The sequence below is a fragment of the Rhodococcus sp. NPDC077669 genome (assembly GCF_040686915.1).
GTDB lineage: Bacteria > Actinomycetota > Actinomycetes > Mycobacteriales > Mycobacteriaceae > Rhodococcoides > Rhodococcoides fascians.
In genome coordinates, this window is record NZ_JBFBMD010000018.1 from 1 (window position 1) to 57,671 (window position 57,671).

Here is a 57,671-nt window from a genome sequence, read left to right on the forward strand (position 1 = left end):
TAGCCGGTCACAGTGCCCCGCAGCATCATCACAGCCCGTGTGTCACATGTCCGTGGACATCTCGTGTCTCATATGTCCCCAGACTGAACACGTAGCAGGCTACGAAGTTCCACTCACATGGGGCGAAGCCGCTCAGATGGTGCGCGTCAACCGATCGGCGAGCAACTTGGAGAACTTCGCCGGATCCTTCAGCTCGGTTCCCTCGGCGAGAAGTGCCGTCGCATAGAGCAATTCGGCGGTCTCGGCGAGGTGCGGATCGTCGCTGCGATCCTCGCGGGCCTTCTTCAGTCCCGTCACCAGGTCGTGGTTCGGGTTGAGTTCGAGGATGCGCTTGGAGGTCGGCACGAACTGGCCCGAGGCCTTGTACATCTTCTCGAGCTGCGGGGAGAAGCTGAACTCGTCACCGACGACGCAGGCCGGTGACGTCGTCAGGCGCGTCGACAGACGTACCTCCTTGACGTCCTCGCCGAGCGTGTCGGTCAGCCAGGTGAGCAGGTCGGCGAATTCCTTGTCCTGCTCCTCGCGCTTGGCCTCGGACTCCTTCTTCTCCTCTTCGGTGTCGAGGTCCACCTCGCCCTTGGCGATGGACTGGAACGACTTTCCGTCGAAGTCGGTGACGTTGCCGACCCACACCTCGTCGACCGAATCGGTGAGCAGCAGCACCTCGAGACCGCGAGCCTTGAACGCCTCCATGTGCGGCGAGCTCTCGATCTGCTGACGCGATTCGCCCGTCATGTAGTAGATCTGCTGCTGGCCGTCCTTCATCCGGTCCACGTACTCGGCGAGGGTCGTCAGACCCTCTTCGGAGTGGGTGGACGCGAACGACGAGATGCCCAAGAGGGTTTCGCGGTTGTCGGAGTCGGAGATCAGGCCTTCCTTGAGGACCGTGCCGAACTGCGACCACAGCGTCTTGTACTTGTCGGGCTGCTCGCTCTGCAGCTCCTTGACGGTCGAGAGCACCTTCTTGGTCAGGCGACGACGGATCGCGCGGATCTGCCGGTCCTGCTGCAGGATCTCGCGAGAAACGTTGAGCGAGAGGTCCGCTGCGTCGACGACACCCTTGACGAAGCGCAGGTACTCGGGCAGCAGTTCCTGCGAATCGTCCATGATGAACACGCGCTTGACGTACAGGTGTACGCCGGCCTTGCTCTCGCGCATGAACAGGTCGAACGGTGCCTGCGACGGAATGAACAGCAGCGCTTGGTATTCGAACGTGCCCTCGGCCTTGAACGGAATGACCTCGAGCGGCTCGTCCCAGGCGTGGCTGACGTGCTTGTAGAACTCCTTGTATTCCTCCTCGGACACCTCGTCCTTGGAGCGGGTCCACAGCGCCTTCTGTGAGTTGATCGTTTCCGTCTCGATCGTGACGGTGTCCTCGCCGCCTTCCTCTTCGCTCTTGACGCGCTTCTCGACGTCGATGCGAATGGGCCAGGCGATGAAGTCCGAGTACTTCTTGATTAGTTCCTTGATCTTGCGCTCGGACGCGTAGTCGTGGAGGTGGTCTTCCTCGTCGGCGGCCTTGAGAGCCAGCGTGACCGAGGAACCCTGCGGGGCGTCGTCGACGTCGGTGATCTCGTAGGTGCCCTCGCCGGTGGATTCCCACTTGGTGGCGGTGCTCTCGCCGGCCTTGCGGGTGAGGAGCGTGACCTTCTCGGCCACCATGAACGTCGAGTAGAAGCCGATGCCGAACTGGCCGATCAGCTCCTCGGAAGCCGCTGCGTCCTTGGCTTCCTTGAGCTTCTTGCGGACCTCGGCGGTGCCGGACTTGGCGAGCGTGCCGATGAGGTCGATGACCTCCGAGCGCGACATGCCGATGCCGTTGTCCCGGATGGTGAGGGTACGAGCGGAGGAGTCGATGTCGATCTCGATGTGCAGATCCGAGACGTCGACGTCCAGATCCTTGTTGCGGTACGACTCCAGGCGCAGCTTGTCCAGCGCGTCCGAGGAGTTCGAGATCAGTTCACGGAGAAAGCTGTCCTTGTTGGAGTAGATGGAGTGCACCATCAGATCCAGGAGCTGACGCGTCTCCGCCTGGAATTCGAGCTGTTCGGTACTCAATGTCTCCCCTTCTAGCAGCAAAACCGACGCAAATATTCTACGGCAAGGCTACGGGTGAGCTGCGAAGACGTCGGCGCCGCCTACTGTGGTGCCCGTGACGAAGACGAAGTTGGCAGCAGGAGCAACCGCAGCGTTGGGCGGGGCATGGTTGGCGCGTGCGCTGTGGGGGCTTCCGTCGGCCATCGGTGCCAGGAGAGCGCACATCACTCCGTACGCGGCCGGGTCTCCGCGCTACCGCGACCGCCGATTCCACAACTCCGACCCCAGCTCCAGTTACGTCCCGGGTCGCGGCGAGAAGGGGCAGAAGAACATGCTCGTCTCGCTGTTCACCGAGCGAGGTAAGGGCAGGCCGCAGCGGCCGATCCCACTGGCACCGCCGATCGCGCCGGTGGACGCGGGCGAGCTGGCGGTCACCTGGTACGGACATTCGAGTGTGCTCGTCGAGGTCGACGGGTATCGCATTCTGGCCGATCCGGTGTGGAGCAATCGTGTGTCCCCGTCCTCGGTGGTGGGCCCGGCACGGCTGCATCCGACGCCGGTCGACCTGACGGACCTACCTCGGGTCGACGCCATCGTGATCTCCCACGATCATTACGACCACCTGGACAAGGCGACGGTGCAGAAGCTGGCGAGCACGCAGTCGGCTCCCTTCGTCGTGCCCCTGGGCATCGGCGCGCACCTGCGCAAGTGGCGGGTGCCCGAGGAACGCATCATCGAACTCGATTGGGACGAGCAGACGGCGATCGGTGGCCTTACCGTCACGTGCACCGAGGCTCGTCACTTTTCCGGACGCGGCCTGACTCGCGATTCGACGCAGTGGGCGTCCTGGGCGTTCGCCGGTCCGGTACGACGCGTCTTCTTCGGCGGCGACACCGGTTACACACCGAAGTTCGCCGAGATCGGCAGCAAGTACGGACCCTTCGACCTGACGCTTCTTCCGGTCGGGGCCTACGACGTGCGGTGGCCGGACATCCACATGAATCCCGAGGAGGCTGTCACGGCGCACGTCGATCTGACGCCGTCGGGGGTCTTCGTGCCGATCCACTGGGCGACGTTCAACCTGGCGTTCCACCCGTGGTCCGAGCCGATCGTGCGGCTGCACGCCGCCGCGCAGGACGTCGGAGTGCAGGTGGCGGTGCCGATGCCGGGTCAACGCGTCGACGGTACGAGGACCGTGCCCGACGATCGCTGGTGGACCCGTCTGGGCTGAGCCCCACTAGGCAAGGAGTGGAGCCTGCCGGAACGACCCAACTAGGCTGCACGCATGTCTATCGACGCCGATGCACAGCGGGACACCGGGCTGACCGAGGCGGAGGTCGCCGCACTGCGGGCCGAGGGGAAATCGAACGACGTTCCCGCTCGCGCTTCACGCTCGGTTCGCGACATCGTCCGGGGCAATGTGTTCACCCGAATCAACGCGATTCTCGGTGTGCTGCTGATCATCGTGCTCTCGACGGGCTCGGTGATCGATGGCATGTTCGGCCTGTTGATCGTCGCGAACAGTGGCATCGGAATCATTCAGGAGATCCGCGCGAAGCGCACGCTGGATCGGTTGGCCATCGTCGGTCAGAACAAGCCGCAGGTGCGACGCGACGGTGTCTCGCAACAGATTCCGCCCGACGAGGTCGTCCTCGGTGACATCGTCGAACTTGGACCGGGTGATCAGATCGTCGTCGACGGCGAGGTCATCGAGACGGCAAGCCTGGAGATCGACGAGTCGCTGCTCACCGGTGAGGCCGATACGGTGCACAAACTCGAAGCAGCGCAGGTACTTTCGGGCAGCTTCGTCGTCTCGGGCAGTGGGGCCTACCGGGCAACGAAGGTCGGACGCGACGCCTATGCTGCCAAGCTCGCCGAAGAGGCCAGCAAGTTCACCCTGGTCAAGTCCGAGCTGCGCAGCGGTATCGACAAGATCCTGAAATTCATCACCTACCTGATGATTCCGGCCGGGGCGCTGATCATCTACAACCAATTGTTCTCCAGCGGGCAGGCTCTGCGGCCTGCCTTGAACGGTATGGTCGCGGCGCTGGTCCCGATGGTCCCCGAGGGTCTGGTGCTGATGACGTCGATCGCGTTCGCGGTGGGTGTCATCAGGCTCGGGCAACGGCAGTGCCTGGTGCAGGAATTGCCTGCCATCGAGGGGCTCGCGCGCGTCGACGTGGTGTGCGCCGACAAGACCGGCACTCTCACCGAGAACGGCATGCGGCTCTCGGAATTGGTGTTGATCGACGAGCACGACTCCGACTCGGTGCCAAAAGTATTGGCGTCTCTGGCGTACGACGACCCGCGGCCCAATGCCAGTGTGCAGGCCGTAGCCGAGGCGTACCCCGACGCGCCGGGGTGGACGCAGAGCGCGGTGGCCCCGTTCTCCTCGGCCAAGAAGTGGAGCGGTCTGTCGTACGGCGAGCACGGTAACTGGCTGCTCGGTGCCCCGGACGTGTTGCTCGACCCGACCTCGGAGACCGCTCGACAGGCCGAAGATGCCGGCTCCAAGGGTCTGCGGGTACTGCTGCTCGCCAGCAGTGACCTCGCCGTCGACGACACCGCGGCGCCGGGAGTCGTCACCCCGCGGGCTCTGGTGATTCTCGAGCAGAAGGTGCGCGAGGACGCCCGAGACACGTTGGAGTACTTCGCAAGTCAGCACGTTCAGGTCAAGGTCATTTCCGGGGACAACGCCGTGTCGGTCGGCGCGGTCGCCGGCTCGCTCGGACTTCCCGGTGGCGACGCCCCGATCGACGCACGTGACCTGCCCGAGGATTCCGAGCAACTGGCCGACTCCGTGCAGAACTCGACGACGTTCGGCCGCGTTCGGCCGGACCAGAAGCGTGCGATGGTGGGCGCGTTGCAGTCTCGAGGTCATACCGTTGCGATGACCGGTGACGGCGTCAACGATGTGCTCGCATTGAAGGACGCCGATATCGGTGTCTCGATGGGCTCGGGTAGTGCGGCCACGCGTGCCGTCGCGCAGATCGTGTTGTTGGACAACAAGTTCGCCACGCTGCCCTATGTCGTAGGGGAGGGGCGACGCGTCATCGGCAACATCGAGCGCGTGTCCAACCTGTTCCTGACCAAGACCGTGTACTCGGTGTTGCTGGCGTTTCTGATCGGGCTCTCGGGAGTGCTGTCGCAGGTCTTCCATTTCGAGCCGATCCCGTATCCCTTCCTGCCGAGGCACGTGACCATCGCCGCGTGGTTCACCATCGGCATTCCGGCGTTCGTGCTCTCGCTGGCCCCGAACAACGAACGGGCACGCAGCGGGTTCGTCTCGCGGGTGATGCGGTTGGCCGTTCCGTCCGGGTTGATCGTCGGCTCGTGCACGTTCGTGTCGTATCTGCTGGCCTACGCGGGTCCGAACGCCACCGAGACACAGGTGACCCAGGCGAGCACCACCGCACTGATCACGTTGATCATGATCGCGCTGTGGGTCCTGGCCGTCGTCGCGCGGCCGTACACCTGGTGGAAGGTGGTGCTGCTCGCGGGATCCGTCGGCGGATACCTGTTGTTGTTCGCAATCCCGTTCTGCCGCACCTTCTTCAAGCTCGATCCCTCGAACGTCGGTGCCACCACGAGCGCGTTGATCATCGGCGCTGTCGGTATCGCACTCGTCGAGGTCGCCCACCGATTCGGATCGGTACTGCGCAACCGGCAGGAGCGAACGTAAACTGCAGGTGTTCCGTTTCACCCGACTGGCAGGAGAGTTTCATGGGCTTCGCAGACAATTTGAAGGGCATGGTCGACAAGGGCAAGGACCTTGCGGCAGAGAACGCGGACAAGATCGACGACGTCGTGGAGAAGGCCGGGGACTTGATCGACAACAAGACCGGCGGCAAGTACGCGGACAAGATCGACAAGGTGCAGGAAGCAGCCAAGAAGGCAATTCCGGACAAGTAGGTCGATTCGGACCGTCCACCCGGTGTTCGGGTCGTCGGTGGTGCCGTAGGGCGCTGCGGGCGGCAGAATCGGGCGGGTGGACGGACCGGTACTTCTTCTCGTAGTCATCTTCGCGATCGCGGTCGCGGGATTCGCCAAGCGTCTGGACCTGCAGGTCCCGCTCGTTCTGGTGACCGTCGGATCCATCGCATCGTTCGTGCCCGGCGTACCGCACATCAGTCTCTCGCCCCAGCTCATCCTCGGTGTCGTGCTGCCGCCGTTGCTGTACTCCGCGGCGCTGAACTACTCCTTCGTCAGTTTTCGCCGCAACATCGGTCAGATCCTGCGCCTCGGTCTGGTGATGGTGATCGTGACGACCGTGGCCGTCGGGTACTTCGCCAACCTGCTCGTTCCCGAGCTGACCCTGGGCGCGGCCCTCGTGCTCGGTGCCGTCGTGGCCCCACCCGACGCGGTCTCTGCGATCGCCGTCGGCCGCAAGCTCGGCCTGCCCGCGAGAATGATGGCCATCCTCACCGGGGAGAGCCTGGTGAACGACGCGGCTGCGTTGACCTTGTTCACCTTGACCGTTGCGTCGGTGACGGGCAGTCGTATCGAACTCGGCTCACCGGTCCTGTTCTTTCTGTACGAGATCGTCGGCGGCGTGCTGGTCGGATTCGTCCTCTCGCGCATCGTTCGTTTCGTGCGAAACCGGATCGCCGACTCGGCGCTCGAGACGGTGCTCGGACTCGTCCTGCCGTTCGCGGCCTATCTGGCAGCGGAAGAGATTCACGCGTCCGGCGTGTTGGCCGTCGTCACCGCAGGTTTCGTACTGGGCCGTGTCACGGCCGACGTGTCGGTCTCGACCCGGGTGCAGGAGCGCCAGGTGTGGCCGACGGTGGACCTGCTGCTGGAAGCATTCGTGTTCGCGTACATGGGTTTACAGCTGAAGTTCGTCATCTCCGAGGTGCAGCGCGAGGGTCTTCCGGTGCATCACATCTTCGGGTACGCGCTGCTGGTGCTGCTCGTGGTCATCGTCGTTCGTCCGGCCTGGATCTTCTTCAACTCGGGGAGAAACCTGCTCTTTCGCACGGTGTTTCGCCGCGAGGGGGTGGCCGACGGCCTGACGTGGCAGCAGAACCTGGTGCTGTCGTGGGCCGGGATGCGCGGGGTGGTGACTCTCGCCGCAGCCGCGGGTGTTCCGTTCACCACCGTGCTCGGCGACGAATTTCCCGGGCGGGCGGTGATTCAAGCGGTCGCGTTCGTCGTCGCAGTCGGAACGTTGCTGCTGCAGGGCCTGACGCTTCCGCTCCTTATTCGACGATTGGACGTCGCCGATCCACTCGAGCAGCAACGCAACGACAATCAACGATTGCTCTCGCAGGCCATCGCCCGCACGGCTGCCGAGACGTACCTCGAGCGGGCCGCGAAGGACGGTATCTCCGGCGTCGACAGTGATCGGGTAGCCGAGGTGATCGCGCGCGTGCGACGGTCGGTGCGGGCCCGGATGGACGCGGACGAGACCGAGGACCGGGAGAAGCGAATCGCGGCGGCCGGCGCGCTGTTCGACACCCTGCGGCACAATGTCCTGGTCGCGCAGCGGGCCGCACTGATCGCCGCCCGCGACTCGGGGGAGTTGGACGACGAAGCCCTCCGCGCAGTGTTGAATGGTCTGGACGTGGAAGAGATCGCGGCCGAGGCACGCATCGAACGACGCACGACGTAGACGACGAACACAGTGGGAGCGCTGAGACAGTGAGGTCGACCGGACTGGTGGCCGCCGCGGCACTCGTGTTCGCCCTCGCCGCGTGCAGTTCGCCTGCCGTGCCTCTCGTGGCTCCGGCACCCACGTCGAATCCGGCACCCGAGGGCTCCGACCGCGGTTCGATCGTGTCGTCGATGCCGCTCGGTCAGGTCGACATCGGTGTCGCCTTCCTGGGTGGATCCGCCACGAAGATCGTCTACCGCACCACCGACGGCGTCACCGGTGGCGGAACCGAGGCATCGGCAACGGTGTTCGTGCCCAAGGGTTCTGCGCCTGCCGGTGGCTGGCCGATCGTCTCGGTCGGGCACGGCACCACCGGTGTCACCGACGAGTGTGCGCCCTCGCTGTATCCGAACCTGTTGGGCACCATCGGCCTGGTGACGCCGTTCCTCCAGCGCGGCACCGTCGTGGTGGTGACGGATTACCAGGGTCTGGGAACTCCGGGAGATCCGGCGTATCTGAACATCGATGCTGCGGCCTACGACGTCATCGATGCGGTGCGCGCCGCGCGTACCGTGGTGCCCGACGTCGGAACCCGATGGGGTGCCATCGGCACTTCTCAAGGGGGACAAGCAGTCTGGGCCGCTGCCGAGCGCAATGCGGAGTACGGCGACGGTTTGGAACTGGTCGGAGTCGCCGCGCTGTCGCCTGCAGCCGATCTCACGCGATACTTCGCAGCCGACACCGAACAGACCCTGTCCCGTCAGTTGCTGGTGCCGTTTCTCTTCGAGGGTCTGCACGTCACGGATCCGAGCGTCGAGCGCTCGGACTACATCCGCGGCTCCTTCGCCGACAACGTGACCGCGCTGACGGCCTGCAGCGATCTGCTGGGTTTCTCCAAGGCCGACGCGGGTGCCGTCATCGATCCGGCCGATGCCGTCCCGGCCGATGACCGGGCCGCGAATCGTATGACGGACTGGCTCCGATCGGTGGCGCTGCCGACGTCCCGCACCGATGTTCCGCTGTTCGTTCTGGTCGGCGAGCGCGACGACCTGATCGATCCGCAGTGGACTCGCGACGCCGTGGCGAAAGCCTGCGGACTCGGCGACGACGTGGAACTGCGTTCGGAACCCGAGCAGGGGCACGCGGATCTGGCCGCCAACGCGATCGGCGTCGACTGGCTCGTCGAGCGTTTCCTGAACGTGCCCAACTCGACCACCTGCGCACGATGACCGCGGCACTGGCGTGGATGGCGGTGATCGTGGCGGCGATCGTCACCGCCATCGCGCTGATCAGCCTGCGTGGCCGACGCGATCTGACCACCCCGGAGGAGCGCGCGGTTCATGCCACCCTGCATACCGCGTCGTTGGCGGCGAAGCCGCTGCGGAACGGTCTCGATGCCCGCTCGGCTGCCGCCGCTGCTCCCCATCTTCGAGTCCTGACCGGGGCGGATGCATTGGGTATCTGCGATCCGAGTGCGTCGCTGCTGGCCTGGGACGGGCCGTGGCCGGAGTTGACTCCGGCGTTCGTGGAGGCGGCCAGACGCGCCGTCGACGGGCAGCGGCGAGTGCTGGTGCGGCTTCCGCTCGGCTCGATCCACGAGGTCAAAGCACTGGTGGTGCAGCCGTTGATCGACGAGGATTCGCCGGTGGTGGGGGTGCTCGGTGCCGCGGTGGTGGCCGAACCAGGGCCGGGGATGCTCGGGGCCATCGCCGAGGTCGCGCGCTACGCGTTCGGTCAGATCGAACTCGCCGAACTCGACGCATCGCGGGCGCGGTTGGACCGAGCCGAGGTGCGTGCACTCCGGGCCCAGATCAGCCCGCATTTCATCTACAACGCGCTGGGCACCATCGCGTCGTTCGTCCGTACCGACCCGGATCGGGCACGGGAACTGGTGCTCGAATTCGCCGATTTCACCCGGTACTCCTTCCGCAACGCCGGGGAATTCACCGTGCTCGCCGACGAGCTACGCAACATCGATCGGTACCTGACGCTCGAACGGGCCCGGTTCGGCGATTCGCTGCAGGTCACCCTGCAGGTGGCTCCCGAGGTGCTCGGGGTGGCCCTGCCTTTTCTGGCACTGCAGCCGCTGGTGGAGAACGCCGTCCGGCACGGGTTGTCGGGCAAGGCCGACGGCGGTCGCGTCACGATCATCGCCGCCGACGAGGGCACCGACGCCGTGATCAGCATCGAGGACGACGGAGTGGGAATGGACCCCGAGGTACTGCGATCGGGCAGCATGCACACCGAGGATGCGGCCCACGTCGGACTGGCGAACGTGGACGATCGGCTGCGGGCGGCCTTCGGAAACGACTACGGTCTCGTCGTGGACACCGCACCGGGAGCAGGCACGAAAGTGAGCATGCGGGTGCCCAAGTTCAGGCCGGGGGTGCGGGCATGACGCATCCAGCGAACTCCGGTTCGTCGCGCGGGCTGGTCGTGCTGGCGGTCGACGACGAGCGGCCCGCCCTGGACGAGCTGGCTTTCCTGCTGCGCGAGCAGGAGGCCGTGGCCGAGGTGCACACCGCGCAGGACGCGACCACCGCCCTGCGCCAACTCAAGCAGACCTCCGGTCAATCCGTGGTCGATGCAGTGTTCCTCGACATCAACATGCCCGGCCTCGACGGCCTCGAGCTCGCCGGAATCCTGTCGGCGTTCGCTCGGCCACCTGCGGTCGTGTTCGTCACCGCGCACGACGATCGGGCATTGGCTGCCTTCGATCTGGGCGCGGTGGACTACCTCCTCAAGCCGTTGCGCGACGACCGCTTGGCCGAGGCCGTCCGACGGGTTCTGCTTGCCCGTCGTCGGCCCGCCGAGTCGGGCGAATCGGCTGCCGACGAGGTCATCCCGGTCGAGCTCGGTGGAACCACCACGCTGGTACACCGGTCGTCGGTGGCATGGGTGGAGGCCGACGGTGACTACGCGCGGCTGCACACCGCCACCGGTTCGCACCTGGTGCGAATTCCCATCTCGGCTCTCGAAAGTCGTTGGGCCGATGCCGGTTTCCTGCGAGTGCATCGTTCGTATCTGGTTTCGCTTTCGTTGGTCACCGGAATCAGAAGCGTCGGTTCGGGCTTGGTGGTGTGTCTGCGCGCCACCGGCGCGCTGCCGGCCTGTGAACTCCCGGTGAGCCGGCGGCACACCAGAGAACTGAAGGACCGGCTCGTGCGCGGTCCGCTGCAGTCGTGGTCGTCACGGTGACGAGAGGTGCGCGGTGAGTCAGCCGCACCGGGAGCGGGTGGTGCTCTCGCAGCGCCGCGGCGCGCGCCTGGTGCGCACCCGCGTCGAGGTGCAGGAGCAAACCGAGGTGGGCGACGCGCTGGTGCGAAGCCTGGTGCGTGCGCAACTCCTGCTGTCGCTGCGCCTGGCAGTGATGACGTTGTCGATCCTGTTCGCGATTCCCCTGTTGGGCATGCTGCTCACCCGTTTCACCGATGTCGCGCCGTTCGGTATCGGGTTGCCGTGGTTGCTGCTGGGGGTGGCCATCTATCCGTTGCTGTTCGGCGTCGGCCGCGCGTACGTGCGCCGCGCCGAGCGTAACGAGGCCGAGTTCGTCGGCCTGGTCGAGGACTAGGCGCCGGTGAACGGATCGATACCCGTCGCGACACTGATTGCGTTGATCGTGGCCGCGGTGGCAACTGTCGGCATCGGTGTCTACGGAGTTCGATTGGCCCGCACCACGTCCGACTTCCTGGTGGCCTCGCGGACCGTCGGACCGCGGTGGAACGCCGCGGCCATCAGTGGCGAGTACCTTTCTGCCGCATCGTTTCTCGGTGTTGCCGGTCTCATCGCCAAGTACGGTGCCGATGCGCTGTGGTATCCCGTCGGCTTCACGGCAGGCTATCTCGGTCTACTGCTCTTCGTCGCCGCCCCACTGCGCAGGAGCGGTGCGTACACGGTGCCCGACTTCGTCGAATTCCGGCTCGGCGCACCATGGTTGCGTACCGTGGCCATGCTCGTGGTGGTGGTGATCTGCGCGCTGTATCTGGTGCCGCAGTTCCAGGGCGCAGGCCTGACGCTGAACATCCTCCTCGGGGTGCCGGGCTGGGTGGGAGCACTCGCGGTCGGTCTGATCGTCATCGCGAACGTCGTCGGCGGCGGAATGCGCTCGATCACCTTCGTGCAGGCGTTCCAGTACTGGCTCAAGCTCACCGCGATCGCCATCCCTGCGCTGGTGTTGACCGTCCACTTCGTCGCCGACGACCGCAGCGTCGGTACCGCGGCCCCGCCGACCGTCGCCGAGCAGACCCGGGTCGACATCACCACCGACGTGCTCGTGCAGGTCGACTCGCCGATCGTGGTGTCCGTGGCAGGAACCCTGGACGAGCAGAGCGTCGACGGACGTGTGACTCTCGATGCCGGCGAACACCGGCTCGGGTCCGGGACACTGCTCACCCTCGACGCAGGCTCGCCGGTTCCGGTAGTCGCCGGCGCGCCGACCACCGACCGCGCCTGGGCGATGCCCGGCGGGGGACTGGGCGGTCAGCACCCGCTCTACCAGGTGTATTCACTGATCCTGGCCACGTTCCTCGGCACCCTCGGGCTGCCGCACGTGCTGGTGCGGTTCTACACCAACCCCGACGGCCGAGCCGCGCGATTGACCTCGCTGACCGTGCTGGCGCTGCTCGGCACGTTCTATCTGTTCCCGACGGTCCTCGGAGTGTTCGCCCGGCTCTACGTGCCGCAACTGCTCATCACCGGTGCCTCCGACGCCGCAGTGTTGCTGCTGCCCGGCTCCGTGCTGTCGGGGGTACCCGGCCAGCTGCTGGCCGCACTCGTCGCCGCCGGTGCTATCGCCGCCTTCCTGTCCACGTCGTCCGGCCTGCTGGTCAGCATCGCGGGTGTCCTGAGCACCGACGTGCTCTCGGGCAAGGTCCGAGACTTTCGTGTCGCGGCCGTCCTTGCCGGCGCAGTGCCACTTGCACTGTCGATCGGCGTTGTCTCACTGGATCTCTCGCGTACCGTCGGGCTCGTGTTCGCCGTCGCCGCGTCCACGCTGTGTCCGCTGCTCGTGCTCGGCATCTGGTGGCGCGGACTCACCGCAGCAGGAGCCGCGGCCGGGCTGTTCCTCGGCGGCGGACTCTCCCTCGTCGCCGCGTCGATCTCCGTCGTCACCCCCATCTCCGACGGCGTCCTCGGGGGCTGGGCGGCAGCGATACTCGGCTACCCGGCCGCGGTCAGCGTTCCCGTGGCCTTCGCCGCGATGATCGTCGTCAGCCTCGCCACCCGGCGAACAGTGCCGTCGGACATCTCCCGAATCTTCGCCCGATTGCACCTGCCCGAAGGCCTCGACATGGGCAAAGACCGAGAGCGCGAGCTGTAGCGAGAGGAGGCCGTTCGTCGGGTCTGCGCTACCGCTCGTCGCACACTCCCGCAGCCCGTCGTGTGATCGACGCCACCCCCTGATGTTGTGACCTGACTCTCACTACTGTTCCGAGTCAGCTACAGCTCACATCTACTTCAGGAGTCCAAGGTGACCGCACCGGAAACCAATTCGCCACCGGACGCGCAAGCGTTCGTCGACATGCAGGCCAGTCCCGAGTTCCAGGAACTCCGGCACCGCCTGCGTAGCTTCGTGTTCCCGATGGCCGGGTTCTTCCTGGTCTGGTACGTCATCTACGTGCTGCTCAGCACCTACGCCGTCGACTTCATGTCGACCAAGGTGTGGGGCAACATCAACGTCGGTCTGCTGCTCGGCCTCGGCCAGTTCGTCACCACGTTCGCCATCACCGGCATCTACGTGCGGTTCGCCAACCGTGAACTCGATCCTCGCGCCGCAGCCCTGCGCGCCGAGATGGAAGCCTCCCAGGGAGCGAAGTCGTGAATGTACTAGCCCAGGCCGCCGACACCACCGTCGGTGAACCGCTCGTCAATATCGCGATCTTCGGCGCGTTCGTCCTCATCACGATGGCCGTCGTCATTCGCGCCTCCAAGAAGAACGCGACGTCTGCGGAGTTCTTCACCGCGGGCGGCGGATTCTCCGGACCGCAGAACGGCGTCGCCATTGCCGGTGACTACCTCTCGGCCGCAAGCTTTCTCGGTATCGCCGGTGCCATCGCCGTCTACGGCTACGACGGCTTCCTGTACTCCATCGGGTTCCTCGTCGCCTGGCTCGTCGCGCTCCTGCTCGTTGCCGAATTGCTCAGGAACACCGGCAAGTTCACGATGGCGGACGTGCTGAGCTTCCGGCTCAAGCAAGGCCCGGTTCGTACCGCGGCCGCACTGTCGACGCTGACGGTGTCGCTGTTCTACCTGTTGGCTCAGATGGCAGGCGCAGGCGGACTCGTCGCACTGCTGCTCGACATCTCCGACCGCACCGGACAGTCCATCGTGATCGCCATCGTCGGTGTGCTGATGATCGCGTACGTGCTCATCGGCGGTATGAAGGGCACCACGTGGGTGCAGATCATCAAGGCCGTTCTGCTCATCGCCGGTGCCGCATTCATGACCGTGCTCGTGCTCGCCAAGTTCGGCCTGAACTTCTCCGAGCTTCTCGGCAGCGCGCAGGCGATGGTGTCGAGCTCGGCCGACCCGATCGTCGGTGCTCGTGACGTCATCGAGCCCGGTGCCCAGTACGGCGGCAGCGCCACCTCGAAGATCAACTTCCTGTCGCTCGGCATCGCACTCGTCCTCGGTACGGCAGGTCTGCCGCACGTGCTGATGCGCTTCTACACGGTGCCCACCGCCAAGGAAGCTCGTCGCAGTGTCGTGTGGGCCATCGCGCTCATCGGTGCGTTCTACCTGTTCACCCTCGTGCTCGGCTACGGCGCCGCAGCGATCGTCGGACCCGACCGCATCCTGGCCTCCGCCGGCGGTCAGAACTCCGCAGCCCCGCTGCTGGCCTTCGAGCTCGGCGGCGTCATTCTGCTCGGCGTCATCTCTGCGGTCGCCTTCGCGACCATCCTCGCCGTCGTCGCCGGATTGACGATCACCGCGTCGGCGTCGTTCGCTCACGACATCTATGCGAGCGTCATCAAGAAGGGCAAGGTCGACGACAAGAAGCAGGTCAAGGTCTCGCGGATCACGGCCGTCGTCATCGGCATCCTGGCCATCGGCCTCGGCATCCTCGCGAACGGGCAGAACATCGCCTTCCTGGTGGCGCTGGCGTTCGCCGTCGCGGCAGCAGCGAACCTGCCGACCATCCTGTACTCGCTGTTCTGGCGTCGCTTCACCACCACGGGCGCACTGTTCAGCATGTACGGCGGCCTGATCTCGACGATCGTGCTGATCATCTTCTCCCCGGCCGTGTCGGGATCGAAGACGTCGATGATCCCCGGCTCGGACTTCGCATGGTTCCCGCTGTCCAACCCCGGCATCGTGTCGATTCCGTTGGCATTCATCCTCGGTATCGTCGGAACGCTGATCTCGAAGGACACCGAGAACACCGACAAGCAGGCCGAGATGGAGGTTCGCTCTCTCACCGGCATCGGTGCGGAGAAGGCCAGCGCCCACTGATCCACCTGTAGAACTGTTCGCGAAGTGCCCGTGTGAGCAAGGCCTCACACGGGCATTTTTCGTCCAGCGGTTACCATCCCTGCTGTGGCCAAGCTGAAGGTTTCCCTCGACGTCCCGCTGACTCCCGAGCAGACGTGGGCGCATGCGTCCGATCTGTCCGGCTACGAGCAGTGGCTCTCCATCCACGAAGCGTGGCGCGGTGAGCTGCCCGAGCAGCTGGCCGTCGGCACCACCCTGGACTCCATCGCCAGCGTGAAGGGCATGCGCAACCGCGTCTCGTGGAAGATCGAGTCCTACGATCCGCCCCGGAAGCTCGAGCTCAAGGGCAACGGTAAGGGCGGAGTGAAGATCGGTCTCGACCTGTCTGTGAAGTCCAAGGGTGACGGGTCCGAGATCACGATCGACGTCAACCTGGGCGGTGCCCCGTTGTTCGGACCCATCGGGTCCGGTGTCGCTCGCGCGCTCAAGGGCGACATCGAGAACTCGCTGAAGACGTTCGTCAAGATCTACGCCTGACGGTGTAGGAGTGGAGATACATGCCCGGTAGGCACAGTGCGCCGTCGTCCGCGACGGGCAACAGAGGGTTCGCCAAGTACGTCGTCGTTGCCGTCGTCCTGCTTCTGATCGTCGCAGGCGGAGTGTTCGTGGCGCAGAAGGTCTTCGGCAGCGACTGCGGTGACCCGCCGAACTACACGTTGGCTGCCGACCCCGCGATCGCGCCGGTACTGCAGAAGATCGTCGACGACTCCGCGCCCGAGGATCTCGGTTGTGCCGAGGTGGCGGTGACGGCGATGGAGTCGGGTCAGGTGTCGGCCGCAGTGGCCAAAGGCGACGACGTTCCCTCGCTCTGGATTCCCGATTCGTCGCTGTGGGTCGGCAAGACAGTGCGATCGACCGCCTCGCTGATCGACCTGGCGAGCCAGTCGGTGGCGAGCACCCCGGCCGTCCTCGCAACCCGCAAGGACGAGGTTCCGTTCTTCGACACGTGGCTCACCGCACTGAAGCTCGAAGGTTTGCGCATCGGTAATCCGTTGGCCAACACCATCTCCGACGCGGCGATCCTCGGGGCGGTAGCCGAGGCGGGTGGAGACGAGAAGGCCCTCGATGCGGTGTCCACGGCGCTCGTGCCGATCGCTCAGGCTCAGGCCGCCACCCGAGGCGAAGCCGATCCCACCACCCGGTTGGACGATCTGGTGGCCGACGGCGGCGTGGCCGTGGTGTCCGAGCAGACCATGTTGCAGTACCGAAACGACACCGGTGCCGAACTCGGTGCGACGGTGCCGCCGACGGGCAGCATCTTTCTGAACTTCCCGCTGGCCGTCACCGAGCCTGCAGGCGAGCGGCACGACAGCGCGAAGTCGGTCGGCACCGCACTGGCCGCGGTCATCGAATCCGATCGAGGTCGGGAGATGTTGTCCGAGGCCGGTTTTCGGTCGGAAGACGACGCGCCCCTCGATTCGGATCGTGGTATCGGTGCCGTCGAGAGTCTGGCGATCGGCGACCAGCAGGCTGCCGAATCGGTGCTGCGTCAATATCAGGTGCTGGCGCTCCCGTCGCGAACGCTCGTGATGGAAGACGTGTCCGGCTCGATGAACTACAGCGCCGGGGCGAACACCCGGATCGCGATGACGGTGCAGGCCAGCGAGACCGGGAATCGACTGTTTCCAGACAACGCGTCGATGGGATTGTGGGCCTTCTCCATCGGACTCGGCGGCGGCGATCAGGATTACCGTGAGCTGGCTCCGATCCGGCGGATGGACGAGAAGGTCGGCAACACGACCCAGCGGGAAGTGCTGCTGCAGCAGACTCGCACCCTTCCGTCCCTGGTCGGTGGTGGAACCGGACTGTACGACACCACGTTGGCCGCGTTCCGCACCGTGCAGCAGGGCTACGACCCCGACGCGGTGAACAGTGTCATCATCCTCACCGACGGTGCCAACGAGGACCCGAACAGCATCTCGCTAGACGAGCTGCTGGCCACACTGCGTACCGAACAGGACCCGTCTCGTCCGGTCGTCATCGTCACCATCGGTATCACCGACGACGCCGATGCGGGTGTGCTGCAACAAATTTCTGCTGCCACCGGGGGCACCAGCTTCGTAGCGCGAAACCCCGCCGAAATACCGAACGTCTTCGTCAATGCACTGAGAAGCCGTTCCGGTCGCTGACGGGAGCGGCTATGCTGTGCGCCGCGTGCTCTCCGTCACGTGGGGTAGTGCGGAGAAGTCCCGCAACACAGTCGTGTCGGGGGTATAAGTAGGGGAGTCAGCGATGTCAGGACGTCACAGCGGCAGTAGTCGCAGGTTCAGTCCTGTCGTGACCTGGGGTGCGGCCGCGCTGGCAGTAGTCGTGGTCGCGGCCGGAGGCTGGTTCGGCGTCCAGGCCGTACGCGCAGCGGGTTCGGACTCGTGCGATTCGCTGGACACGGTCTCGCTCGCGGTGGACACCTCGATCGCCGAACCGGTGCAGCAGATCCTGGCCCAGGCGGGCGAGGTGGACCGCGGCTGCGTCGACTTCGAGGTGCGGGCCGAGCGCCCCACCGACACGGCGACCGAGATCGCAGGTACCGACGAGAACCGCCCCGACCTGTGGATCCCGGACTCGACGTTGTGGCTGCTCAAGACTTTGCGTTCGACCGGAGCCCTGCCCGAACTCGCCAAGACGTCGGTGGCGAACACACTGCCCGTGCTGGTGTCGGCCTCCGATACCGCCCCGGTGACCGACACCTGGCTCAGCGTGCTGCAGATGCCGGGCCAACGCATCGGCGATCCGCTCACCAGTAGTGCGTCCAACGCTGCGATCCTCGGTGCGCTGGCCGAGTCCGAGGTCGCGATCTCCGACGCCAAAGCCGTGTCTGCCGCTCTGGTGCCCATGGCACAGGACTTCGGCCGGATAGCCGACACGCCCCACGACACCCCGGACCTCGTCGCCCAGGTGGCGACCGAGGGCGGAACCAGCGTCGCCACCGAACAGGCCGTGCTGGCCTACGAGGCAGCGAACCCCGGATCGTCGCTCACCGAGTCGGTGCCGTCGACGGGCAGCTACTTCCTCAACTACCCCCTCGCCGTCACGGCTCCGGCCGGGTCGGAGTACGACCGCGTCAAGGCCGCCGGGGCCGCGTTGGCGTCGGTGCTGGCCTCGCAGTCGGCGACGGACACACTCGTTGCAGCCGGCTTCCGAACGTCGAGTGGAACCCCCTTGGCCGACGGCAGAGGCGTCGGCTCGGTCGCCGCGTTGGAAATCAAGAATCCGCTGTCGATCGAGACGACGCTGCGCGACTGGGCGGTGCTCGCGTTGCCGCTCCGGACCCTCGTCGTCGAGGACGTATCGGGTTCGATGGCGGCGAAATCCGGCGACTCCACCCGCATCGCGTTGACCGTCGATGCGTCGCTCGGTGCCAACGATCTGTTCAGCGACCAGACGCAGATGGGGCTGTGGGCCTTCTCCATCGGACTCGGTGGTGGAAAGCAGGATTACCGAGAACTGGTGCCGCTCGGCCCGGTGAGCAACACGTTCGACGGTAAGCCGCAGCGTCAGGCCATTCTCGATGCAGTCCGTGGGCTACCGGCTCTGGTCGGAGGCGGGACCGGACTTTACGACACGACGCTGGCGGCGTTCCGACGTGTCAAGGAGGGCTACGACCCCGATTACGTCAACAGCGTCATCATCCTCACCGACGGCGCGAACGAGGACAACGGCAGCATTTCTCTGGATCAGCTTCTCGCTGCCCTGCAGAAGGAGCAGGATCCGGTGCGTCCCATCGTGATCATCACGGTCGGTGTCACCAGTGATGCCGATCCGGTTGCGCTGCAGCAGATCTCCGCGGCCACCGGTGGTACGAGCTATGTCGCGGAGGATCCCCGCGATATCCCGGACGTGTTCGTCAAGGCGTTGAACTCGCGCACCGAGCGTCTCGCGGGGGAGTAGCTCACCGCAGCAGGAAGCTGATCGTGATCGCGGCCGCGCAGGCCAGCGTCACCACCACCAGTGTCGCCGCGTCCGAGCCCTTGAAACGTGCCTCGGTGGCGGTGATCATGCCGGTGCCCCCGCGTGCGGTGATGGCCTCACCCATTTCGTCCGCGCGCCTGATGGCCACCGACATCACCGTGGTCACGATGTCGACCAGCGAATTGTCCGACGCACTGTTGACCACGGGTTTCGGTCGCAGCCGCCGGGCGGCGTTGAGGGTGCGCATCTCCTCGATGAGCAGCGGAAGCGACCGCAGGCTGAGCGCCACGGCGATCGCCCACTCGTCCACCGGCAGCTTCAGCTTCTTCAGCGGTGCACCGAGTTTCGACACCGCCGGAGCGATGTCGCTCATCGACGTCGTCCACCCGATCATCATCGATGCGCCCAGCAGAACGAACACGAACAGCGTGGCACGGAAGTACAGCAGAACCGCTGCGCCGCCGATGGGCAGATTGATCAGTGCTCCGACGCCGAAGAGCGCCCAGATCCACCACGGTGGCCGAGGTAGAGCCGTGATCGGAATGTGGGCGATGACAGCCGCGACGACCAGCAGCGCGAACACGATGCCGAGGGCAGGCCACGTCGGAGCCACGACGAGGGTGATGCTGAGCAGCAACACCACGATGAGCTTGGTGCCCGCCCACAGTCGATGAATGGGTGAGAACCGCGGAACCTGGCGCAGTACGACGGTCGTCACGAATGCACGCTCCCATGAATCGAATCGGAGACGATATGGCCGTCGGCCATCGTGATGGTTCGACTGCAGACGGCGTCCATACCGTCCACGTCGTGCGAGATGACCACGATCGACACGCCGCGCTCACGCAGGCCGGCGAGGACGCCGATGATGTCGTCGCGCCCGGGCGGGTCCAGTCCGGCCAGCGGCTCGTCGAGCACCAAGATGCGGGGTCGACGAGCGATCAGACCGGCCAGCACCACGCGTCGCATCTGCCCGCCGCTGAGCGAGTCGACGTCGCGTGCGGCCAGTGACCGGTCGAGGCCGACGGCATCCATCGCGGCCGACACTGTGGCAGAACCGGTTTCGGGCCCCGAGGCCGCGGCGATGTCCTCGGAGACGGTGCGCCGCTGCAACTGCAGGCGCGAATGCTGAAAGGCCAGCCCGACGTCGCCGACTCGCGACGTCATCGCCTTGCCGTCGAGCTGCGCGACGCCGGTGGTGGGCCCGGTCAGGCCGGCCATGATCCACGCCAAAGTCGACTTGCCCGAACCGTTTCCGCCGAGAACGAGAACTCCCTCGCCTCGCTTGACGGTGATGTCGACGCCGTTCAACGCCGATTGTGCCCACGGGGTGCGCCTGTTGTAGACGTGCCGCACGTCGCGTAGTTCGAGCAGGCGCGGGCTCGAATTGTCGTGCAGGACAGCAGTGTTGCCGGTCCTGGTCTGCATCCACAGAGTGTCGTGCTCCACCTGCATGCCTTCGTGCAGGTGTACGACGCGATCAGCGGCAACAGTTTCCGAGACATGATGGGTGACGAGTACGACCGACATCCCGTGCCGACGGGGCAGTGCCGCGAGTAGTGAGACCAGATGTTCCCGGCCCGAGGCGTCGATCATGGCGGTTGCCTCGTCGGCGATCAGCAGAGCGGGACGCCGAGCCAGGGCCGCGGCGACGGCAAGTCGCTGCATCTCGCCGCCGGAAAGCGAGGCCGTGTCGCGAGCACCCATGCCGCTCAACCCCACCTCGTCGAGCAGGGCGTCGACGTCGGGGCGAGAGTCGCCGGGTGGCAGTCCCCATACGACGTCGTCGGCGACGCGGGTGCCGAGGATCTGGCTTTCGGGTCGCTGCAACACCACTGCGGTGCCGCCGTACCGTCCGAGTCCGGTGGAGCCGGGACGAGTCACCGACCCCTCGGAGGGTTCGCGGCCTGCGAGAATTCGCGTCAGCGTGGATTTGCCGGATCCGTTGTGGCCGACGATCGCGACGAATTCGCCCGGTTCGATGTGCAGGTCGATGCCGCTCAACGCTGCCGATCTGCTACCGGGATACCGGTAGCCCACGGCGGTCAGGGTGACGGGCAGTGGCGCGATCTCGTCGTCGATGCCCGAGACGAACGGCTCCGGTGTGGGGATGGCCGAGAGGCGATCGAGGATGGCGGTGAGGATCAGCCACGCGAACAGAGTTCCGGTGACGATGCCGAATGCGATGGACCCGCCGACCCACCACCACCAGTTGTCGAGTACCGCTGTGCTGCTGCTGCGAATGACATCGGGGATGGCCTGCGGGGCGGATACGCGCTCGAACAGTCGGGAGATGCCTTCGATGGTGTTGCGGAGCGTCTCGAGAAACAGCTGCCGTAGCGGGACGAGGATCAGCAGCAACAGCACCGCGAGGGCTCCGAGTGCCGGTCCGACGATTGCCGACGTGACGAGCACGCCGAACAGGCCTTGTTTCCGGCGCTTCGCCCGGCCGACCAGACCGCCCAGCAATGCCGCACTGGCCACGGTGAGCGCCGTCTGAGTGCCGGCCGCGACGAATCCTACGAGTATGCCCGCCACCGCTGAGGTGACCAATGCTCGCGTGCGATAGCGCAGGGCCACCACCGACATGGGAATAGCGGCGACAACCTGCAGAATCGCTGCCATCGGCACCAGCACGCCGATCACCGTCAGCGCGACGGTGAAGCTGCTCATAACCGCAGCGGTCGCCAATTCTTGCGGACCGAGGGGCCCGGACTCGGGACGGTGGGCAGCGCTGACGGTCACCGCTCCAGTGTGCCAGCTCGACTGAGGCACACTGTCTGCGTGACTTCCGAGATCGCGACCCGCAGGCGACTTCATCCGGCATGGATCGTCGCCGCGGTGGCCTTCCTCGCTCTCGTCGGTGCGGCGGGGTTCCGGGCCGCACCGAGCGTGTTGATGGTGCCGCTGCAGGAAGAGTTCGGTTGGCCGCGGTCGATGCTGTCGCTGGCGGTGGGCGTCAACCTGGTGCTGTTCGGTCTGACGGCACCGTTCGCCGCGGCGTTGATGGAGCGTTTCGGGATCCGAGCTGTGACGTCGACGGCGTTGGTCGTCGTGGCCGCGGGCAGCGCTCTGAGTGTGTTCGTGACCCAGGCGTGGCAGTTGGTGTTGACGTGGGGCGTCATGATCGGGTTGGGCACCGGGTCGATGGCTCTGGTGTTCGCGGCGGTGGTGACGAATAGATGGTTCGTGCAGCGTCGCGGGCTCGTCTCGGGCGTGTTGACCGCGGGCAGCGCGACGGGGCAGTTGATCTTTCTGCCGTTGATCGCTCAGCTGGTCGACCGATCCGGTTGGCGCGCAGCGTCGTTCCTCATCGCCGGGGGCTCGCTGATCGTGGTGCCGTTCGTGTTGCGGTGGCTGCGCAACATGCCGACCGATGTCGGCGTGACTCCGTACGGCGCACCCGCCGACTACGTCCCGCCGGCGGCGGTGTCGACCGTGAACCCGGCGCGCGCAGCGGTACAGGCTCTACGCGACGCGAGCCGAGTACGAACCTTCTGGGCGTTGGTGCTCGGATTCGCGATCTGTGGCGCAACGACCAACGGGCTCATCGGAACTCACTTCATACCGTCGGCGCACGACCACGGAATGCACGAAACCACCGCAGCGGGTCTGCTGGCGGTGGTGGGAACCTTCGACATCGTCGGGACGATCGCATCGGGTTGGCTGACCGATCGAGTGAATCCGCGGTATCTGTTGGCAGCCTATTACGGCTTTCGCGGAATCTCGCTGTTGTTTCTGCCGTGGTTGCTGTCGGCGACCATCCAACCGTCGATCGTCATCTTCGTGGTCATCTACGGATTGGATTGGGTGGCAACGGTTCCGCCCACGATTGCACTGTGCCGAGAGGTGTTCGGCGACAAGGGTTCTCTGGTGTTCGGGTGGGTGTTCGCTTCACACCAGATCGGAGCGGGTATCGCGTCCGTCGTCGCGGGCATCGTGCGTGACGCCACCGGCGCATACACGATGGCGTGGTTCGGTGCGGCCAGCCTGTGCGCGGTCGCGGCCGTCGTGAGCATCAGAACAGGAAAGCCCTCGTAGCGAGGGCTTTCCTGTTTCCGAACTTCGGGTCAGCGGCTGCGCTGGCTCGTGGCCGGGCCTGCTGCGCGACGGCTGTGGCCGCCGCCACCGGAACGCGGCTGTCCACCGCTGCGCGGCTGTCCACCACTGCGCGGCTGACCACCCGAGCGGGCCGGGCCGCCGCGTCGCGCGTTGTTGTTGCGCGGGGCTCCGGTGCGTGCCGGTGCCGGCTCTGCCTTCGGTGCAGGCTCGACGTAACGGGCCTGCTCGCCGACGAGGTTTGCCACTGCAGGCGAGTCGGCGGTGACGCGGATCGGGGTGACCTTGATGTCGGCCTTGCGCAGCAGCACTGCGGTGTCCTTGCGCTGCTCGGGCAGAACCACGGTCACGACGTCGCCTGCGCTTCCGGCGCGCGCGGTGCGGCCGGAGCGGTGCAGGTACGCCTTGTGCTCTGCTGGGGGATCGACGTGGACGACCAGCTGAACGTCGTCGACGTGGACGCCGCGGGCTGCGACGTCGGTGGCGACGAGCACGCGGGCCTGGCCGGAGGAGAAGGCCGCGAGGTTGCGGTCACGTGCGGCCTGCGAGAGGTTGCCGTGCAGGTCGACGGACGGGATTCCGGCGTCGGTGAGCTGCTTGGCGAGCTTGCGGGCCTGGTGCTTGGTGCGCATGAACAGGATGCGGCGTCCGGTGCCGGAGGCGAGCTGGTGAACCAGCTTCTTCTTGGCTTCGACGCCGTCGACCTCGAACACGCTGTGAGTCATGGCCTCGACGTGTGAAGTGGCCTCGTCGACGGAGTGCGTGATCTGGTTGTGCAGGAAGCGCTTGACCAGTTTGTCGACACCGTTGTCCAGGGTCGCCGAGAACAGCATGCGCTGACCCTTGTCGGGGGTGGCGGCGAGGATCCGGGTGACGACGGGCAGGAACCCGAGGTCGGCCATGTGGTCTGCCTCGTCGAGGACGGTGATCTGTACGCCGTCGAGAGTCAGGTGGCGCTGCTTCATGAGGTCTTCGAGGCGTCCGGGGCAGGCGACGACGATGTCGACACCCGACTTGAGTGCGGAGACCTGGCGAACCTGCGAGACACCACCGAAGATCGTCGTGACCTTCAACGAGTATGCGGCGGCGAGGGGTTCGATCGCGACGGCGATCTGGGTGGCGAGCTCACGCGTCGGCGCAAGGATCAGGCCGCGCGGGCGGCCGGGCTTGCGGTTGCCGGGGAGTTGGCCGGCGAGACGCGCGACCATGGGGATGGAGAATGCGAGTGTCTTTCCGCTGCCGGTCTTTCCGCGTCCGAGTACGTCGCGTCCCTGCAGTGTGTCGGGGAGCGTGTCGGCCTGGATGGGGAAGGCCTCGGTCTTGCCCTGGCTCGCGAGTACGTCTGCGATGGCCTGGGGTACTCCGAGTGCAGCAAAAGTCTGTGGGGTCGTCATTGTGATGAAAAGTGCCTTTCGGGCAGGGTGTTGCACCTGCGGGCCTTCGGGCCGAGATGCAAGGTGGCGAGACTGCCGGTGGGCAGTTTCGATCGCCGTAAGAGAAGCCTGTGCGGGGTGCACATGGTGATTCGGGAGCATTCCACGACGTCTGACGTGCAGTTACGCGCGTCGATACCGAGTGTAACCGAGTGCGGACCCGATCTCTTCCCGCGGTCGACGGTCACGCGGCGTCGGAGCCGAACAGTCCGTCGATGTAGACGTTCTCCGCCGGGGAGCTGTAGAGCTCGACCACCGGCATCGGCGGCGCGCTCGAATCGTACGTGTGCCCGGTGGGTGAGATGAGCCTGTAGCGATGTCGCGCGTTCCGTTTGTCTCGTAGTGCTTCGGCCGTCCAGCCGTCGCCTTCTTTCGCGTAATTGCATGCGGCACACAGGCCTGCGCCGTTTTCGGCGCTGGTCGCTCCGCCCGCCGTGTGCGCGATGATGTGGTCGTGGTGCCGGATGGGCGCGTCGCACCACGGGGTGCGGCACGTGCGATCGCGGAGATCGATAAGGCGTCCCAATGCGGTGGGAAATGCGCGGGATGTGGATTCGACGGCTGTCAGTGCGCCGGTTTTCGGGTGGGCATAGAGGCGACGTAATGCGACGCGCGTCTCATTGCCCTGTGCGTCGTCGAGTGCGTCGCGCACGAGTTGGCGTGCGACGTCCGATGGGATGTCGCCGTAGCCGTGCAGATATGCGGACGTGTCGCCACCGGCGAGCAGGGTCGAATCCGAGATGACGATGTCGACGGTGACCGGTGGACCCTGAGCGGCCGATGCGCCGGTGACTCGCTCGAACACCAGGTCGGCCATGATCTGGTCGCGGCTGCGTGTGTCGCCACCTGCGTTGATGACGGTGTCGGCGTCGCGCCGCAGGGTCGCCCACATGCAGACGGTCTTCTCCATCGAGGTGAGCGCGGTGAAGAATCCCATCGATTCGGGTGCGGGGCGCGTACTGACTCGGCGTGCTGCGTATGCCTTTGCGCGTCGCTTGACCTGGGAGGCGGCGTCCAGTTCGTTGGCGAGTGCGCGGGCGCGACCTTCGATGGTGCGATCTCCTGCACCGGCGAGGTTGGCGGGGTCTGCGCACAGGAGTTCGTCGATGGTCCGGCGATCCTCGACGGTGAGGCATGCTGTTTCGCGGGCGAGAATCATGACGCGCCACTCGTTGAGTTCGCCGGCTTTCAGGCGGGCCAGGGTGTGTGGCATTTCGTGAACGAGCGCACGAGCAAGCCCGAGGTGAGTGCCGCCGCGGTTGGGTGACTCTCGTCGAGCCAGGCCGATCTGCGACGCAATTCCTGTGCGCCACTGCGCTTTCGGTTTGCCACGTTCACGACGTTCGGTGCTGATCACGGTTGCAACGGCATCGGTCACCACGGCTTGGGTTGCCACACTGACGCATTTGACGGTTTCGAGAGCAGAGATGAGATCGATGCCTGCTGCTGCGTCGACAGCGATGTCGGACGCCTGAAGACGCGCAACGAACCTCAACACCTCAGCGGATGTGAGCGGTGATTCCTGTACAGCTGTGACCACGAGTTCCTCCCCAGTACTCGAATGCATGTTCGATATTAGACGTGTTTCCTCGGTCTGGCAAGGGTTGGCCGGATGGCTGTCGAGGGAGCAAACGGCATCGGTGGAAACGCTCCCGACTACCGACGGCGACGTTTCCGGCCCCACTCGACAAGGCGAACAGGACAACGATATGACGACGATGCAATCGCTCGACCAGCGTGAACACGCGGAACCAAAGCTCAAGGGCTTCAGGGCTTCAGGGCTATTGGCTATGCGCGGGTCTCGACCAGCGCCCAGGAGAAGGGGCATGGCCTCGGCGCACAGTCGGACGCGATGCGAAAACACTGCCAAGCCAACGAGCTCCAGTTACTCACTGTCACATACGATGTGATGAGCAGTGGGAGCGTGCCCAAGCTCTTCGGGCGACACACGGCCATCGCAGCAATTGAGTCTGGTTTCGCGGACGGCCTGCTGGTCAGGGCGCTCGATCGCGCCGCGTGGACCAGCTCGATGCTACTTCAATCGCCAAGCGCGCCAATACGAATGGCTGGACGTTGCTTGACTGCAACGGGGCTAAGTCCAGCGATGCGAGCCAGCGCCTGCTCTTCGACATTCGAGTAGCGATGGCGGCTGACGTCTACGCCGACTACATCGCGGAGAACGAGGGCGGGAAGCAAGCCCCGCTCATCCGGCCTGCGGCGCAGTCCGAATCAGCTCGGAATCGACCGGCCTCGCAGGAGGCGTCGAACGTGGTACCGCTCTTCGGTAGACGGCGGGGGTAGTGCGCTACGGGGTGTAGTTGCCCTTGTATTCCGGGCAGGAGTAGTCGGTGGTGTGAGGTACAGAATTTGCGCGTCGACAAGCTCCCAGCCGTTGAACTTGCTGGGAGCGCCGTTGCGGTAGTTAGTCTTTAGCCAGGCCAGGGCGTCGTTTACGAGGGCTTCCGGTGAGGCACCATTGTCCAGGCTGTCGCAAATTGAGCGTGCCGCTGGCATAAGAGGCACGCGCCCGATACGGCCCAGCTATCCAGGAACGATGCGTCGAACCCCGCGGGCTCAGCGGCCTGCCTGGCTGTCGAGGTCGTTGCGGTCGTCGTAGCCGCAACCGACGACGGAGCGTCCGTGGCGGCAGGCTCTGGCGCGGAGCTGCCGCACGCGGAAATGAGCAACGAGACCGCTACAGCTTCAAAACAGACAAAGGGGTACGTTTCATAAGCGGATCATAGCGGCCTTGACTGAAATCACGCCCCCTACTTTTCAGGTAGGCGGAGACTCGGTCTTGCCACCCAGCGTCTTTAGCCGGTCGTGAAGCTCGGTTAGCTGCGAGTTTGATACCGCTTGCCAGCCGACGCCCCGAATCCTGTGTTTTTTCCACATGGCTTCGATTGTGAAGACTAGAAGTAAGACGCTACAAACTACAGCAAGAGCGACGTATGTGACCTTGTATCCGCCAGAAAGATTGACCTGGTCTGAGAATGCCATCCAGAACAGCACATAGGTGATAAGTGCGAGCGGTACATAGGTCACAAACGATCGCCAGTCGCGGCGTTTCGCGGTTTCAGATTGTCCATAAGCGCGAACCCGCAGATCGATGTAGTCCTGCAGCCATTCACGCGTAGGGGTGTCGCGCATCTTCTCTGCTAATTCGGCATCGTTGGTCAATGCTTCCCAGCGGCCATGGCGTCGATTTATCCACCAATTGAGGGAAACTAGAATTATTGCAGTGAGTACGGCAGCTGCAAACGTTCCGTAGTTTGACCCCTGTAGCCAATCCAAGAATGAGTCACCCGGTGCAGTTGCAGGCTCGCCCTGCCCAATCGGCGTCATTCCAGTCCTTCTGCAGTTGCAGGCGCGGTCGGCGGCAGGTTCGCGCGTAGATGCGCCGCCTTGAATACTTTGGCGGACATCGCACGGTAGCCAGTAGTGAACGGCGGACGCATCTCAGGGCTCTGCTGATGTCCGATAGCTCGAACACCCAACCGACCTTCATAGATTGCGTCATACTCGCGAATGACGGAGCAGAGCTCGTCGATCTCAGGGTTTAAAATCGCGACGATCTTCTTGTTTAACTCTGCGAGTAGTGACGTGGCCTCACCGGCCATTTGGTAAACACTCGGATCTCCAGGTAGCCCGCGAAGTTCAGTCTTCAGCTTGGCGTTTAAATGTCCTTTCATATCTAGCAACACCGATCGATCCATCGATACGTCGAACATCGCCAAAGTTTGACCCTGATGGGCGCGTGCTTCGCCTTTCAGGGACAGTGCCAACATCGAATAGTGCACCAACGCATTCCTCAGCTTGTATAAGTATCGGTATCCGAAACAGTCGTCGTATAGCTCGCCAAAAAGAGTTTTCATCTTGATATGTTCTGGCGAATCTTCGCCAAACTTCTTCTTGACTTGTATGTAATTTTGCTCCTGATGGTGGTGGATAGTCGAACAAAACGCCAGGATTGAGCACCGAAGTCGAGTGCCCCATTCGACGAAACTATCAGGATCGGTGTGAGAGATTTTTCCTTCGCGTAGTGCTGTCGACGCTTCTTCCCAGATTCGGAACATCTCCAAGGCAGATTGTTTAACGAAAACAAACATATTAACACTGATAATGTCGTACACCGTCCAGTATGCATTGGCATATCGATGGTATGCCTCGGCATCGAAGTCGCAGATCTTCTCGAACACAACCGAGGCTCGACCGGTCGGATCGTCGCGGATCAATAACGCCCCGTAGGACTCGACAGGGCTGTTGCTGTGATCGTTCGCAGAGGCAGACTCTTGCATTGTCATGCTCACAGCATGACAGACCCTACCGACAGGTTTGCTTAGCTGCCTACTGGCCAAAAACAGAAGAGACACGGGGCATATGCCGCACCGTGCCTCTCCTTCAAGCCATTGACAGGATTCGAACCTGCGACCTCCCCCTTGGCATGGGGGTGCTCTATCCACTGAGCTACAACGGGTTAGTGGGTCGACTTCTCGACCACACTAGTATGCCATATCCGCGCTTCACGCGTGAATTGCGCGCGTTTTAGGCTTGACGCGTTAGTTCGGACCCTCAGATTGGGCCTTGCAAGCGCTCTACCTCCGGTTATACGTGGTGCCCTCGGCAGGATTCGAACCTGCGACCTACCCTTTAGGAGAGGGTTGCTCTATCCCCTGAGCTACGAAGGCTGGTGATCGAACGGGTGCTCCAAAGCCCTTGTTGGACAAAGGCTTTCGATCAATCGAACAATCTGGTTGCGGGTGGGTCGCTGTCGTACTGCACAGCGGGCCCACATCGCGGTTGTCAGTCTAGCGGTCCGCACCGCAGATCGTGAAGCAGGTTCGCGCTGCTGGTCACCACACCGGTCAGTGATGCGATCAGATTCAGGGCGGTGCGGTGCTGGTGGGCGGTGTAATCGGCGACCGATTCGATGCCGACGAAGCACTGAATGTCGCGGGCAAAAGCGTCGAACGTCGTCGCGAGAATTCCCGCCGAGGCGAAGACGCCCACGATGACCAGCTGGTCACGGCCTCGTCGGCGTAGTTCGACCTCGAGATCGGACGCGTAGAACGCGCTGTAGCTACGCTTCGCGATCGGAACGAAGTCCGGCTCGGCGACCGCCACGTCCTCGGCAGACGGGCCCAACCCCCACATCGGTCCCAGCAGCCCACGCTGCTCGATCGTGTCGGACGGCCGTGGCCCGCTCGCCAGAATTGGCACTCCGACGGACCTGGCGCGCGCGACCACCGCCGACGCTTCCTCAGCCACCCGCGCATGAACCGAGGAGTGCAGCACGTTCAGGTAGTACGGCTGCATGTCATGAACCAGAAGTGCCGCGCGCTCGGGCCGCAACTCCCACTCGGGACCACCCACACAGTCGCGCAGAGTCTCGACCGCGTACTTCTCTACTTCGACGCTGAATGTGGCCACGTCGGTCATCCTCGTACAAACGCGCGCGCATTTGCCAGACGCGCGCAGAGTCGTCAGCCGCTGGCTGTCTATTTCGCTCGCACCTGACGAACGCGCGCGCGTTTGCGAATCCCGAGGCCGAGAACCCGATCGCCTGTCACCGTCAGTCCGCCGCAATAGCATCCACGATGTTCAGGCGTGATGCGTGAACCGCAGGCGGAGCCGATCCCATTAGTGAGAGGCCCAACGCGACGAGTCCGTACAACAGCACCGTCCAACTGGCGTTGTACTGCACGGGAATTCCGATGCTGGCACCGAGGATCAGTGTGCTCAGGTATTGCAGGCCGGCACCGATGATCAGCCCCAGGATGCCGCCGACAATCCCCACGGACAGTGCCTCCGCCAACACCATGCGTGCCAGGGTTCCTCGGCCGCCGCCCATGGCGCGCAGTACTCCGAGTTCACGTCGACGTTCGAGTACCGACAGCGTCAATGTGTTCAGCAATGCGACGGCAGCGACCAGTGCGACGATCCACTGCAGTGCGATGGCCAGCGCACCGGATTGGCGGATGGCCGCGCTGGTGCCCTCGAGTGCCGCGGCGCCCGTGTACACGAATGCCTCGGGCGGCAGTGTCGATCGCAGCGAATCCTGCACGGCTGCAACGTCTCCGTCGACGGTGATCTCGAGGTACGTCGCACCCGGGCGGTCGTAGAAGCGCTGCATCGATTCCAGTGAGATCGCCATCGTTCCGCCGGCGGCGTTGATGTAGTCCACGAGATCGAGCACGCGTACGTTCTGCACCCCGGTCGGCGTCGGTAGATCGATGGCGTCTCCCGCCGTCACTCCCAGCGTCGTACCGAGCGCCTTCGAGAGCACCACCCCGTCGCCCGCGAGCAATCCGGCGCGTACGTCTGTGGGGAGCGAGGCCAGTGTCACCGCGTTGCTTCCGTCGGCGACGCCTTGGATGGAGACCAGCTCGTCGTCGATGGTCGCGTAGGCCCACTGCCCTTCGACGACGCGGGAGACGCCGGGTGTCGCCCGCACGGCCTCGTCGACGGCGGCGGGAACGATCGGGCCCGACGGTATGGCGTCGGGTGAGCTCATCGATACGTACAGGTCCGTGTCGGCGAGCGACGACAGTGACTCGGCGGCGGAGTCGGTCATGTTCGTCAACGAACCGGACACTCCCACACTGACTCCCACGGCGATGACGATGGTCATCACCGTCGCCCAGATGCGCCGCGGGGCGCGTTCGATCGTCGCGGTGGCGAGCCGTCCGGCACCACCCCATCGGCGGGGCACAGCGCCGGTGGCCCAGACGATCGGCCCGGTTCCGCCGACGCACAGTGCGACGACGCCGAACATGAACAGGGCACCGGCACCGAGGGTCAATTGCCCGTCCACGTTGACGGCGAACACGAACGATCCGGCGATGGCGAGCAGACCGAACACCGTGGCGGCCAACGTGAACGACAGTTTCGGACCACCGGTTGTTTCTCCGCCACCGACCGCCAATGCTTCGATCGGCGAGATGCGATACACCTGAACAGCAGCCAGAGCGGACGCGCCGACGCAGGCCAGCACGCAGGCCACGATCGCGACGGGAATGGCGAAGCTCGGCAACACGTATTCGATTCGCGCATCGAATGCTTGCGACAGGAACGGCGGCAGGCTCTCGATGGCAATGCGGCCCATGATGATTCCGAGAGGTACCCCGACGGCACCGCCGACGAGACCCACCAGTACCGACTCGAACAACAGGTCGCGGACGATGTCCGCGCGCCGACCGCCGACCGCTCGGAGCAGGGAGATGGTGGGGCGACGCTTGGCGATGGCCATGTTCATGACGTTGAACACCAGGAACGCCGCGACGACGAACGCGATGAGGGAGACCATCAGCGTCGCATTACGCGTCAGGCTCATGGCCTGATCGGCTCTGTCGGCCCGAAATTCCGGATTCATCACCGACACTCGGCCGGCCAACGCCGCGTCGAGGTCCGATCGCAGGTCGTCCCCGCCACCGAGAACGAAGATCGAATCGAGCTGACCCGGACGGTCGGTCAACGCCTGCGCGGTGGGCAGCAACGTGACCGCGAACATGCCCCCACCGATGCGCTGCGTACCAGGGCCGTCGATCACGCCCACTACCGCAGTGGGTCGGTCGGCGATCGTGACCGTGTCACCCTGCGTCAATCCCGTTGCTGCTCCGACCAATACGCCCGACGGGTCGGACAGCAGACCCGCTGCGTTGCCGACCGCACCCTGCAGATCGGACTGCAGTGCCGTGATCGATGAATCGACACCCAGTACCGTCAGCTCGCCGACATCGGATCGTACGATGCTGCGGAGCAGGGGTACCGCCGCATCGACGCCCGCAACACCGCGTACGGCGTCGAGTTCGTTCTGGTCGAATCCGGAATCGGTCACGCCGACCACTTCGTACTGCGCGTTGCCTGCGATCGACACCGCCAGACGTTCGACGGATCCGGTCAGCGACCCGTACGTGCCGAGGACGGCGATGAGCAAACCCGCGGCGACGGCCACGACTCCCGCCGAGACCAGCGAACGCACCCAGTGCATTCGGAGGTCTCGGAGGCTGATGACGCGAAATCTGCTGAGCGCGGTACCGATCACCGAGGTGTACCAGCGGTGTCGGTGTCGGTGTCGGTGTCGACGCGGCCGTCGATCATGCTGACGACGCGATCGGTCGACCGAGCCGCCTCGAGGTCGTGGGTTGCCATCACCACTGCCCGACGCCCCTCGCTGCCGTGGGCTACGTCGGCAAGAATCTCGAGGACGTTGTGGGAGGTCTTGGAATCGAGGTTGCCCGTCGGTTCGTCGGCGATCAGCAGCGCCGGGTCCATCATCAGGGCTCGGGCGATGGCGATACGTTGAATCTGGCCGCCCGACAGTTGCGCCGGGCGGTGTTCGGACCGCTGCGCCAGCCCCACCATGTCCAACAGCCGCATCGCGTCGGCTTTCGCCTTCTTGATGGGGGTTCCGTCCAGCAGCTTCGGAACGGCGACGTTCTCCCACGCCGACATGGTCGGCAGCAGGTTGAAGAACTGGAAGACGAAGCCCACCTGATGGCGTCGGAAATCGGACTGTGCGTTGTCGTCGAGGGTGGTGACCTCGACGTCGTTGAATCGGATGGACCCGGCCGTCGGGGTGTCCAGCGCGCCGAGCATGTGCAGCAGTGTCGACTTACCTGCTCCGGACGGCGCGACCAGCGACACGAACTGCCCACCGTCGATCGTGAGATCGATGCCGTCCAACGCACGGACCGGTTGTTCGCCGGTGGGGTACTCCTTGACCACGCCGGACAACTGGAGCTTCAACTTCGTCATGCATGATCCCCTGCTTCTCGAATACTTCCGACGCTACCTGCCGTCGGGTCGAGAAACCGGTCGGAGTTCTCAGATCACGCTGCGCCGCGCGAGGATTCGAGCCGTCTGGCCACCAGTGCCGCCTGGAGGTGGCGGATACCGGAGGGACGAGTCGGGTCGAACCCGGTCAGTTGTGCGATTCGCTTGAGGCGATAGTCGACGGTGTTGGTGTGCAGATGGAGTTGCCGGGCGGAGCGCTGACGGTTGAGGTCGTGCGAAATGTGGATCTCGAGGGTCTCGAGCAATTCGGGTGACGAATCGAGTGGCTCGAGGATCTGGGTGAGGTGGCGTCGACCCGGTCCGGGACGAGTGAGCTGGTACTCGAGCACCAGGTCGTCCATCCGGTACAACCCGGACGGGCGGTGCAGCTGATGAGCCAGGGACAGCAGTTCGTGGACCTGGTCTGCTGCGGTGGGAATGTCGGCTGTCGCAGCCTGCTCGGCGGTGGCGGTGACGGGGACCTCTGCGGCGGTACCGATGCGGTGCACCAGCGCCTCGACCCACTCGTCGTCGTGGACGCCGGGGATCAGGACGGTTCCGCCCTCGGTGCTGAGCAGCGACAGGGGAGTGCGTCCGCACACGGTGGCCAGTTCGGCCTGCACGCGACGCAGCTTGCGCCGTGCAGCCACCGTCTTCTGGATGTTGGGGTCGTTCTCGTCGGGGTGCGGCGGTACCGACAGTGCGAGCACGAGGTAACTGTCGGCGAGTTCGATGCCCGACTGGCGGGCCATCGAGACGGCGTTGTGTCCGCTCAGCAACGAGGTGACCAGCGTGTGCGCGGCTGTGTGATGCTCGCTCGCCACCGCCTGAAGCTCTTCGACGTAGCTCTTGCTGGCCGCGATCGAGACCTTCTCCGACAGCAGCACGAACATGCGCGCAGCCTCGATCAACTGGGCGGCGTCGCCTTCTCCTGCCCGCTTGGACACCAGATTCCAACCGATCTGAATGCCCTCGTGGTAGACGCTGAGGACGGACTCGAGCGGGACACCCTCACGAGCCCATTGACTGGCCTTGGCGCGCAGTTCGGCCAAGTCGGACTCGGCAGGTGCGCGTCGCTCGTCGAGCATCTGCACGGCGATGCTGATGCACTTGACGGTGAATTCGGTGACGTCTCCGTGGAGTTGTTCACCGGGAAGTGAACCGCAGGGAGTATTGGCGGCGAAGTGGCCTACCAGGAGGCGCGCCACTGCGCGAAAATCGCGAAGGGGAGCCGAAGCAGGCTGCCCTGCGACCATGATTTCGAGGCCAGTCGAGTTGTGAACGGTCACAGATCAACCCTTCGTGTTGGATTCTTCAGGTTTTGAGAGAGCTACCGTACTCACGCGTAGAAACGCGCTTCCTGTCGTGAATCTATACAACTTCAGCCGAAATGGCAGGTTTTTCAAACTTTGAGTTTGTTTCCTGGCCTCTAACAGGATCGATCATAGGTTGTTATCTACGTGTGATCCATGGTTTCGGCAAAACTCGTTGTGATTTATCTCGAGCGGGCCACGAGGGGCCTTGCGACTTGCCCTAAACAATGCAGAAGGCGGTCCCATCGCCTGCGCTACGCGCCTACTTTGATCTCGGATCGGTCCGGACGAGCGGGGTGAGAGGACGAGTATGCGCAGCGACATCGGGCAGTTCACGGTTCTACGGGAACTGCAGCCGACGATCGACGACAACCTCGCGCGCCACCGCTCGACAGCTGTCTCCTGGCAGCCCACGGATTTCGTCCGGACCGAGATGTACTGGGGAACGCGTACGTCACCGCTGACCGAAGCCGCCAAGGCGGCACTGGTCACCGATCTCCTCACCGAGCAGAACATTCCGCTGTATCGGTGCGAGGTCGCGGCGTCGGGCACCGGCTCGTGGCCTGCCTGGCTCGCCGAGTGGAGCGCCGAGCGCACCCGGCATGCTGCAGCCGTCACCGACTATCTGGTCGCCACGCGCAGTGTCGATCCGACGGCACTCGGTCGAGCTCGCGCACAGTGCAAGACGGTGGGATTCGACTCCCCGATGAACGGCGCTCACCTCCTTCGTTCTCTGGCGCAGGTGACCCTCGACGAAACGATCAGTAGCGTCTGCCATACGAATACCGCGCACCAGTGCCACGATCCGGTTGCCGATCGCTTGCTCGGCCGGATAGTCGACGACCAGAAACTGCACGTCACCTTCTTTGCGAATCTGGTGTCGGCAGCGCTCGACGTCGCCCCCGCTCCGACCGTCACGGCAATCACCGAAGTAGTCATGAACGCGCAGTTGCCGGGTACCAACCTGCCCGGCTTCGGTCGGAGCGCCATGCTCATCGAGCGGGACGGGATCTTCGATCTTCGACGTCATCTCGACGAGGTGCTGCTGCCGACGCTCACGCGGTGGCGCGTCTTCGAGCGGACCGACCTGGGCGTCGGTGTCCGCAGCCGCGACCAATTGGCCGACTACCTGGTCCATCTCGACACCCGGGCCGCGGCAGCCGAGGCGAACCGCACCCGAACTCAGGGGTACGCAGACGCGCTGCGCGCCAGCTGACGTGAGTGCATCACGCCTCCGGTGACCGTTCATCGACTAGCCTGAACCCCTGTTCGTCATTCACCGAGCCAGCGGGCTCGGGGCTACTACCGGAGGCCGGCACGTGACAGGGCATCGACCGATCATCGTCGGCATCGACGGTTCCGCTGCGGCCGACAAGGCTGTGATCTGGGCGGCCCTGTGCGCTCGGCGACGGGATCGGCGGTTGCACATCGTGACGGCCGTCGACATGCCGGGCGTTGTCGATCTGAGCGAATTTGCAGGCGAGGCAACGGAATTCGTCGCCACTGCAAAGTCGCGGCTCGCGGCCGCGGAAACGCTGGCCGTGTCGGTCGTCGACGACCCGACGTTCGAGGTGACCTCGAGTGCCGTCGAGGGCGGCGTGATGGACGTACTCATCGGCGTATCGGCCCAAGCCGAGCTCTTGGTGATCGGAGCGAGCGAAACGGGCGCTGTCACACTCTCTCTGGCCGCCCACAGTGTGTCACCCGTCGCCGTCGTACGCGGCCGGGACATCGACGGCCGTCCCGTCGCCGAGGGCCCGGTCGTCGTCGGCGTGGACGGATCCGACGTCAATCAGGCAGCGGTCGAGTGGGCGTTCGTCGAGGCCTCGGCACGTGATGCACCGTTGATCGCGGTACACGTGTGGTCCGACGTGGATCTGACGCGCTCGTTCGGTCGCGCGCCCGCGGATTGGCAGGCCATCGCCGACACCGAGGAAGCGTTGCTGGCGGAAAGTCTCGCCGGGTGGCAAGAGCGATTCCCGGAGGTCGACGTCCAACGCGTCGTCGCCCAGGATCGCCCCGTTCGAGTGCTCAGCGGACTGTCCGAAACGGCAGCCGTGATCGTGGTGGGTAACCGGGGGCGCGGCGGATTCGGGGGAATGCTGCTGGGGTCGACGAGCTTCGCTCTGGTCAACACCGCAGATTGCCCGGTGTTGGTCGTCAGGAAAGCGGTCACATAGCGACGGTCAGCAAGAAGCTGACGTCTTCGAGCGCCTCGACGCTGTGCCGTGCGTCGGGGATGACGAGGAGATCGCCGGTCGAGCCCTTCCAGGTCTTCTCACCGCTGATCAGCTCCAACTTGCCGCTGAGGACGAGGACGGTCGACTCACCGCTGAGATCGTGTTCGGCCAGCTTGTTACCCGCGGCCAGCGCCACGACGGTCTGCCTCAATTTGCGACTGTGGCCGCCGTACACCGTCTGCGAACTGCGGCCACTCGACGCGCCGACTGCGAGCTTGAGTTGCTGACGGGCAAGTGCGGTGAGTGACTTCTTGTCCATAGCCGCCAGTATGACGCACCACCCGCAGCCGCGATGGGGGAATCATGAACGCGCTCAAACAGTTTGGGTAGGCTTCCCGTACTCCACATATCTGAACTGCCTACCGTCCACTCTGCTGGTGAGCCAGTCGCCCGTCTTCTTGATCCAATCGCCTTCCACCGTTGGCGCATCCGTATCGCCCGGTACCTCGACATCGATCTCGGTCACATGCAGGGTTGTGGCGAATGGCATTGCCGATCGGTAGATTTCACCGCCGCCGATGATCCACGCGGTCTCGCCTCCGGCCAGCGCCAGGGCTTCGTCCACCCCGCCGCAGGTCTCGGCGCCGGGTGCGTCGAACGAGCGATTGCGAGTGACCACAATATTGCGTCGGCCCGGGAGCGGTCGAAATCTTTCGGGCAGAGACTCCCAGGTTTTGCGTCCCATGATGACCGGATGGTTCATCGTCGCGGCTTTGAACCGGGCCATGTCCTCCGGTACTTCCCACGGAATCCTGCCGGCTTCGCCGATTTTGAGGTTGGAACTCTGCGCCCAGATCAGGCCGACCTCTCTCGATGCACTCACACCGCTACCGGGGCCTTGATTGCAGGGTGGTGCTGATAGTCGACGATCTCGACGTCGTCGAAGGTGTAGTCGAAGATCGAATCCCGCTGTGCCAGTTTCAGAGTCGGGTAGGGGTACGCCTCGCGGGAGAGCTGCTCGGCAACCTGGTCGCGGTGGTTGTCGTAGATGTGGCAGTCGCCCCCGGTCCACACGAACTCGCCGACGTCGAGGCCGGTCTGTGCGGCGACCATGTGGGTGAGCAGTGCGTAACTCGCGATGTTGAAGGGGACGCCGAGGAACATGTCTGCGCTGCGTTGATACAGCTGGCACGAGAGCTTGCCGTCGGCGACATAGAACTGGAAGAACGCATGGCACGGCGGCAGGGCCATCTGCGGGATTTCGCCGACGTTCCACGCCGAGACGATCATTCGCCGCGAATCCGGATCGGTCTTCAGAGTCTCGATGACCTGGCTGATCTGGTCGATGTGCTCGCCCGACGGGGTCGGCCACGAACGCCACTGCACTCCGTAGACGGGGCCGAGTTCGCCGTCCGGCGCTGCCCACTCGTCCCAGATGCTGACGCCGTGTTCCTGCAGCCACGTGACATTGGAGTCTCCGCGCAGAAACCACAGCAATTCGTAGACGATCGACTTGAGATGGACCTTCTTGGTGGTGATCAACGGGAAGCCCGCGGCCAGATCGAAGCGCATCTGATGCCCGAACAAGCTGGTCGTCCCGGTTCCCGTCCGGTCGGATTTGGCTGTACCGGTGTCGAGGATGCGGCGCAGCAGATCTTCGTACGGAGTCGGAACCATCACGACGGCTATCGTAGCTGCATACTGGACGCATGCCGGAATTACCCGAGGTGGAGGCCCTTGCCGGCTTCTTGCGCGAGCATGCCGTCGGTGCCGTGATAGGCCGCATCGACATCGCGGCGCTCAGCGTTCTCAAGACCTTCGATCCGCCGATCACCGATCTGCAGGGTCGCGACGTCACCGATGCCGCGCGGTTCGGAAAGCATCTGGCGCTGCAGGCGGGTGACCTGTGGCTGATCACCCACCTGTCGCGAGGGGGTTGGCTGCGATGGGTGGACAATCCCAGTGTTGCTCCGCCGAAACCGGGCAAGGGGCCGCTGGCGCTGCGGATCCACTTCTTCACTCCCGAGGGCGCAACCCCGGCCATCGACCTGACCGAAGCCGGTACCAAAAAGCGATTGGCGGTCTGGGTGGTCCGTGATCCTCAGCAGGTTGCGAGCATCGCCCGGCTGGGGCCGGACGCGATGACGATCACCGAGCTCGAATTCGCCGAGATACTCGGCAGCACCACAGCTCGTCTGAAGACCTCGTTGGTGGACCAATCGTTGCTCGCCGGAATCGGCAACGCCTACTCGGACGAGATTCTGCACGTCGCCAAGCTCTCGCCGTTCGCATCGTCCAGCAAGCTCGACGCGGAAGCCGTTTCGGTTCTCTATGCCGCGATGCGCTCGGTCCTGTCCGACGCGGTGGACCGCTCGGCCGGGCAGGATGCGGCGCGCCTGAAGGGGGAGAAGCGATCCGGCATGCGGGTGCACGCCAGAACCGGGCTACCGTGCCCGGTCTGCGGAGATCCGGTGCGCGAGGTCGCCTACGTGGACCGCTCTTTTCAGTACTGCGCGACGTGCCAGACGGCCGGCAAGATTCTTGCCGACCGCCGGATGTCACGGTTGCTCAAGTAGCGGGTTCGAGCGTCTGGCTGGCGTAGCCGCGATAGCCTTCCCACGCTTTGCGGCGATCGCTGCGCGGATCTCTCTGCACCCGGGTGCGCGTGTCGAAGATCAGCGTCTTGCGCTCGGCTTCGTCGTAGGCCGGCCACGATTCCAACGGCTTTCCGTTGGTGGCGAACGCAATCCAGTGTGACTGCACCTGCTCGGTGACCTCCGCGAACGACTTTCGTCCCCCTGTCGCGGTCAAGGCCTTGCCGAACAACGTCTCGTTGATGCCGAAGACTGCGAACAACTCGAACCCGTGAGTGGCGTCGAGGCCCAACAACTTCATCGACCGAGGGGCGAAGTCGAAGCGATAGAAGTACGTCGGTGCGTGACGCGAATGTCCTTCGGCCACTTCGAGAGACGGCTTCCAGAACGTGAAATCCCCGCCGAAGTCGATGGCGGCCCGCTCGCTCGGGTATCCACGGTATCCGCCGGTGACAACCGGTTCCGCCGCGGGATCGGTGAGGGAGAAGAGTTTGGAAATGCGTTCGGGGTTGGTGGGCAACGCGTCCAGAAACTTCGGAAACAGTGTTCCCTCACGGGCGTTGGTGCCGATGATCAGCGGCACATTGTGTGCGGTGCCGTTCGCGTACGCCTCGACCGGATCGACAGGAAGGAAGTCACCGTCGATCACCGGGCCGAAGGGGAGCAGGCCGGGAGTGCGGTGCAGCGTGGTGAGTCCGAGCTTGGTGCCTGCTCGGCCGAGTGCAAGTACCTCGGCGTTCTCCAGGGTTTCCACCGCGGTCTCGGCGGTGCCTCCGAGGTACCCGACGTACTCGCTCGCCCACTGGTCCGCCCGGTGCTTGGCGGTCGTCATGCCCGGTGCTGAGCTTTCGGCAATTGCCTGGGCGAAAAGGCCTTTCGCGGCGGGCACTGTCATCAGGGTGGTGACGGCATTGCCGCCTGCGGACTCGCCGAAGACGGTGACGTTGTCGGGATCTCCGCCGAACTCGGCGATGTTGCGCTTTACCCACTCCAATGCCGCCACCTGGTCGCGTAGTCCCAGGTTGGAATCGAACGGCCGCTCGGGGGTCGAGAATCGCGACATGTCGAGGTAGCCCAAAGCGCCGAGTCGGTAGTTGACCGACACGTAGATGATGCCGTCGCCGTCCTGCAGCGAGCGTCGGACCAGCGAACCTCCGCCGTACAGCGGGGTGGCCGACGTGCCGAGGGTGTACGCACCGCCGTGGATGAACACCATGACCGGTCTGGGTGTCGTGCTCGGCGTGCTCGGTGCCAGGACGTTGAGTGTCAGGCAGTCCTCGCTCGACGGTTGGTACTTGCCGATTGCGAGCATCGTGCCCCGCTTGTGCTGAACGGATGCGTTGCCCCACTCGGTCGCGTCGCGCACGCCCTGCCACGGCTGGGTGGGTTGAGGTGCGCGAAACCGAAGCGGACCGACGGGAGGGGCGGCGTAGGGAATGCCCCGCCAGGTGGTGAGATTGCCGACCGGCTTTCCCTCGATCATGCCGTCCGTAGTGGTCACGCGTGTTTTCACAGCCATTTCGCGATACTACCGGGCGCTTCTTACCCGGTGGTAAGAACCGGCAGGGTCGGGTACCGGGCAGACTCGAAAGCATGCCTTTCGAGTATCGAGCCGAGATAGTGGAGCTGCTGCGAGCGCCCTCGCACGCGTACTTCGGGAGATCCAAGGACGGCCCGGCCGAGGTGCCGACCGAATTGCCGGACAGCGTCGAGATCGTCGCCCACAAGGGCATCCGCGGCGATCGCTTCTTCGGGGTCAAGGCTCATACCGAGGCAGCGGTGAGCTTTCTGGCACTCGAAGCCTGGGACGCCGTCGGCGAGGTACTGGGCTTCGACGTTCCCGACCCGGCCGTGGCCAGACGAAACGTTGTGGTCCGCGGGTTGGAACTCGACCCACTGCGCGGACTGGAATTCGAGCTCGATTCCGGTGACGGCTGGATTCGCTTCCGGGGCGGCCGACCTGCCCATCCGTGCGCGTGGATGGACCGCATGGTGGTCGACGGCGCTCGCAAGGCACTGATCGGTCGCGGTGGATTGCGGGTCGAGCCGCTCTCGGACGGAATCCTGCGAGTCGGGCCGCTGTCGGTGCGTTCCCCGGTCGAACTGGATGCCTCGCGAGCTGCGCTGTCGATTCGGCGCGCACAGCCCATCTGACGCAAAGCTGGGGGTCACTCTTGCTCACAAAGTAAATCTGTGCCCATAATGTGAGCAATGGTGCGACGCATCACACCGGCCCGTCATGCATGGCGGCGGTCACTCTCTGGTGGAAAGACCTACCGATGTCCGATTTGTGGATCGTGATCAACACCGTCGTCGCAGTACTGGCGGTGGTGGTCTTCATCGTTCGTTTCCATTTCAACCCGGTGATCTCGCTGGTGCTCGGGGCTGCGTACCTGGGCCTGGCGACCAAGCTGGGAGTGTCGACCTCTGTCGACACGATCACCGGCGGATTCGGCGAGATCATGGCCGAGGTCGGATTGCTCATCGCGTTCGGCGTCCTGATGGGTTCGGTGCTGCAGGAGATGAGCGCCATCCAGCGTCTCGTCGGCACTTTGCTGAGAGCCTTCGGCCCCAAGCGGCTCCCGTACGCGCTGTCGCTGACCATCGCGACTCTGTTGCAGTCCATCTTCCTCGACGTGTTGCTCGTGATCTCCGCACCGCTCGCTCGCAACCTCGCACCCAAGATCGGCAAGTACGGCACGGCGAGGATGGCGACGGCGCTGGCCATCGCTCTGGAATGCGGCATCGTCTTCATGGTCCCCGGAGTCGCGACGCTGGCGTTGGCCGGACTGCTCGGCGTGCCGTTGGGCAAGATGATGATCTACGGACTGATCCTCATCGTTCCTGTCGTCGTGCTGTCGGTGGCCATCATGTCGTTCGTTTTCCGGCACGGTTGGTGGAACGAGGAGAAGGACGAGCAACAGATCATCGCGGTGTCGGAGCCGGTGGTCTCGGAGCCTGTCGAGTCCGACGACGAGCCCCTCGGCGCCGGCGGCGGCGTGGCCCAAAAGGTGCGCACCGAGAAGCAGACCTCGCTGCTGGTGTTGCTCTCGCCGTTGCTGCTCGCGCTCGTCCTGATCGCCATCGGTGCCGTTCTCGAAGTCGCCGAGATCTCGGTTCCGGTAGTCGAATTCATCGCCAGCCCGGTCATCGCGCTGCTCCTCGGACTGGTCGGGACGTGCCTCATCGGCCGTTACCACGTCGGCGAGGAGCGGGTGGAGAAAGCTCTCGCTCGTGGATTCGCCGAGAGCGGTCAGATCCTCATTCTCACCGGTGTCGGTGGATCGCTTGCAGCCGTCATCAACGAGGCGGGTCTCGGCGACATACTGGGCCAGTACTTCACGGCCAGTACCGCGGCTCCACTGTTGATGGTGTGGGTCATTGCGGCCGCGTTGCACATCGCGGTCGGATCGGTGACGATCTCCGCCATCACCTCGGCCGGCATCCTCGCGCCTGTCGCGCCGCTGATCGGTCTCGACCCGGTGTTCATCGCGCTCGCCGCCGGTGCCGGATCACTGTTCGCCGTGCACGTCACCAGTAACACTTTCTGGCTGCTGCAGTCCTTGATGGGCCAGTCGACGAGGGGCACACTCAAGACGTGCTCGGTGGGTGTGTCGGTGGCATCGGTCATTGCCATTGCCTTGATCGTGCCGATGAGCTGGATCCTGTGACCTCTTCCGCGAATATCGAAAGGAACACAATGGCATTGCCGCTCAGTGGAGTTCGAGTTCTCGAACTCGGCAACTACATCGCCGCACCCACGGCGGCCAGGATGCTCGCCGATTTCGGTGCCGAGGTGATCAAGGTCGAAAGGCCGGGTACCGGTGACGAATTGCGCAATTGGCGGCTGTATTCCGGTACGACGTCGATGCTGTACCGCACGATCAACCGGAACAAGAAATCGATCGTGCTGGACCTGCGCACCGAGCAGGGACGCAAAGATGTGGTCGACCTCGCCGCGCACTGCGACATCGTGCTCGAGAACTTCCGGCCCGGCACACTCGAGAAGTGGGGGATCTCGCCCGAGGTTCTCAGTGCCGCCAACCCGGAGCTGATCATCACGCGTATCTCGGCATTCGGGCAAACCGGTCCGATGTCGCAGCGACCCGGATTTGCCGCTGTGGCAGAGGCGTACGGCGGCTTCCGCAACCTCGTCGGTGATCCGGACAGGCCGCCCGTGCGGGTCGGTGTGTCGATCGGCGACTCGATCGCCGGTCTCTATGCGGCGTTCGGATGTGTCATGGCGTTGTTCCAACGACAGACGCAGCGTGCAGCAGAGAAATCGGACCCGTTGTCGCTCGAACGGCGCTCCATCGACGTGGCCTTGAACGAATCCATTCTGTCGATGATGGAGTCGCTGATTCCGGATTATCTGGCGTACGGCGTCGAACGCGAACGGACGGGCGGCCGAATGGAGGGCATCGCGCCCTCGAATGCGTACCCGTGCAACGACGGTCACTCGATCATCATCGCCGGTAACGGTGACGCCATCTTCCAGCGCTACATGGAGACCATCGACCGTCCCGATCTAGGAGCCGATCCTGATCTTGCGTCCAACGCCGGCCGGTGGCGTCGCCGGGACGAGCTGGACGCCGCTATCTCGGCCTGGACCGGATTGCGTTCGCGCGCCGAGGCATTGAAGATCCTCGATGCCGCGGGGGTGCCGTCGGGTCCGATCTACACCGCCGCGGATATCGTCGCCGACGAACAGTACGCGGCCCGCAACATGATTCAGCACTTTCCGGTCGACACCGGCCAGGAAGAGCCCACCGACGTCGGGTTCGTCGGAGTCGTCCCGGTGATCGGTGACGCATCCCTGCCGATCCGTTCGGTCGGGCCGGATCTGGGCGAGCACACCAGAGAAGTACTGTCGACGCTGCTCGGCCGCACCGACGAAGAGATGGGCCTGTAGATGTACCGATTCACCCCCACCGCGGAGCTACGCGACGTCACGATGCGCGACGGGCTACAGCTCACCGGCAAGATGCTCCCCACCGAACGCAAACTCGAGATCATCAGGGCCCTCATCGAACTCGGCGTGCCGGCACTCGAGGTCGGCTCGATGGCACGCGGCGACAAAGTGCCGCCCATGGCCAACACCCTCGAGGTCATCGGCGAGCTGACCGCCGAGGAACTCGAGCGATGCTGGGTGTGGGTCGCCACTCCACGCCACGTCGAGAAGGCCGCTGCTGCAGGGGCTCGCAACTTCCAGTACTGCTTCTCCGCGTCGGACTCACACAACCAGGCCAACATCGGGCGCACCACCGAGGTGTCGCTGGCCGCGATGCCCGATGCCGTCGACATCACCCGCTCGGTGGGCGGACAGATCGAGCTGTGTATCGCAACGTCGTTCACCTGTCCTTTCGAGGGACAGGTACCGCCGGATCGGGTCATCGAGATCGCCAACGACGAACGAGCCACGGGCGCAACGGATATTGTCATCTGCGACACCCTCGGACAGGCAGTACCGGTTCAGGTGTCGTCGCTGATCTCACGGGTGCGCGCGGAAACTCCGGACCGCCGGGTGGTGTTCCACGGTCACGACACCTGGGGTCTGGGCGTCGCGAACACTCTCGCCGCCATCTCGGCCGGAGCCGCGATGGTCGACGGTTCGCTCGGCGGACTGGGCGGCTGCCCCTTCGCCCCCGGTGCCAGTGGCAACACCTCGTCCGAGGACATTCTCTTCGCGACGAGGCCGGATTGGTTCGAGCCGAAGACGCTGGCACGCATGGTCTCTCTGTCGGAGGGCCTGCTGGTCGAACTGGAGGAGCCCATGCGATCGAAAACCGTGCAGGGTGCCAGGTCCGAGGCGCACGTGTTCGAGTGGGTCGTATGAGCCGCATTCTCGTCACGTCGGAAATCCCGGCTCCCGGCATGGACATTCTGCGGGCCGCCGGCGAGGTCGACCTCCGCGAGTTGGACCACGAGCAGTTGGTCGAGGCATGCGCCTCGGGGGATTACTCCGTCGTGGTCTCCCAGCTACGCGACCGGTTCGATGCGAAGCTGCTGGCCTCGGCATCACTCGTCGGGATATCCAACTATGCCGTCGGATTCGACAACATCGACATCGCGGCCGCCACACGCTACGGAATCACCGCCGCGAACACTCCAGGTGTGCTGACGGATTCGACCGCAGACATCGCGATGCTCCTCATCCTGTCCACGGCCCGCCGTGCCGTCGAGGCCGATGCCTTCGTTCGGTCCGGATCCTTCACCGGGTGGGAGCCCGAACTGCTGCTGGGCAGCGATGTCTCGGGCCGTGTGCTCGGCCTTGCCGGTTTCGGTCGTATCGCTCGGGCCACCGCTCGGCGGGCACTGGGTTTCGGCATGACGGTGAAGTTCTGCCCCCGGCCGCCCGGCGACCGCGAGGTCTCCGACGACGAACTCGGTGAGTTCGCCGGCCGCGTCGAACAGGCGGCGTGGGACGACATCGTCGCAACGAGTGACTTTCTGTCGCTGCACGTCCCGTTGTCGGACTCCACCCGGCATCTGGTCGATGCTGCCGTGTTCGAGGCCATGAAGCCGTCGGCGATTCTGATCAATACCGCGCGAGGGCCAGTGGTCGACGAGGCAGCGCTGGTGATTGCTCTACGTGAGAAATCGATCGCTGCAGCAGGATTGGACGTCTACGAACGCGAACCTGCGCTCGAACCGGGCCTGGCCGAACTGTCCAATACCGTGCTCCTACCGCACGTGGGCAGCGCGACGGTCTCGGTGCGCTCGGAGATGGCGCGCCTGTGCGCCACCAATGCCGTGGCGATGCTGCGCGGTGAGCTCCCGCCGCACCCGGTCAATCCCGAGGCCTGGGGTCACGCGGGGTAGCGGCCGCCGAGGGTCCGGGTGATCTGTTCGGCATGCGAGATCAGCAGGTCCACCCAGGCCTCGCACTGCGACTGCGGCATCCGTAATGTCGGGCCGCTGATGGTGACGGCACCGACGATGTCCGAGGCCGAATCGAACACCGGAGCGGACAGCCCCGATGCGCCGGTTTCGCGCTCACCGGTGGTGATCGCGTAGCCGTCGGACCTTGTCTGCGCCAACAGTTCCCGCATCGTCTCGGCCTCGGTCACCGTCTGCTCGGTCAACGATTCGAGTTCGCGGGACAGAACACGCTCGGCCAGGTCCGAGTCCCAGGCCAGTAGGACACGGCTGGCCGATCCTGCGCTGAGCGGAATGACCTTGCCGACGTACATGTCTCGTCGCAACGCATGCCGCGTCTCGGCAATGGCCACGCACACGCGGTAGTTCTGCTCGGGCCGAAAGAAGCACGCTGTCTCGGTCGTCAGATCGCGAATGTCCTTGAGGATCGGATTGACGACCGACAACACGTCGAGATCCTTGGTCGCCGTCGCGGCCCAGTACGCCATCCGCACCCCGATGCGGATGCGATCGCCGCCTCGATCCAGAAAGCCCTGTTGAACCAGGTTGGTGACCAGACGCTGCACCGTCGAGGTGGGCAGCCCGGTGCTCTGCTGAATCTCGCCCAGCGTCATGGCCGGGCGATCGAACGAGAACGCATCGAGAATCTCGGTGATCTTGCCCAGCACGAGAAGCGGCTGCTGCTTCGGCGAATTCTCGGTCACTCGACCAATCTACTCGGCAACGCGGGAGACGACCCGAGTGATCGCGTTCGGTGTCAGCATTGTGCTCCCAGTACGGGTAGCGTCCCAACGATGTCCGAGCGACGTACTCTGACCACCGGGCGAGTAGTATTTCTGGTGGTTGCTGCCGCAGCACCGATGGCGGCCATGATCGGTAATGTGCCACTGGCATTGATTCGCGGAAACGGGGCGGGATTGCCTGCCGCCTACGCGATCAGTGCCGTTGTGTTGCTGTGTTTCTCGGTGGGTTTCGCGGCGATCGCACAGCAGGTGTACAGCACCGGGGCGTTCTACACCTACATCGGTCTCGCGTTGGGTAAACCGCCCGGAATTGCTGCCGCATATGTCGCAGTTGTCGCATATACGTCACTTGCATGCGGGCTTTCGGGCGCATTCGGCTACTTCACCCATTTGGTCTTCGCCGATTCGGGCATCGATATTCCGTGGTACGTCTTCACCGGCGTTGCCGTGGTGATCGTGGCAATTCTCGGGTTTCGAAATGCCGACCTCTCGGCCAAGGTCTTGGGGACATTGATGGTGCTGGAGTTCGCTTTTCTGGTGGTGTTCGACGGCTTGGTCGTCGTGCAGAAGGGTGCTGCCGCAGTGCCACTGGAGTCGTTCACACCCACTCAGGTGTTCTCCGGTTCGCTCGGTATCGCCATGATGTTCGCCTTCTCGAGCTTCATCGGGTTCGAATCCGCAGCGTTGTACGGGGAGGAGACCAAGGACCCGCGGCGAAGTATCCCGCGTGCGACGTTCATTGCGGTGTCGATCATCGCGGTCTTCTACGTCACGACGAGCTGGATCGTCGTCGGTGCGGCAGGCGGCGTCGACGCTCCGGCGCTGGCCCAGACCGAACTGGGCAACCTACTGTTCACGCTGGCGCGTGAGTACGGCGGAACAGTGCTGTACGACGGAACCGCAGTGCTGCTGTGCACCAGCGTGCTCGCGTCGTATCTTGCGGTGCACAACGCCGCCAGTCGTTATCTGTTCGCGCTGGGGCGTGAGCGTGTACTTCCGGTGTGGCTCGGCCGAATTCACCCGCGGCACGCGAGCCCGCATATCGGTAGCATCACCGCATCGGTGGTGGCAGCGGTATCGCTGACGGGCTTCGCGGTGGCCGGTGCCGACCCCTACCTGAGTTATGCGGCCGGTGCCATCGGCCTCGGCACTCTGGGTGTCATTGCGCTGCAGGCCGCCGCGGCACTGTCGGTGGTCGTGTTCTTCATCGGCCATCCAGATCGATCCGTGTGGCGCACCGCGATTGCCCCGGGCATCGGATTTCTCGGGTTCACGACCGGATTGATCCTCGCCGGAACGCATTACAGCGTGCTCACCGGATCCGATTCTGCCGTCGTCAACGCGGTACCGGTGGTGCTCATCCTCGCAGCGATCCTCGGGGTCCTGGTTGCTCTACGCCTGAGGCGAACCGACCCGACAACTTACGCAGGCATAGCTGCGGCATATGCGCGGAGCTGAACCTGTCACCGGCGCGATTCGAGTAGCCGGAGCCAGATTTCGCTGACCGTCGGATACGACGGCACCGCATGCCACAGATCGTCGAGCGATACCTTCCCGACCACGGCAACGGTGGCCGCGTGCACCAATTCCGCCACCCCCGGCCCGACGAAGGTCGCCCCGACGAGAGTGTCGGTGGCCCTGTCGATCACCAACTGCGCACGACCCGAATAGTCGTCCTGCTGTAGGGAGGAACCCGCGACGGCGATGTCCTGGGCCGCGATCTCGACGTCGATACCGGCTTCGCGCGCCTTGGCCTCGGTGAGCCCGACCGAGGCGACCTCGAGGGGCGTGAACACGACCTGGGGAATCTGTCCGTGGTCGGCGGTGGCGCGAAACTTCTTGTGATCGAGCGGCTTTCCCTCGGCCCGGGCGGCGATGACGTCACCGGCCACCCGTCCCTGATACTTGCCCATGTGCGTCAACGGTGCCCGGCCGTTGAGATCGCCGACGGCATAGAGCCAGTCGTGGTCCCCCACCGTGAGGTGGTCGTCGACGTCGACGTATCTGCCGTCGGGAAGACCGACGGTGGACAGTCCCAGATCCGAGCTCGCCGGGGAGCGGCCCGCCGCGACCAGCACCTCGTCCACGACGAGGTCCTCGCCGCCGACTGTGAGAGTGACCGGACCACCGTGGATTCGGCCGACGCCGGTGTCAGCGGGATCTTGCCGCGACACGGCCGTCAGGGACGCGTCGAGCATGATCGTTGCGCCGCGTTGTTTCAGTGCGTCGGCGACGAGCTGCCCGGCGAACGGCTCGGAGCCGGCCAGCAGGGACGAGCCGCGCACGATCATCGTGACTTTCGCCCCCAGGGACAGCAGCCACGTCGCTGCCTCGCTCGCCACGACACCGCCGCCGATGATGGCCACGTGGCCGGGGGTCTCGTGAATGTTCGTGGCGTCGCGGGAGATCCACGGTCGGGCATCGCGAAGGCCAGGCGTGTTCGGTACCGACGCGGTGGTGCCGGTGGCCAGCACCACCGCATGCCGAGCTGTGAGCGTTCTGCCGTCGACCTCGACGGTCTTGACCCCGCTGAGCCGTCCGTGGCCACGGATCACTGAGATGCCCGCGGACTCGGCCCACGACACCTGAGACGAGTCGTCGAGGCCGTGGGTGAAGGATTCGCGTCGAGCCAATACGGCGTCGGCGTCGAGGGGCTGATCGCCGACCAGTTCTTTCACGCCCGGCATGTTTCGGGCGGTATCGAGCACCTCGCTCGGCCGCAGGAGCGCCTTGCTGGGCATGCATGCCCAGTACGAGCATTCGCCGCCGACGAGTTCGTGTTCGACAATGGCGGCGGTGCGGCTGCTGCCTTGTATCGCGTACTGCGCGGCATTCTCACCGACGGGTCCTCCGCCGATGACGATCACATCGAATTCCGAGCTCTCTGGGGCCATTGCTCCACAGTGACATAGGCTCCCCGCTTATGGCGACCACTCGGAGCAAGATTCTGATCACCGGCGCGAGTTCAGAACTGGGCGAGGAGATGGCGCGCCGCTTCGCAGCCATGGGCCGTGATCTCGCGCTCTGTGCGCGACGGGTCGAGCGGCTCGACGAGCTCCGCTCCGAACTGATGACGCAGCATCCCGGGATCACCGTGGCGGTACGCGCCCTCGACGTCACCGATCACGATGCCGTGGTGACGGTGTTCGGCGAACTGCGCGACGAGTTGGGCGGCCTGGATCGAGTTGTCGTCAATGCCGGACTCGGCAAGGGTGCGAAGATCGGAACCGGTCGCGCGGACGCCAATCTGCAGACCGCGCGCACCAATTTCGTCGGTGCGCTGTCGCAGGCCGAGGCCGCGTTGGCGATATTCCGGGCCCAGAAGCACGGGCACCTGGTGTTCGTCTCGTCCATCAGCGCCGATCGGGGTCTGCCCGGTGCCAAGGCGACCTACTCGGCCAGCAAAGCGGCGGTGGCCTCTCTGGGAGAATCGTTGGCCACCGAGTTGGCCCGAACCGACATCGTCGTCACGACGCTTCTGCCGGGTTTCATCGCCACCGACATGTCGGCCGGCGCAGGCGACAGTGCTGCTCTCACAGCCACTCTGGACGAAGGCGTCACCGCGATGGTCCGGGCCATCGAAAGCGAAACGCGCCGCGCCGCGCTGCCCGGCCTGAAATGGCGAGGCATCGACGCGGCGCTGCGGTTCCTGCCGAACGTGCTGACGGATCGAATGGTCTGAGCGCAGGACTGGAGCTTGGGGAATGACCCGGTTACTGCAGGAGTGGAGCCTGCGGAATGACCCGGTTACTGCAGGAGTGGAGCCTGCGGAATGGCCGGACGTTACTGCAGGTATCCCTCGACCTGGTTGACGCTGTTGGCCGTCGCGGAGTCGGGGTCCTTGCCTGCGTCGATGCGTGCGCGGCGCTGCCGGAGCAGGTCCCAGCACTGATCGAGAGCGTGTTCGAGTGACGCGAGCTGCGCCTTTTCGGTGTCGGGGTCGATCTCCCCGGCCTGGGTGTCGGTGCGCAGCTTGTGCTCGGTGGCGATCAGCTGCTGAATCTTGGTGTGGATATCGTGCTCGTTCATGGCTGCAACGGTAGACCTACCAGGGTGTACCGGCCAGGTTTCGGCGCGCCAGAGCGCGGTGCACCGCTGCGGTGAGCTCTGCCGCCGATCCGACCAGCGCGTCGTCGGTGCACACCAGGGAGAGTGTGTAGCGCCCGTCCATCCGGGACAGGTAGGTCGACAGCCTGATCGTCGACAGCGGGATCGGTCCCGTCGGTGCGGGGTGGATCGCGCGGGTCGCCAGACCGCAGGATCGATGCGACCCGAGGGTCGTCAGCGCGTGCGGAATGTCGCCGATGTTGGAGCACAACACTTCTCCGCGACCCGGCGTCGAGGTCAACTTGGCCGCAAGGCGGTGGGGGAGCAGTTGGACAACCTCGGGCGGGTACCCCGCGGGCGCTCCGACGGGCGCGGCGAAAGCAGCTTTGCACGCCGCGCGCACTGCCGCCGGTGAGTCGTCTCCGCGAACGTCGACGGTGGCCATCCCGATCGAGTTCGCGTCTCCGGATCCGGTGCGGAAGGGGATGTCGACGGTCACCGTGGGTGAGCCGAGTTCTGCCATGGTCGCGGCGACGACGCACACGAACAACGAATTGGGTGAGCCACCACCGAGCTCGGCAGCCGAATCCCACTGCGCTGCATCGACGTCCACGACCACCGAGAAGGCCCGTCGAACACGGTGGGGGCGTGTGCGATTCGGGTCGGATGCCGTGAACGCGCGCAGCTCGGCCCGAGCCTTCGCGCTCACCCACAGTCGAGCGGTCGCGACGATCGACCGCACGAGCACGGTGACGACCATGCGCAGAGCGTCCGCTGCATCCGAACCGGGGGAGGCGATCGGTTCGGTTTCTACCGAGCCCGAAAACGACTGTGCGGCAGCGTCGATGAGCCCACGGGCATCGGCGAGCGCATGCGAGCACACCAGCGATACGACGGTACCGCCGCCGGTCAGCGGAGCTGCCGTCAACCGCCAGCCCGGTCCGTATTGCGGATCCAACTGCACATCGGCCTGGTGGTCGGCCCACTCGATGGCGTCGTCGACCGGCTCGGAGGCGACCGTCAGCGGCAGCGAGGTGGAACAGACGTCCCATCGGAGCCTGGCACCGGGGATGCGAGGCACGCCGACCTGTCGACCCAGCTGCCCACGTGCGAGCGCAGCGTGTACCCGATCGAGTTCGTCCTGGGTCACCGACTCGGCAGTACGCCAAATACCCTGCAGTGCAATCGGTGTGCCGTACCCGCGGTGTGTGCGGAGAAAGATCTCGTCGATCACCGACAGGCGGGTCGAGGTCACGGACTGGGGGTACCGTGGCGCCCCGCGCCCGAGGCGAACCGACTCGCTCCGGTGAGCGCGTCGGCGGTGATCGAGATGGCACCGTGCCGAAACTCGTTCTTCAGCGCGGCTTCCTCGTCGAGGCCGTCCTGCTCGAGGACGGACAGCCGATCCTCGCGCATGCAGGTCTGGGGCAGCAACGCCAGTTCGGCGGCCAGCGCCTCGGCCTCGGATCGGGCACGGCCGACCGGAACCACCCGGGTGATCAGGCCGATGTCCAACGCCTCCTGGGCGGCCACGGCGCGTCCGGTGAGAATCATGTCCATTGCGCGTCCGGTGCCGATGATGCGCGGCAATCGCACTGTGCCGCCGTCGATCAGGGGCACGCCCCAGCGCCGACAGAACACGCCGAACGTCGCGTCGTCCTCCGCGATGCGTAGGTCGCACCACAGGGCGAGTTCGAGCCCGCCCGCGACGGCGTATCCCGACACCGCGGCGATGACCGGCTTGGACAACCGCATTCGTGTCGGGCCCATCGGACCGTCGCCGTGTTCGGTCGCGTGGTTCGACCTGGGCGTGCCGAGCGCCTTCAGATCGGCACCCGAGCAGAAGGTCCCGCCTTCGCCCCACAACACGGCAACCGACGCGGATTCGTCGGCATCGAATTCCTCGAAGGCCTGAGTGAGTTCCTGAGCAGTGGGCCCGTCGACCGCGTTGCGAGCCTCCGGGCGTGAGAGGACCACGGTGGTGACGGGGCCTGATCGTTCGATCCGTACCGGCATGGTTACGAACCTACTCGAGTCCCCTTGCGTGAAGCACTGAATCAGTGCTTCAATCCTTCAATGCCCTACCGGCGAACACCCGCAGTGCAGGCCCGGCTCGATGCCGGCCGAACGAAACTGCTTGCTGCCGCCGTCGAGGTCCTGTCCACCAAGGGATACGCGGGCCTGTCGGTGGCCTCGGTCGCCGCGGCCGCAGGCGTGTCCGCGGGCAGCGTCTACACGCACTTCGACGGCAAATCCGACCTGGTCGTCGAGATCTTCCGGCAGGTCTGCACCCGAGAAGTGGCTGCGGTGGTCGCCGTCGCCGCACACGGCAGCACATCCGAGCGAGTCGCCGCTGTGGTCCAGACCTTCGCTGGGCGGGCCCTGAAGAACCGCACGATGGCCTACGCGCTGCTCGCCGAACCGGTCGATCCAGCAGTGGACGCCGAGCGGTTGGTGTTCCGGCGCAAATTCACCGCTGCGTTCGCCGACGCGATCGTGGCAGGAATTGCGGCCGGGGAAATTCCCGATCAGGACGCGGCGATCTCGGCCGCCGGCCTCGTGGGTGCCGTCGGCGAAGTGCTGGTCGGTCCGTTGTCCTCGCACGAGTCCGTGGACGTGGTTCCCGGTCTCGTCGCTTATTCGTTGCGTGCGTTAGGAGTTCGAGATGAACACACATGAGGTCTTCAATCAGGCGACCGACCTGACGCCCTACGACGTGTCCGACGACGCCTCGCTGCTGGACGGTCTCGACCGAGCCGGCGGCGGCTGGGCGCGCGACGAGGTGCGTCAATTGGGCGCTCTCGCAGGCGGAGTCGAGGCCCAGGAGTGGGGCAGGCTCGCGAACGAGAACCCACCGGTGCTCAGGACACACGATCGGTACGGCCATCGCGTCGACGAGGTCGAATTCCATCCGCACTGGCATGATCTGATGACCGTCGCGGTGCAGCACGGACTGCACGCCAGCCCGTGGACGGACGATCGAGTGGGTGCGCACGTGGCCCGCGCCGCGAAATTCTACGTATGGGGACAGGCCGAAGCGGGCCACATGTGCCCGATCTCGATGACCTACGCCGTCGTACCGGCGTTGCGGCACAACCCCTCTCTCGCCGCGCAGTTCGAGCCTCTGCTCGCGTCCCGGGAGTACGACTTCGGGCTGCGCGAACCGTCGAGCAAACGCGGACTGATCGCCGGTATGTCGATGACGGAGAAGCAAGGCGGCTCGGACGTTCGCGCCAACACCACCACGGCCACCCCGTCGTCGGACGGCACCTATTCGATCGTCGGCCACAAATGGTTCACCTCGGCACCGATGTCTGACATGTTCCTGACGTTGGCCCAGGCACCCGGCGGGCTCTCGTGCTTCATGTTGCCGCGGGTGCTGCCCGACGGCACCCGTAACCGAATGATGCTGCAGCGCCTGAAGGACAAGCTCGGCAACAAGTCCAACGCCTCGGGAGAACTTGAATACGACGGTGCGACCGGCTGGCTCGTCGGCGAGGAGGGCCGCGGGGTGCGCACCATCATCGAGATGGTGAACATGACCAGGTTGGACTGCGTCATCGGCTCGGCTGCCGGTATCCGCAACGCCACCGTCCGCGCGGTGCACCACGCACGTCACCGAGCTGCCTTCGGTGCGCAACTGATCGATCAGCCTCTGATGCGAAACGTATTGGCAGACTTGACCATCGAATCCGAAGCGGCGACCGCGGCCATGATCCGCCTGGCGCAGGCCACCGACGGTTCCGCTCGCGGCGACGAGCAGGAGAGTGCGCTGCGCCGAATCGCGTTGGCCATCACCAAGTACTGGGTGTGCAAGCGCGCACCCGCACACGCCGCCGAAGCACTCGAATGCCTGGGCGGCAACGGCTACGTCGAAGAATCGGGCATGCCTCGGTTGTTCCGCGAATCGCCGCTGATGTCGATTTGGGAAGGCTCCGGCAACGTCGCCGCACTCGACTCGCTGCGTGCACTCGCGCGTCAACCCGACAGCGTCGAGGCCTTCTTCGGTGAGATCGGCAAGGCGTCGGGCGTGGACTCTCGACTGGACGACGCCATCGCCCGCGTCGGGAAAGAGCTCTCCGACACCTCCGACATGGAATACCGCGCCCGCCGCGTCGTCGAACTGATGGCGCTGACCTTCCAGGGTGCGCAACTGATGATGCACGGAAATCCCGCAGTGGCCGACGCCTTCTGCGCGAGCCGACTCGACCGAGACTGGGGCATAGCCTTCGGCACCCTGCCCGTCGGAGTCGATACCTCAGCTGTGTTGGCGCGGGTGTGACGATTTGGCTCCTGTCCTGCGGATCAGCTCCCCACATTCGTAAATGTGACGCCGATCGGAGTCGGTTATCCAAAACTGGGGAGCTGATCCGCCGCCATCCGCTGGTCGCCGAACCATCCGCTGGGTGCCGGTAGCGCAGCTGCGCGGGCGAAGGCCTGCTCGAAGCGGCGAAGCAGTGCTCGGGGATCGTCGAGTTCACGCCAGTTCCACCGCACGATGACCCAACCCAGTTCGCGAAGTCGGTCCTCGCGATACTTCTCATCCAACAGAACGCGTTTCGAGTCGTACTTCGATTCGCCGTCGAATTCGCCGATGACACCCAGCTCCCAGAACAGGAAGTCGACTCTTCCCACGAAGCGGCCGGCTCCGTCGTGCACCCATTGGTTGAGCAGAGGTGTGGGGAGCGGGAGGGTTTCGAACAGCACTCGGCTGCGCGATTCGCCGACGCTCTCACTACGCCCGTTCATAAGAGACACCGCGCGGCGGGCGGCTGCGATGCCGGTTCGGAATCGTGCGGATTCGACCGCGTGGGCCAGCGCGTCCGAGTCCGTGTGGCCGGATCTCAGTGCACTGTCGCCGACGCATACCGATCGATCCACACTGCTGGTGCGAGCGATGTCCACGACCGTTCGAGCCGCGGTGGTGACCGGGTAGCCGTTGACGGTTGTGCGTTCGGCGGGGTCCAATGTAGTCCCGTGGAGAATTCGGAGCGGGCGACGCTTGCTCGCGTAATCGAGACCGTGTGTCATGTGTACCTTGTCGAGCGGCAGCTTCCAGACGTCGAAGCCCCAGGCGATGGCCGCCGAGACGTGGCTGAGCACTTCGTCCGCCGGTGCGGACATCAGATACGACCGCGCCAGCAGGAAATGACGTTCGGTCGGGCTGGCCTCGTGCATCAGCGTGGTGGGCACATAGAAGCCCGGTCGCAGCACCGACAATTCACCGGCGCGGCGCAGCCTTTTCAGGTCGTCGTCGGTCAACCCGAAAGTAAGTGCGTCAGCTCTGGTGAACAGGTCGGTGTGAGGTAGGTCCATGGATGCTTGGACGCGCCGACCGTCGATTCGGATCCGTATGCAGCGAAAAAGCTCCCCAGTTTCGGATATCCGACGCCGATCGGAGGCATAAATCCGAAACTGGGGAGCTGATCTGCGTCCCGGCCGGGCCCGACCGACCTCAGGCCGACCGACCTCAGACCGAACGACCTCGCTGCGATCGGTACCAGCGCACCAGGGCGTCGGTGGATGAATCCGATTGCACGGCAGGGGCTTCGGCGTCGGTGAGCACCGGTGTCAGTTCGAGTGCCTGGGTCTTACCGAGTTCGACGCCCCACTGGTCGTAGGAGTCGACGCCCCAGATGACGCCTTCGACGAAGACCTGGTGTTCGTACAGGGCGATCAATTGTCCGACGACGGACGGGGTGAGTTTGGGGGCGAGGATCGAGGTGGACGGTCGATTGCCCGGCATCACCTTGTGCGGCACCACATCTGCGGGTGTGTCCTCGGCGGCGATTTCCTCGGCGGTCTTGCCGAAGGCGAGCACCTTGGTCTGGGCGAAGAAGTTGCTCATCAGCAGGTCGTGCATCGAGCCGGTGCCGTCACGGGTGGGCAGGTCGTCGGTGGGCTCGGCGAAACCGATGAAGTCCGCAGGCACCAAACGTGTTCCCTGGTGCAGCAATTGGTAGAAGGCATGCTGTCCGTTGGTGCCCGGTTCGCCCCAGAAGATTTCGCCGGTGGAGGTGGTGACGGGGGAGCCGTCGGCCTTGACGGACTTGCCGTTCGACTCCATCGTCAACTGCTGCAAGTACGCGGCGAAGCGGGAGAGATCATTCGAATACGGCAGCACTGCACGGGTTTCCGCGCCGAAGAAGTTGCTGTACCAGAGGCCGATGAGGCCGAGCAGAACTGGTGCGTTCTCGGCGAGCGGTGTCGACCGGAAGTGCTCGTCGATCCGATGAAAACCGTCGAGGAATTCGGCGAATGCCTCTTTGCCGACAACGGCCATGACCGACAGCCCGATTGCCGAGTCCACGGAATAACGTCCGCCCACCCAGTCCCAAAAGCCGAACATGTTGTCGGTGTCGATGCCGAAGTCCGCGACGCGTTCGGCGTTGGTGGACACGGCGACGAAATGCTTGGCGACGGCGTCCTCACCGAGTGCGTCGACGAGCCAGCGCCGGGCTGCGGTGGCGTTGGTCAGCGTCTCGAGGGTGGAGAAGGTCTTGGAGGCGATGATGAACAGCGTCGACGCCGGGTCGAGTCCGTCGAGCGCGCCGACGAGATCGGCGGGGTCGACGTTGGAGACGAATTTCGCCGAGATCCCCGCGTCGGCGTAGT

At 64.8% G+C, this 57,671-nt stretch carries 50 protein-coding genes and 2 tRNA genes (1 of these 52 running past the window's edge); 28 read left to right on the forward strand and 24 right to left on the reverse strand.

Features of this window, described 5'->3' with window-relative positions:
• Positions 1-132: 132 nt before the first annotated feature.
• The gene (gene htpG, locus AB0P23_RS18560; protein WP_032373086.1) at positions 133-2,058 is read right to left on the reverse strand and encodes a molecular chaperone HtpG; all 1,926 of its coding nucleotides are present in this window, start codon (positions 2,056-2,058) and stop codon (positions 133-135) included.
• A gap of 94 nt (positions 2,059-2,152) precedes the next feature.
• Here htpG and AB0P23_RS18565 point away from each other — a divergent pair, with 94 nt between their 5' ends.
• The 14 genes from AB0P23_RS18565 (at position 2,153) to AB0P23_RS18630 (ending at position 19,012) form a co-directional block, all read left to right on the forward strand.
• Entirely contained in the window at positions 2,153-3,268 is a 1,116-nt protein-coding gene (locus AB0P23_RS18565; protein ID WP_363798738.1) for an MBL fold metallo-hydrolase, read from the forward strand.
• Positions 3,269-3,322: 54 nt separating this feature from the next.
• Complete coding sequence (locus AB0P23_RS18570) at positions 3,323-5,719, forward strand: HAD-IC family P-type ATPase (RefSeq protein WP_032373085.1); 2,397 nt, start codon at positions 3,323-3,325, stop codon at positions 5,717-5,719.
• A 41-nt stretch (positions 5,720-5,760) separates the two neighbouring features.
• A complete protein-coding gene (locus AB0P23_RS18575; protein WP_032373084.1) occupies positions 5,761-5,949 on the forward strand; it encodes an antitoxin in 189 nt (62 codons plus the stop codon).
• A 76-nt stretch (positions 5,950-6,025) separates the two neighbouring features.
• Positions 6,026-7,651, forward strand: coding sequence for a Na+/H+ antiporter (locus tag AB0P23_RS18580; RefSeq protein WP_032373083.1), 1,626 nt, complete (start codon positions 6,026-6,028; stop codon positions 7,649-7,651).
• A gap of 29 nt (positions 7,652-7,680) precedes the next feature.
• Positions 7,681-8,862, forward strand: coding sequence for an alpha/beta hydrolase (locus AB0P23_RS18585; protein WP_283542362.1), 1,182 nt, complete (start codon positions 7,681-7,683; stop codon positions 8,860-8,862).
• On the forward strand, positions 8,859-10,031 hold the full coding sequence (locus tag AB0P23_RS18590) for a histidine kinase (RefSeq protein WP_206498762.1): 1,173 nt from the start codon (positions 8,859-8,861) through the stop codon (positions 10,029-10,031). The genes AB0P23_RS18585 and AB0P23_RS18590 overlap by 4 nt, the downstream gene beginning before the upstream one ends.
• Positions 10,028-10,831, forward strand: coding sequence for a LytTR family DNA-binding domain-containing protein (locus tag AB0P23_RS18595; protein WP_206498763.1), 804 nt, complete (start codon positions 10,028-10,030; stop codon positions 10,829-10,831). The genes AB0P23_RS18590 and AB0P23_RS18595 overlap by 4 nt, the downstream gene beginning before the upstream one ends.
• Positions 10,832-10,844: 13 nt before the next feature.
• Positions 10,845-11,204: a hypothetical protein gene (locus AB0P23_RS18600; protein ID WP_027495968.1), complete on the forward strand. Its 360-nt coding sequence runs from the start codon at positions 10,845-10,847 to the stop codon at positions 11,202-11,204.
• A 6-nt stretch (positions 11,205-11,210) separates the two neighbouring features.
• Positions 11,211-12,953: a cation acetate symporter gene (locus AB0P23_RS18605; RefSeq protein ID WP_032399855.1), complete on the forward strand. Its 1,743-nt coding sequence runs from the start codon at positions 11,211-11,213 to the stop codon at positions 12,951-12,953.
• Positions 12,954-13,154: 201 nt separating this feature from the next.
• On the forward strand, positions 13,155-13,454 hold the full coding sequence (locus tag AB0P23_RS18610) for a DUF485 domain-containing protein (protein ID WP_032373139.1): 300 nt from the start codon (positions 13,155-13,157) through the stop codon (positions 13,452-13,454).
• Positions 13,451-15,085 (forward strand): cation acetate symporter, encoded by a 1,635-nt coding sequence (locus tag AB0P23_RS18615; RefSeq protein ID WP_032373078.1) that lies wholly within the window; start codon positions 13,451-13,453, stop codon positions 15,083-15,085. The genes AB0P23_RS18610 and AB0P23_RS18615 overlap by 4 nt, the downstream gene beginning before the upstream one ends.
• Before the next feature lie 84 nt (positions 15,086-15,169).
• A complete protein-coding gene (locus AB0P23_RS18620) occupies positions 15,170-15,601 on the forward strand; it encodes an SRPBCC family protein (RefSeq protein ID WP_027495972.1) in 432 nt (143 codons plus the stop codon).
• A 20-nt stretch (positions 15,602-15,621) separates the two neighbouring features.
• Complete coding sequence (locus tag AB0P23_RS18625; RefSeq protein WP_283550431.1) at positions 15,622-17,253, forward strand: VWA domain-containing protein; 1,632 nt, start codon at positions 15,622-15,624, stop codon at positions 17,251-17,253.
• 148 nt (positions 17,254-17,401) lie between these two features.
• The gene (locus tag AB0P23_RS18630; RefSeq protein WP_283550432.1) at positions 17,402-19,012 is read left to right on the forward strand and encodes a VWA domain-containing protein; all 1,611 of its coding nucleotides are present in this window, start codon (positions 17,402-17,404) and stop codon (positions 19,010-19,012) included.
• Position 19,013: 1 nt separating this feature from the next.
• Here AB0P23_RS18630 and AB0P23_RS18635 read toward each other — a convergent pair whose 3' ends face one another.
• Together AB0P23_RS18635 and AB0P23_RS18640 are read right to left on the reverse strand one after the other, a co-directional pair.
• A complete protein-coding gene (locus AB0P23_RS18635; protein ID WP_032388623.1) occupies positions 19,014-19,751 on the reverse strand; it encodes an energy-coupling factor transporter transmembrane protein EcfT in 738 nt (245 codons plus the stop codon).
• Positions 19,748-21,778: a DUF2232 domain-containing protein gene (locus tag AB0P23_RS18640; protein WP_230593408.1), complete on the reverse strand. Its 2,031-nt coding sequence runs from the start codon at positions 21,776-21,778 to the stop codon at positions 19,748-19,750. Before AB0P23_RS18640 ends, AB0P23_RS18635 begins: the two co-directional genes overlap by 4 nt.
• Before the next feature lie 39 nt (positions 21,779-21,817).
• On the opposite strand from AB0P23_RS18640, the gene AB0P23_RS18645 reads away from it, so the two are divergent.
• The gene (locus tag AB0P23_RS18645; RefSeq protein WP_283542364.1) at positions 21,818-23,074 is read left to right on the forward strand and encodes an MFS transporter; all 1,257 of its coding nucleotides are present in this window, start codon (positions 21,818-21,820) and stop codon (positions 23,072-23,074) included.
• Between the two features lie 29 nt (positions 23,075-23,103).
• Here the strand turns inward: AB0P23_RS18645 and AB0P23_RS18650 are convergent, their stop codons facing one another.
• Both AB0P23_RS18650 and AB0P23_RS18655 read right to left on the reverse strand, forming a co-directional pair.
• Positions 23,104-24,486: a DEAD/DEAH box helicase gene (locus tag AB0P23_RS18650; protein WP_027495978.1), complete on the reverse strand. Its 1,383-nt coding sequence runs from the start codon at positions 24,484-24,486 to the stop codon at positions 23,104-23,106.
• A 223-nt stretch (positions 24,487-24,709) separates the two neighbouring features.
• Positions 24,710-26,065, reverse strand: coding sequence for an HNH endonuclease (locus AB0P23_RS18655; protein WP_363798747.1), 1,356 nt, complete (start codon positions 26,063-26,065; stop codon positions 24,710-24,712).
• A gap of 243 nt (positions 26,066-26,308) precedes the next feature.
• On the opposite strand from AB0P23_RS18655, the gene AB0P23_RS18660 reads away from it, so the two are divergent.
• Positions 26,309-26,665: a recombinase family protein gene (locus AB0P23_RS18660; RefSeq protein ID WP_363798797.1), complete on the forward strand. Its 357-nt coding sequence runs from the start codon at positions 26,309-26,311 to the stop codon at positions 26,663-26,665.
• Positions 26,666-27,300: 635 nt separating this feature from the next.
• Here the strand turns inward: AB0P23_RS18660 and AB0P23_RS18665 are convergent.
• From AB0P23_RS18665 to AB0P23_RS18700, 8 genes are all read right to left on the reverse strand, one after another.
• Positions 27,301-27,870, reverse strand: coding sequence for a hypothetical protein (locus tag AB0P23_RS18665; protein ID WP_363798749.1), 570 nt, complete (start codon positions 27,868-27,870; stop codon positions 27,301-27,303).
• Positions 27,867-28,829 carry a hypothetical protein gene (locus AB0P23_RS18670; RefSeq protein WP_363798751.1) on the reverse strand — a complete coding sequence of 321 codons (963 nt, stop codon included), beginning with the start codon at positions 28,827-28,829 and terminating at the stop codon, positions 27,867-27,869. Before AB0P23_RS18670 ends, AB0P23_RS18665 begins: the two co-directional genes overlap by 4 nt.
• A 100-nt stretch (positions 28,830-28,929) precedes the next feature.
• A tRNA-Gly gene (locus AB0P23_RS18675) sits at positions 28,930-29,001 on the reverse strand.
• Between the two features lie 136 nt (positions 29,002-29,137).
• Positions 29,138-29,213 (reverse strand) — tRNA-Arg (locus tag AB0P23_RS18680).
• 115 nt (positions 29,214-29,328) lie between these two features.
• Positions 29,329-29,955 carry an isochorismatase family protein gene (locus AB0P23_RS18685; RefSeq protein ID WP_363798752.1) on the reverse strand — a complete coding sequence of 209 codons (627 nt, stop codon included), beginning with the start codon at positions 29,953-29,955 and terminating at the stop codon, positions 29,329-29,331.
• Positions 29,956-30,097: 142 nt separating this feature from the next.
• The gene (locus tag AB0P23_RS18690; protein ID WP_206498768.1) at positions 30,098-32,569 is read right to left on the reverse strand and encodes an FtsX-like permease family protein; all 2,472 of its coding nucleotides are present in this window, start codon (positions 32,567-32,569) and stop codon (positions 30,098-30,100) included.
• On the reverse strand, positions 32,566-33,282 hold the full coding sequence (locus AB0P23_RS18695) for an ABC transporter ATP-binding protein (RefSeq protein WP_196250983.1): 717 nt from the start codon (positions 33,280-33,282) through the stop codon (positions 32,566-32,568). The genes AB0P23_RS18690 and AB0P23_RS18695 overlap by 4 nt, the downstream gene beginning before the upstream one ends.
• 74 nt (positions 33,283-33,356) lie before the next feature.
• A complete protein-coding gene (locus AB0P23_RS18700; RefSeq protein ID WP_032399852.1) occupies positions 33,357-34,589 on the reverse strand; it encodes a helix-turn-helix domain-containing protein in 1,233 nt (410 codons plus the stop codon).
• A gap of 334 nt (positions 34,590-34,923) precedes the next feature.
• On the opposite strand from AB0P23_RS18700, the gene AB0P23_RS18705 reads away from it, so the two are divergent.
• Both AB0P23_RS18705 and AB0P23_RS18710 read left to right on the forward strand, forming a co-directional pair.
• Complete coding sequence (locus AB0P23_RS18705) at positions 34,924-35,829, forward strand: acyl-ACP desaturase (RefSeq protein WP_032399851.1); 906 nt, start codon at positions 34,924-34,926, stop codon at positions 35,827-35,829.
• A gap of 103 nt (positions 35,830-35,932) precedes the next feature.
• Entirely contained in the window at positions 35,933-36,793 is an 861-nt protein-coding gene (locus tag AB0P23_RS18710; RefSeq protein ID WP_032365951.1) for a universal stress protein, read from the forward strand.
• Here AB0P23_RS18710 and AB0P23_RS18715 read toward each other — a convergent pair.
• Genes AB0P23_RS18715 through AB0P23_RS18725 form a run of 3 tightly spaced genes read right to left on the reverse strand, consistent with a single transcriptional unit; the run spans position 36,786 to position 38,473 of the window.
• Complete coding sequence (locus tag AB0P23_RS18715) at positions 36,786-37,112, reverse strand: cupin domain-containing protein (protein ID WP_027495987.1); 327 nt, start codon at positions 37,110-37,112, stop codon at positions 36,786-36,788. The genes AB0P23_RS18710 and AB0P23_RS18715 overlap by 8 nt on opposite strands.
• Before the next feature lie 54 nt (positions 37,113-37,166).
• A complete protein-coding gene (locus AB0P23_RS18720) occupies positions 37,167-37,676 on the reverse strand; it encodes a dihydrofolate reductase (protein ID WP_206498770.1) in 510 nt (169 codons plus the stop codon).
• On the reverse strand, positions 37,673-38,473 hold the full coding sequence (locus AB0P23_RS18725; protein ID WP_283348544.1) for a thymidylate synthase: 801 nt from the start codon (positions 38,471-38,473) through the stop codon (positions 37,673-37,675). Before AB0P23_RS18725 ends, AB0P23_RS18720 begins: the two co-directional genes overlap by 4 nt.
• A 29-nt stretch (positions 38,474-38,502) precedes the next feature.
• On the opposite strand from AB0P23_RS18725, the gene AB0P23_RS18730 reads away from it, so the two are divergent.
• Entirely contained in the window at positions 38,503-39,369 is an 867-nt protein-coding gene (locus AB0P23_RS18730) for a DNA-formamidopyrimidine glycosylase family protein (RefSeq protein ID WP_206498771.1), read from the forward strand.
• Here the strand turns inward: AB0P23_RS18730 and AB0P23_RS18735 are convergent.
• Positions 39,362-40,906, reverse strand: a complete 1,545-nt coding sequence (locus tag AB0P23_RS18735) for a carboxylesterase/lipase family protein (protein ID WP_206498772.1) — start codon at positions 40,904-40,906, stop codon at positions 39,362-39,364. The two genes, AB0P23_RS18730 and AB0P23_RS18735, sit on opposite strands and share 8 nt — an antisense overlap.
• Positions 40,907-40,980: 74 nt before the next feature.
• Here AB0P23_RS18735 and AB0P23_RS18740 point away from each other — a divergent pair, with 74 nt between their 5' ends.
• The 5 genes from AB0P23_RS18740 (at position 40,981) to AB0P23_RS18760 (ending at position 46,209) form a co-directional block, all read left to right on the forward strand.
• Positions 40,981-41,541, forward strand: coding sequence for a molybdenum cofactor biosysynthesis protein (locus tag AB0P23_RS18740; RefSeq protein ID WP_206498773.1), 561 nt, complete (start codon positions 40,981-40,983; stop codon positions 41,539-41,541).
• A 125-nt stretch (positions 41,542-41,666) separates the two neighbouring features.
• Positions 41,667-43,058, forward strand: coding sequence for an SLC13 family permease (locus AB0P23_RS18745; protein WP_032399900.1), 1,392 nt, complete (start codon positions 41,667-41,669; stop codon positions 43,056-43,058).
• Between the two features lie 29 nt (positions 43,059-43,087).
• Entirely contained in the window at positions 43,088-44,299 is a 1,212-nt protein-coding gene (locus AB0P23_RS18750; RefSeq protein WP_363798758.1) for a CoA transferase, read from the forward strand.
• Complete coding sequence (locus AB0P23_RS18755) at positions 44,300-45,223, forward strand: hydroxymethylglutaryl-CoA lyase (protein ID WP_032365945.1); 924 nt, start codon at positions 44,300-44,302, stop codon at positions 45,221-45,223.
• Positions 45,220-46,209 (forward strand): D-glycerate dehydrogenase, encoded by a 990-nt coding sequence (locus AB0P23_RS18760; RefSeq protein ID WP_032373066.1) that lies wholly within the window; start codon positions 45,220-45,222, stop codon positions 46,207-46,209. Before AB0P23_RS18755 ends, AB0P23_RS18760 begins: the two co-directional genes overlap by 4 nt.
• Here the strand turns inward: AB0P23_RS18760 and AB0P23_RS18765 are convergent.
• Positions 46,197-46,970 carry an IclR family transcriptional regulator gene (locus AB0P23_RS18765; RefSeq protein WP_080733203.1) on the reverse strand — a complete coding sequence of 258 codons (774 nt, stop codon included), beginning with the start codon at positions 46,968-46,970 and terminating at the stop codon, positions 46,197-46,199. The two genes, AB0P23_RS18760 and AB0P23_RS18765, sit on opposite strands and share 13 nt — an antisense overlap.
• 90 nt (positions 46,971-47,060) lie before the next feature.
• Here AB0P23_RS18765 and AB0P23_RS18770 point away from each other — a divergent pair, with 90 nt between their 5' ends.
• The gene (locus tag AB0P23_RS18770) at positions 47,061-48,467 is read left to right on the forward strand and encodes an APC family permease (RefSeq protein ID WP_032373064.1); all 1,407 of its coding nucleotides are present in this window, start codon (positions 47,061-47,063) and stop codon (positions 48,465-48,467) included.
• Positions 48,468-48,472: 5 nt separating this feature from the next.
• Here the strand turns inward: AB0P23_RS18770 and AB0P23_RS18775 are convergent, their stop codons facing one another.
• Positions 48,473-49,903: an NAD(P)/FAD-dependent oxidoreductase gene (locus AB0P23_RS18775; RefSeq protein WP_222096115.1), complete on the reverse strand. Its 1,431-nt coding sequence runs from the start codon at positions 49,901-49,903 to the stop codon at positions 48,473-48,475.
• Positions 49,904-49,932: 29 nt separating this feature from the next.
• On the opposite strand from AB0P23_RS18775, the gene AB0P23_RS18780 reads away from it, so the two are divergent.
• The gene (locus AB0P23_RS18780) at positions 49,933-50,691 is read left to right on the forward strand and encodes an SDR family oxidoreductase (protein WP_363798763.1); all 759 of its coding nucleotides are present in this window, start codon (positions 49,933-49,935) and stop codon (positions 50,689-50,691) included.
• 101 nt (positions 50,692-50,792) lie between these two features.
• Here the strand turns inward: AB0P23_RS18780 and AB0P23_RS18785 are convergent, their stop codons facing one another.
• Genes AB0P23_RS18785 through AB0P23_RS18795 form a run of 3 tightly spaced genes read right to left on the reverse strand, consistent with a single transcriptional unit; the run spans position 50,793 to position 53,072 of the window.
• Complete coding sequence (locus tag AB0P23_RS18785; protein ID WP_027496002.1) at positions 50,793-51,038, reverse strand: DUF2630 family protein; 246 nt, start codon at positions 51,036-51,038, stop codon at positions 50,793-50,795.
• A 16-nt stretch (positions 51,039-51,054) separates the two neighbouring features.
• Entirely contained in the window at positions 51,055-52,311 is a 1,257-nt protein-coding gene (locus AB0P23_RS18790) for a hypothetical protein (protein WP_032373061.1), read from the reverse strand.
• Positions 52,308-53,072, reverse strand: coding sequence for a crotonase/enoyl-CoA hydratase family protein (locus AB0P23_RS18795; RefSeq protein ID WP_027496004.1), 765 nt, complete (start codon positions 53,070-53,072; stop codon positions 52,308-52,310). The genes AB0P23_RS18790 and AB0P23_RS18795 overlap by 4 nt, the downstream gene beginning before the upstream one ends.
• Before the next feature lie 60 nt (positions 53,073-53,132).
• On the opposite strand from AB0P23_RS18795, the gene AB0P23_RS18800 reads away from it, so the two are divergent.
• Both AB0P23_RS18800 and AB0P23_RS18805 read left to right on the forward strand, forming a co-directional pair.
• Complete coding sequence (locus AB0P23_RS18800; protein ID WP_027496005.1) at positions 53,133-53,735, forward strand: TetR/AcrR family transcriptional regulator; 603 nt, start codon at positions 53,133-53,135, stop codon at positions 53,733-53,735.
• A complete protein-coding gene (locus AB0P23_RS18805) occupies positions 53,722-55,338 on the forward strand; it encodes an acyl-CoA dehydrogenase family protein (RefSeq protein WP_032373060.1) in 1,617 nt (538 codons plus the stop codon). Before AB0P23_RS18800 ends, AB0P23_RS18805 begins: the two co-directional genes overlap by 14 nt.
• Before the next feature lie 65 nt (positions 55,339-55,403).
• On the opposite strand, the gene AB0P23_RS18810 is transcribed toward AB0P23_RS18805, so the two are convergent.
• The gene (locus AB0P23_RS18810) at positions 55,404-56,372 is read right to left on the reverse strand and encodes a type IV toxin-antitoxin system AbiEi family antitoxin domain-containing protein (RefSeq protein ID WP_032365934.1); all 969 of its coding nucleotides are present in this window, start codon (positions 56,370-56,372) and stop codon (positions 55,404-55,406) included.
• 154 nt (positions 56,373-56,526) lie between these two features.
• Positions 56,527-57,671, reverse strand: partial view of a glucose-6-phosphate isomerase gene (gene pgi, locus AB0P23_RS18815; RefSeq protein WP_363798768.1) — the 3' portion only. 505 nt of this gene lie beyond the right edge of the window; 1,145 of the gene's 1,650 nt are visible here — the last part of the coding sequence; its start codon lies off the right edge, out of view; it ends in the stop codon at positions 56,527-56,529.

Coding starts and splice junctions, on each gene's coding strand:
- AB0P23_RS18755 (WP_032365945.1), top strand. CDS start 44,300: ATGTACCGATTCACCCCCACCGCGGAGCTACGCGACGTCACGATGCGC.
- AB0P23_RS18705 (WP_032399851.1), top strand. CDS start 34,924: ATGCGCAGCGACATCGGGCAGTTCACGGTTCTACGGGAACTGCAGCCG.
- AB0P23_RS18770 (WP_032373064.1), top strand. CDS start 47,061: ATGTCCGAGCGACGTACTCTGACCACCGGGCGAGTAGTATTTCTGGTG.
- AB0P23_RS18665 (WP_363798749.1), bottom strand. CDS start 27,870: ATGACGCCGATTGGGCAGGGCGAGCCTGCAACTGCACCGGGTGACTCA.
- AB0P23_RS18750 (WP_363798758.1), top strand. CDS start 43,088: ATGGCATTGCCGCTCAGTGGAGTTCGAGTTCTCGAACTCGGCAACTAC.
- AB0P23_RS18575 (WP_032373084.1), top strand. CDS start 5,761: ATGGGCTTCGCAGACAATTTGAAGGGCATGGTCGACAAGGGCAAGGAC.
- AB0P23_RS18810 (WP_032365934.1), bottom strand. CDS start 56,372: ATGGACCTACCTCACACCGACCTGTTCACCAGAGCTGACGCACTTACT.
- AB0P23_RS18595 (WP_206498763.1), top strand. CDS start 10,028: ATGACGCATCCAGCGAACTCCGGTTCGTCGCGCGGGCTGGTCGTGCTG.
- AB0P23_RS18590 (WP_206498762.1), top strand. CDS start 8,859: ATGACCGCGGCACTGGCGTGGATGGCGGTGATCGTGGCGGCGATCGTC.
- AB0P23_RS18775 (WP_222096115.1), bottom strand. CDS start 49,903: ATGGCCCCAGAGAGCTCGGAATTCGATGTGATCGTCATCGGCGGAGGA.
- AB0P23_RS18760 (WP_032373066.1), top strand. CDS start 45,220: ATGAGCCGCATTCTCGTCACGTCGGAAATCCCGGCTCCCGGCATGGAC.
- AB0P23_RS18625 (WP_283550431.1), top strand. CDS start 15,622: ATGCCCGGTAGGCACAGTGCGCCGTCGTCCGCGACGGGCAACAGAGGG.
- AB0P23_RS18610 (WP_032373139.1), top strand. CDS start 13,155: ATGCAGGCCAGTCCCGAGTTCCAGGAACTCCGGCACCGCCTGCGTAGC.
- AB0P23_RS18785 (WP_027496002.1), bottom strand. CDS start 51,038: ATGAACGAGCACGATATCCACACCAAGATTCAGCAGCTGATCGCCACC.
- AB0P23_RS18780 (WP_363798763.1), top strand. CDS start 49,933: ATGGCGACCACTCGGAGCAAGATTCTGATCACCGGCGCGAGTTCAGAA.
- AB0P23_RS18795 (WP_027496004.1), bottom strand. CDS start 53,072: ATGCCGGTACGGATCGAACGATCAGGCCCCGTCACCACCGTGGTCCTC.
- AB0P23_RS18695 (WP_196250983.1), bottom strand. CDS start 33,282: ATGACGAAGTTGAAGCTCCAGTTGTCCGGCGTGGTCAAGGAGTACCCC.
- AB0P23_RS18715 (WP_027495987.1), bottom strand. CDS start 37,112: ATGGACAAGAAGTCACTCACCGCACTTGCCCGTCAGCAACTCAAGCTC.
- AB0P23_RS18650 (WP_027495978.1), bottom strand. CDS start 24,486: ATGACGACCCCACAGACTTTTGCTGCACTCGGAGTACCCCAGGCCATC.
- AB0P23_RS18730 (WP_206498771.1), top strand. CDS start 38,503: ATGCCGGAATTACCCGAGGTGGAGGCCCTTGCCGGCTTCTTGCGCGAG.
- AB0P23_RS18800 (WP_027496005.1), top strand. CDS start 53,133: ATGCCCTACCGGCGAACACCCGCAGTGCAGGCCCGGCTCGATGCCGGC.
- AB0P23_RS18745 (WP_032399900.1), top strand. CDS start 41,667: ATGTCCGATTTGTGGATCGTGATCAACACCGTCGTCGCAGTACTGGCG.
- AB0P23_RS18570 (WP_032373085.1), top strand. CDS start 3,323: ATGTCTATCGACGCCGATGCACAGCGGGACACCGGGCTGACCGAGGCG.
- AB0P23_RS18670 (WP_363798751.1), bottom strand. CDS start 28,829: ATGACAATGCAAGAGTCTGCCTCTGCGAACGATCACAGCAACAGCCCT.
- AB0P23_RS18740 (WP_206498773.1), top strand. CDS start 40,981: ATGCCTTTCGAGTATCGAGCCGAGATAGTGGAGCTGCTGCGAGCGCCC.
- AB0P23_RS18805 (WP_032373060.1), top strand. CDS start 53,722: ATGAACACACATGAGGTCTTCAATCAGGCGACCGACCTGACGCCCTAC.
- AB0P23_RS18735 (WP_206498772.1), bottom strand. CDS start 40,906: ATGGCTGTGAAAACACGCGTGACCACTACGGACGGCATGATCGAGGGA.